Origin of the sequence: Alkalihalobacillus phoenicis (genome assembly GCF_047302405.1) — a bacterium.
Classification (GTDB): Bacteria; Bacillota; Bacilli; order Bacillales; family Bacillaceae_D; genus Alkalihalobacillus.
The window spans coordinates 2,941,243-2,998,913 of the sequence record NZ_CP154853.1 but is presented as its reverse complement, the minus strand read 5'-3'; the positions used below and the strand labels follow the sequence as shown (position 1 = coordinate 2,998,913).

Here is a 57,671-nt window from a genome sequence, read left to right as displayed (position 1 = left end):
AGGGAACCAATCGTCAGGAAGTGATCAAAGCGTTTCTTCAGAAGGTTATTCCAAATGTTCAGGTCGAGGTTGATAATGACGCGATTATTGCTCTTTATTCAGGAACGATGGGCTTACCTGGGGTCGTGCAAATTTCGGGAACAGGTTCGATTACATACGGTGTAGATGATAATAATAACCGCTATCGTGTCGGTGGCTGGGGCTATCTAGTCGGGGATGAAGGTAGTGGTTATGCGATTGGGAAAGCGGGCGTTAGTGCTGTGTTTCAAGCTTACGATGGAACAGGGACGGAGACTCTATTAACAAAGCTGATTCTGACTCACTTCCAAATAGATAATCCGACAGCACTCATTCCCTTTATATATGGAGAAAAGGCACGTGAAACGATTGCTTCCTTAAGTCGACACGTGATGGCAGCTGCTGACGAAAAAGATAAAGTCGCACTACATATTTTAAAAGAACAAGCCGAATTACTTGGTCATCAAATCGCTACATTGATAAAAAGAGGAAATGTTCGAATGGATACCAGTTTGCCCATCGTGTTAACTGGCGGTGTCATGAACCGAGCCGATTTACTCCAAACGGGAATCGAAACACAATTGAAAAAACATCAGATCAATTCATTTCATTTTGTCTTACCACAAATTGCCCCAGTAGGTGGTGCTGTGATTGCCGCGTTACGGGTTGAAATTGGTGAGGTAAATGAAGATTTTATTGTGAATTTTATTAAAGGTTAAATGAAGAACTTTTAGTTGTTGGAATGAAGAAAGTAGCTTAAAATTAAATCATAAAAATTCTGATAATATAGAATTTTTTCTAGTTTACAATGTAAGTGCGAATCGGTAGTGAACATAAATTAGTAGGGGGATTCGCACCAGTTTTTTTGAAAATTTGTTCGATTTAATTGTAAATTACAAATGAAAAAGGAATGAATGCGACTAATTATTGCAAAATGATACGTTTCATGTGTTAGTTTGTACTAGTTTTCGCAGTCGCACTCTTTATGGGTGCGTGGATTGAAATTTAAAGGTTTGTCCTATTCTTTGACGAAAAATAAGTCGCACTCTTTATGGGTGCGTGGATTGAAATAGCTGCCAATAACCAAGGTTATGACGGTACACTTGTCGCACTCTTTATGGGTGCGTGGATTGAAATCAGGCATTTGTTATGGTGTTAATTAATGTCCTTAGGTCACACTCTACATGGGGGCATGACTTGAAATGAGTAGGATGGTGATTAAACTCATGCCTCAAATAGATTTGCATTTATAAAAGAATTATAAGTTCATCGAAAAGGGACGCACTCATATAGGTGTGTCCCTTAAATTTATTGAATTGAAATTCTTCGTTTTAGTTCTTTTTTTGAAAATAGTATATGACCATGATAAATCGTGTCAATAAAAAATATTAAGGTCCAAAGCATGACGATGCTATAAATGGTTCCATTTGGATAAGGACTGATTTCGTAAGAACCGCTCTCAAAACAAGATAAATCAAATAAATAGGAAACAGCTTCGTCAAAACTGTTTGTTCCCATTGAAAAAAAGATAACTTGGGTGCAGAAGAAAGCAAGGGCATGAATCATAGATGAAGTACGGTATTTGCGAGCAACATATTTTGGATCTTGCTGTTTCTTGATCGATTTATAATCTTCTTCTATTATAATCTATTTGAGTTTAAAAAAAGTAGTTTTAATCTCTCGGTGTTATGAGTAGAAAAATAATCAGATTATTCAGTTGGGTATAATAGACTAGTTCTATTTATTGGTATATAATAACTATAATATAAGTTAATAACAAAACGATACCCTAGAGAACAGCAAGAAAATCATAATATTGGTTTTTTGCTGTTTTTTGATTTAAGAGAGGAGGATTTGATGGACTTTATCGCACATGTTCGTGAATCTGATGGAAAGATCCAAACTGTTAAAGAACATTTACTCGAAGTAAAACAATTAGCAGAAGGGTATGGCGAGAAAATAGGAGTTAAACATATCGCTGGATTAGCAGGCTTACTGCATGACCTAGGTAAGTATACATGTGAATTCCGAGATTACTTATTGAATGCAATTGAAAATCCAGGTGAACCTTCTAAACGAGGAAGTGTTGATCATTCTACAGCTGGTGGTAAGTTACTTTATGAAATGTATCATTCTAATAAAGCAAAAGAGAAGATGTGGTATTTAATTTTATCAGAGGTCGTTGGAAATAGTATTTTATCTCATCATTCTTATTTGCTAGACTTCCTAACCCCACAGTTAGAATCAAATTATTTATATCGTGTAAAAGAAAAGCCTTTCCCTGAGTTTAGTGAAACAAAGAGACTATTTTTTGAGCATGTAATGAGCGAATCTGAATTTAAAGAGTATGTGGATTGTGCAGCAAAAGAATTAGAAGTTTTTAATCAAAAAAAACCACTTGAACGTGAAAAAAATCTAATGTTTTTAACAAAATTTATCTTTAGTGCATTAATTGATGGGGACAGGACGAATACACGTCTGTTTGAAGAGAATGCTTCGTATGAATTAGAGGTTGATACGGAAGAGCTTTTTCAAAAGTTTTATCATAGGTTATTGAAGAAGATTGATTCATTCAAAAGAGAACAAGGTGAATCAACTCCCATTAATAAGTTGAGAAGTGAGATGTCTGAACAATGTGCAAAATTTGCTGAACGTCCCTCAGGTATTTATACTCTGTCGATTCCAACGGGTGGAGGGAAAACATTAGCAAGTTTAAGGTTTGGCTTGCGGCATGCTTTATTACAAAAGAAAAAACGGATTATTTATATTGTTCCGTTTACAACAATTATTGAACAAAATGCGAAAGAAGTTAGAGAAATTTTACAGGATGATGTGAACATATTAGAACATCACTCAAATATTATTAACGATTCAATAGATGGTGTTGATGATGAAGCAGAAGATGGAAGGGTCTCAACTAAGCAAAAACTAAAGTTAGCAAAGGACAATTGGGATTCTCCTATTATTTTTACAACAATGGTTCAATTTTTAAACGTGTTTTATGCGAAGGGGAGTCGTAATTGTAGAAGGCTACATAATCTTAGTGAGTCAGTGATCATTTTTGATGAAGTTCAAAAAGTTCCTACCTCGTGTGTTTCTGTTTTTAATGATGCCCTTAATTTTTTGAAGGATTATGCTCGTTCGACGATGGTTCTTTGTACAGCGACTCAACCTGCTCTAAATTTCGTTGAGCAGAAGTTGGAGATAACACATGATGGTGAAATGATCGCACAAGTTGATAAGGTAATTGATGCTTTCAAACGAGTGGAAATGATTGATCTGGCTTCAGAAAGTACTTTTACAAATGAGAAGCTTGTATCGTTTATTGAAGAACAGATGAAAGAAAAAGAGAGTATCTTGGTTATTTTAAATACAAAATCAGTAGTCCGAGATTTATATGAGAAGTTAAAAGAGCTCGGTGGGGATGTTTCTCTTTACCATTTAAGCACTTCCATGTGTGCGGCTCATCGTAATAAAAAGTTGGATGAGATGAGGGGGAAATTAAAAAATCGAGAAAAAGTATTATGTGTAAGTACACAACTGATTGAAGCAGGAGTAGATATTAGCTTTCAATCAGTTGTACGTTCTTTAGCTGGTTTAGATTCGGTTGCCCAAGCAGCAGGTAGGTGTAATCGTCACGGTGAAATGGACGGGCTTCAATCCGTTTATATGATTGAGCATGAAGGAGAAAACTTGGACAAATTACCAGAAATACAAGCAGGGAAAACTGTAACAAAGCAAATTTTAAAAGATCTAAAAAGAGATTCAACCGTGCATGGTGGGCATCTCTTATCTAGGCAAGCGATGGAAAGGTTTTTTCAGGTTTATTACACAGAATTAAAAGTGAGCTTAAATTACCCAATTACTAGCCTTGGGACGGACATGGTTGACTTACTGTATGCACCAAGGAAGAAAAATAAATATTTAGCAGAAGCTCGTTCTTATAACAAGAAATTCGATTTGTTTTTAGCAAACAGTTACCGAGCAGCAGCTGAGAACTTTCAAGTAATAGATAACGTAACAACTTCTGTACTTGTTCCTTATGGTGAAGGAAAAGAGATCATTGCTGAATTAAATAGTTCAAAGTCGATTAAAGAGTATGCTCATTTATTAAGAAAAGCACAATATTATTCGATTAATCTTTATGAACATGAGAAAAGAGAATTAACACAAAATGGTGGGCTTATATCTTATCTAGATGGAGAAATTTTTGTGCTAGTAGAAAATGCATATGATCATGAGTATGGGTTGAATACAAAAAATGAAGCACAAATGAGTGAGATGTTTTTTTGAGGAAAATTATATTTTGTAGTATAAGATTGAATTATCAGATAAAACAAACCTTTGCAGTGTAAGAGGGAATGAACCATTAAAAGTGTTTGTTTTAAAACTACAAAAGGAGGGAAGAAAAATGCGAAATTCAATTGAGTTTGTTCTTTGGGGTGATTATGCTTTATTTACGGATCCGTTAATGAAGCTTGGTGGCGAAAAGATGACCTATCAAGTGCCAACGTATCAAGCCTTAAAAGGAATTGTTGAATCCATTTACTGGAAGCCGACAATTGTGTGGTATATTGATGAACTGCGGATTATGAATCCGATTAAAATGGAATCTAAAGGGATCCGCCCGATTGAATATAGTGGAGGAAACACACTAGCGAATTACACGTATTTACAAAAGCCTAGATATCATGTGAAAGCTTATTTTGATTTTAACTTTCATCGTCCAGATCTCACTTTTGATCGTAATGAAAATAAGCATCATAATATTGCGAAACGTGCTTTAAAGGTTGGAGGTAGAAGAGATATCTTCTTAGGAACAAGAGAATGTCAGGGGTATGTAGAACCGCATCCATTTAATGAAGGTGAAGGGTTTTATGATGATTATGGTGAGATTCACCTTGGCCCGATGGTTCATGGCATCAGCTATCCTGACGAAATAGGAAGAGATGAAATGGAAGTAAGATTATGGAGTCCAGTTATAAAAAATGGTGTGATTAAATTTATTCTTCCTGAGCAATGCCCGCAAGTGCGCTCCTTGGGTCAAATGGAAGCTAAACACTTTGACGAAACGAATGTCCAGTCTGTGGAGGAACTTTCAAAGGTGTTAGAAGGAGAGATGAGTGAATGAGTTTATTTCTAAGTCTCTATCAAACATATCAAAATAATTCAAGTGAAGTCGGTGACCATAAACTAAATCGATTTGCGAAAGAATATACATTAATTCCGGTTAGTCACACTACCCAAACAGCTCATATTGAAGTGCTTGTGACAGAGGAAGGTAAGTTCCATTCGGCCGAAATTATTCCTAAAGGTAATGGAAATACGTTAATTCCTGCAACAAAAGAGTCGGCGAGTCGTGCGGGTTCTGTTATAGCACCTTATCCTCTTCATGACAAATTAAGTTATGTTGCTGGTGATTATGTTAAATATGGAGGAGTGATAAAAAAGGAAGAACCTTATTCAGCTTACATTGTTCAATTAGAAGAGTGGGCCAACTCACCTCATAACTATTGGATGGTCAATAGTATTTTTAACTATTTGAAAAAAGGTAGGTTAATTGAAGATTTAGTCAATGAAAAGAAACTTCATCTTGATAGTGCAGGAAAGCTGATTACTTCATGGGATAAAAAATATGAAGAGCTATTTGACGGAAAACCTGATATTTTTTCTGTTGTTGCTGGAGGACAAGAAGGAGCGTTTATTCGCTTTAGTGTGTATTCTCCAACTAAAGTGCTACCAAAAGTGTGGCAGTCAAAAGAGGTGTTTGATTCATTTACCTCGTTTTACAATCAAAGTTTAGGTGATGAAGATTTATGTTATGTATCAAACGAATGGCTCCCTAAAACGAATCGACATGCCAATAAAATTCGAAACGCTGGTGATAAAGCTAAGTTGATTTCAGATAATGATAAGAATGGATTTACGTATCGTGGAAGATTTAGAGAGAGTGATCAAGTCGCTACTATTAGTTATGAAGTCTCTCAAAAGGCACATAATGCATTAAAGTGGTTAATCAATCGGCAAGCGAAAATTGTTGATGGTCGCGTTTTTTTAGTATGGGGGAATCAAGTTCCTGAAGTTCCTGATCCGACTAGTGATAGTTTTGATATTTATGAAGAGTGGGACGAGTCTCCAGAAGAGCCGATTCAAGTAACTAATACTCATCAGAACTACGCTACTGAAGTAAAGAAAGCATTATCGGGCTATATAAATCGATTAAAAGAACTTGATACTAATGAACAAATCAATATTCTCGTATTAGATTCAGCAACAACAGGTCGTCTTGCGGTTTTGTATTATCGTAATATTCAAAAAGAATTATATGTAAAAGGTCTAATTAATTGGCATTCAAGGTGTAAGTGGCTTCACAGGTATCGAAAGGATAATGAAGGCAAACGAGTCCACTTTATCGGTGCCCCATCGACAAAAGACATTGCCTTTGCTACATATGGACCAAATGCCAATGAAAAGGTTGTAAAAGGATTGATGGAACGGCTTTTACCTTGTATTGTCGACGAACAACCGATTCCGTCTGATATTGTTCGAAGTGCCATTCAAAGAGCTTCAAATCCAGTTGCGTTAGAAAATTGGGAATGGGAGAAAACATTAAGTATTGCATGTGCACTTATAAATAGTAAGGAGGACTATGATATGGCCGTAGATAATAATAATGACGATCGCAATTATCTTTTTGGTAGATTGCTAGCAGTTGCCGATGTATTAGAAAGAAACGTCTTAGACAGCAATGGTGAGAAAAGGGCAACAAATGCCACACGTTATATGAACTCATTTGCGAATCGCCCAGAAAGAACTTGGAAAACGATACAAGCAGCTTTACAGCCCTATTTGGCGAAATTAGGAAAAGGGGCGACAAGATATACGAGAATTATTGATGAAATCTCATCAAAATTTAAGGTGGATGATTTTAACAACCGTCCATTAACAGGTAAATTTTTATTAGGTTTGTCAAGTCAACGTCACGACATGTACCAGAAAAAAGAAAAAGTGGAGCAAAATGAAGGGAGAAATGAGTAATGAGTACATTAAATCACAAAATTGATTTCGCCGTCGTCTTTACTGTAACGAAAGCAAATCCAAATGGGGACCCGTTAAATGGAAATCGTCCGAGACAAAATTACGAAGGAAAAGGAGAGGTATCCGATGTTGCCTTGAAACGAAAAATCCGTAATCGTTTGATGCAAATGGAAGAGTCTGTCTTTGTTCAGTCTAATGATAATAAAGTAGATTCTTATGGTAGTTTAAAAGAAAGAGCAGAGGCGATTCCAGATTTACAAAAAATAATGAAAGATAAAAATGGCTCTAGTGATGCTTTTGCCTTATTAGCTTGTAACGAATGGATTGATGTACGGAGTTTTGGACAAGTGTTTGCCTTTAAAGGGTCTGGTGGGAAAGGGGTTTCTGTTGGTGTACGTGGACCAGTTTCTATTCATACAGCAACAAGCGTTGACCAAATTGATATTACAAACATGCAAATTACCAAAAGTGTTAATTCAGAACCAGGAACAGCTAAGGGCTCCGACACAATGGGAATGAAGCACCGTGTCGATTTTGGAGTTTATGTGTTCAAAGGAAGTATTAATACTCAGCTAGCTGAAAAGACAGGTTTTTCTAATGATGATGCTAAGAAATTTAAAGAAGCTTTAATTACTTTGTTTGAAAATGATGCTTCATCTGCACGACCAGATGGAAGTATGGAAGTAAACAAGGTTTTATGGTGGGAGCATAGTTCTAAGTTAGGGCAATATTCTTCAGCTAAAGTACACCGTACATTAAAAATTGAAAAAAATATAGAAGAACCGAGGGAATTTGAAGATTATACGATTCAAATTGATGAGCTAGATGGTCTTGTACCTGAGGTAATTGATGGCCTTTAATGAAGAAGATAACTATTTAATGTTATCGGGTATTCAACATTTCCAGTTCTGTAAGCGTCAATGGGCGTTAATTCATATTGAACAGCAGTGGGAGGAAAATGTTAAAACCGTTGAAGGGCAGCATTTGCATAAAAGAGCAGATGACCATACAATTCGTGAAAAACGTGGCGACAAATTAGTTGTACGAGCTATGCCGATACAATCGAGAGAATTAAAAATAACGGGTGTTTGTGATGTAGTTGAATTTAGAAGCGATGCAAAAGGTATAGAAATAAACGGGGTAAGTGGTACCTACTTACCCTATCCCGTTGAATATAAGCGTGGGAAGAAAAAACAAGGTGAAGAAGATTTATTGCAGCTAGTCGCACAAGCGATTTGTCTTGAGGAGATGTTATTGTGTGAGGTGGAGTATGGCTTTTTATTTTATAATGAAACAAAACAACGGATTAAAGTATCTATTACGGAAGAATTAAAAGACAAAGTAAGGCAAACTACACACGAAATGTATCAATATTACAAACGGCGTCACACGCCAAAAGTGAAAACCGGAAATTTTTGCAAAAGCTGCTCCTTGCAACATATCTGTCTGCCAAAATTGATGAATAAACAATCAGTAAAAAGCTATATTGAAGGGAAAATAAAAGGATGAGAAAGCTCTTAAATACGCTTTTTATTAACCAAACAGATGTGTATCTATCATTAGATGGTGACAACGTCGTTCTTTTAAAAGATGAGAATAAATTGGGCAGAGTGCCACTTCATAATTTGGAATCCATCGTCACTTTTGGGTATACAGGTGCAAGTCCTGCGTTAATGGGATATTGTGCTGACAGGAATATCTCGATTACTTTCTTAACCATGAATGGGCGCTTTTTGGCAAGAGTGATAGGTCAGAGCCGTGGAAATGTGACGTTAAGGAAAAAACAGTATAGGATCTCCGATCATGAAACAGCATCTGCCCAAATCTCAAGGAATTTTATTATCGGGAAAATTTTTAATAATAAATGGATGATAGAAAGAATGACAAGGGACTATCCGCTTCGTCTGGATATACAGAAGTTTAAAGAAGTTTCCAGGCAGTTATCAACGATCATAGAAGAGGTAAGAATCTGTGAAGATTTGGAGCGTTTAAGAGGGTTAGAAGGGCAAGCTGCGATTAGTTATAATCGACTGCTTAATCAAATGATTTTACAGCAGAAAGAAGACTTTTCTTTTAAAGGCCGCTCCCGCAGACCGCCGCTTGATAATGTGAATGCTTTATTATCATTTGCTTATACAATGTTAGCAAATGATACAGCTGCTGCATTGGAGGGAGTTGGCTTAGATGCGTATGTCGGCTTTTTACACCGAGATAGACCAGGAAGAGCTTCATTAGCTTTAGACGTAATGGAAGAGCTACGTGGGGTTTATGCGGATAAATTTGTATTGTCACTTATTAATAAAAAAATTGTGAATAAAGATGATTTTTCGAAAAAAGAAAATGGAGCGGTGATTATGACAGATGAGGCAAGAAAAAAATTTTTGACGGCCTGGCAAAATAAAAAACAAGAAAAAATCACGCATCCATTTTTAGGAGAAAAAATCACTTGGGGACTAGTACCACATGCCCAAGCTCTATTATTAGCACGATACCTTAGAGAAGACTTAGATGAATATCCACCATTTTTATGGAAGTAGGGGATAATCTATGTTGATTTTAATTACTTATGATGTGAGTACGATGACAAGCACTGGACAAAAGCGTTTACGAAAAGTCGCAAAAGTTTGTCAAAACTATGGGCAGAGAGTACAAAATTCAGTATTTGAATGCATTATTGATTCAACACAATATACAACCTTAAAGCATGAGTTGACCTCTATCATAAATCCTACTGAAGACAGTCTCCGTTTTTATAGGCTTGGAGATAATTATAAAAACAAAGTGGAGCACATTGGTGTAAAAGAATCTATTGATGTTGAGGCACCCTTGATTTTTTAACGAATTTAATGAGGAAAAATGGAAGTGCGAATGGGAGGCGATCATCATTTCCTAGGGAGATTCGCACCTGAAAAATACGTGGGATTTTGTTGCAATTTGTCGGATTTTTTATAATGCTTTAATTTATGAATAGTTATTTGTGGAAATGATTTGTAATTAGAGGTGATTTTCTTTAATTTGAGTCATTTTCGCTGTCGCACCTCGTGTAGGTGCGTGGATTGAAATTTTCGATTGTTCTATTTTTTTTTACCTTGTAAAGGTCGCACCTCGTGTAGGTGCGTGGATTGAAATAACTTGTCCTTCCACAATCGAATCATCCGACCGATGTCGCACCTCGTGTAGGTGCGTGGATTGAAATATATACCATACTATCTTAATAAAGAAATAATCAAGTCGCACCTCGTGTAGGTGCGTGGATTGAAATCTTTTAAGAGTAACGCATCTACAGTCATGCGTTATGTCGCACCTCGTGTAGGTGCGTGGATTGAAATAGTCGGAATTAGCCATATTGAAGACTTGACGATGTCGCACCTCGTGTAGGTGCGTGGATTGAAATACCTTGACTATGATCTATTGTAAATCCCATATTGTCGCACCTCGTGTAGGTGCGTGGATTGAAATGTCCAAAAAGCTAAATGATTGCACAGAGCTAAATCGTCGCACCTCGTGTAGGTGCGTGGATTGAAATAACTGTTTCTGCAATATGGACAAATATAAGAAATGGTCGCACCTCGTGTAGGTGCGTGGATTGAAATATGACGAGGAATTACTACCAAAGAAAATCCTAGCGTCGCACCTCGTGTAGGTGCGTGGATTGAAATTGCAAAGAATTTAAAAGTGTATAAATCCCACTTGTCGCACCTCGTGTAGGTGCGTGGATTGAAATATGTTTTCGCCCGAAGAATATGATTTTGAGATCAGTCGCACCTCGTGTAGGTGCGTGGATTGAAATCGTCAGCCGCAAAAAACTCCACAAAAATACGTGCGTCGCACCTCGTGTAGGTGCGTGGATTGAAATAAGAGGTAGAAGATGGGAAAAGGAAGTTGGTTGAGGTCGCACCTCGTGTAGGTGCGTGGATTGAAATGTGCAAGCCATTGGATGAAGTTGATTTTGGAGAAGTCGCACCTCGTGTAGGTGCGTGGATTGAAATAAAAGGTAGTAGTTCAGTACCTATATTTACACGTGTCGCACCTCGTGTAGGTGCGTGGATTGAAATAAAATGCTAAACCTCCTAGTTTGTGGTACAATACCGTCGCACCTCGTGTAGGTGCGTGGATTGAAATCTCTAAATACATTAGCTCATCTAATTCGCAACCGGTCGCACCTCGTGTAGGTGCGTGGATTGAAATTAAGTCTTGCACTTTTGATACAAGCTCATCTATATCAAGTCGCACCTCGTGTAGGTGCGTGGATTGAAATCTTGGTTTAGGAGAAAGTCTTAATTTCACATGGGGTCGCACCTCGTGTAGGTGCGTGGATTGAAATCGAGATGAAAGTGGGGTAAATCCATATACTATTGTCGCACCTCGTGTAGGTGCGTGGATTGAAATTTCCCCTCCTAATCGTTATATTTGCTAATCGTTGTCGCACCTCGTGTAGGTGCGTGGATTGAAATAATAATTAAAGGAAGCATAGTTATGACCGTATCGTCGCACCTCGTGTAGGTGCGTGGATTGAAATCTTTCCCGTGGATTTGTTGACTTAGAACGACAAGGTCGCACCTCGTGTAGGTGCGTGGATTGAAATAGCATTAATTTTTTCATCGTCTACATAAATGTTAGTCGCACCTCGTGTAGGTGCGTGGATTGAAATTTCCCCTCCTAATCGTTATATTTGCTAATCGTTGTCGCACCTCGTGTAGGTGCGTGGATTGAAATGACCCAGATGCAGACTACCATGTGACCTACATCGTCGCACCTCATGTAGGTGCGTGGATTGAAATAATAATTAAAGGAAGCATAGTTATGACCGTATCGTCGCACCTCGTGTAGGTGCGTGGATTGAAATCTTTCCCGTGGATTTGTTGACTTAGAACGACAAGGTCGCACCTCGTGTAGGTGCGTGGATTGAAATAGCATTAATTTTTTCATCGTCTACATAAATGTTAGTCGCACCTCGTGTAGGTGCGTGGATTGAAATTTCCCCTCCTAATCGTTATATTTGCTAATCGTTGTCGCACCTCGTGTAGGTGCGTGGATTGAAATGACCCAGATGCAGACTACCATGTGACCTACATCGTCGCACCTCATGTAGGTGCGTGGATTGAAATAATAATTAAAGGAAGCATAGTTATGACCGTATCGTCGCACCTCGTGTAGGTGCGTGGATTGAAATCTTTCCCGTGGATTTGTTGACTTAGAACGACAAGGTCGCACCTCGTGTAGGTGCGTGGATTGAAATAGCATTAATTTTTTCATCGTCTACATAAATGTTAGTCGCACCTCGTGTAGGTGCGTGGATTGAAATATCGCGCTGCATGACATTATCTTGATTAAATTGAGTCGCACCTCGTGTAGGTGCGTGGATTGAAATTTTGATCATATTTCGTACCTCATAACATCCGCTGTCGCACCTCGTGTAGGTGCGTGGATTGAAATCAATGAGTTTGTATTTATATGTCTATGGTGTTGAGTCGCACCTCGTGTAGGTGCGTGGATTGAAATTTATGCTCTGTCCCAGAAAAACAAATACGGTGAATGTCGCACCTCGTGTAGGTGCGTGGATTGAAATTTTTCCACCTTTAGCAATCATTCGCCAGTGTATTGCTGGAAAATGACATAAAAGTAGATCTTAATGTTTCTTATTTTACGATTGAAAAGCAGCAGCAAAAGACAGCTAATTGTCTGTATAAATGTTGATAATAGTAGTAACTAACTAGAAGAAACGAAACAAATAGATATTGACAAATTTATAAATAAAATCGACACACTCTCACCCCTCGTTACACACTACCAACAAGTAAAAAAACTGAAAAAATGTTGCTACTTTACAAAAAGAACAGTTCACCATAAAATTCCAAGGATACGAAACAGCTAATTAAAACATGCAACAAACATTCCATCAAGAAATAGATATCCTACATAAAGAAGGCCAGCAACACAATCATTAACCCTTTCAACTTCAAGAGTACTTCAATACGTTAAAGTGACGAAATGCACGAGTGCTGATATGGTATTGAAAGCATCAAATAGTCCACATCTTCTAGTCACCTATTGTTGATCAGAATAGCTTATACTGGAGGTTATACTATGAATGATGCGGACAAAGGGATAAAGGGAAAGAAGAAAGTGCTTTGGGTATAGAAAGAACATTTGTATAACTGTCAAAGTGGCGTAGAGAAGGTTTCTATTAGGAACTTGTGGGGTGAATACTGAGTGTAGCCTCGAGACTCTCAGCTTGGGGTCGTTCATATTTACTTCCTGAATGTTAAATAATCTTAGCAGGTGGGAGCCCTAGAATAATAAATTAAAGCAGATAAGAGAGTAAAAACTTTCTATCTGCTTTAAATTAGTACATAACCGATAACATAACTACAAACCCTATTCTACTCCTTTTTTAGTTCTTCGCAATTTAAATTGAAAGATATCATTTCTAAAATAATCGCTACTATACATGACAGGTTCATTTAGTTCATTATAATGAATCTGTTCCATTAAAAGAACCGTTGTTTCTGGATAAACAAGCAATTGCTGACAGAGCTTATCTGTATGCAGGGGAACGATTAATTCACTGTCACTAGTTAATAATTTTATATTACATTCCTTCTCGAGAAATTCAGTTAGTGAACCATATAATTCTTTCTTCTCAAACGCATCACCGATTAGCGATCTTGCCATGACATTTTGTGATAAAACAACTGGTTCATTATTTGCCATGCGAATTCTTTGATGGAAAGAAACCGGTGTGCCAACTTGAATCGATAATTTCTCCGCCCAGTCAGCTGTACATTCAACCGTTTTGGAGAAATCTTTTCTTTCTCCTTCCTCAAGTCCGGCTTGTTTAATTAAATCGGATATTTTCGTTAGCGTTTCTAAACTACTAGGGATTGTTGGTAACATTTTTGTGATAAATGTACCTACTCCACGCTTTACAACAACTACACCGCGCTGCTCCAGGAGACGGATAGCAGAACGAAAGGTTTCTCGACTTACATTGAAGTGTTCAGCCATCTTAATTTCTGATGGCAGTCTTTCCCCTGGTCGGTAAATCCCGTTTTGAATATCTTCCATTATTTTATCGCTAATTAATTGATAAGTAGATTTTGTTTTCAATCTATCACCTCTATACATCTCTTTTCCATTATATAAAAATTTATCATACTTATAAATTGTTTTTTATTAATAAAACAGTTATTTACGTTACTTTATATTTAGATTAACAATCTCTTAATATTATGATGTTACTGTAGATGTATAGACAACTTGGAGGTGAAAGTATATCAGTAGATTGAATAATTGCTTTTCTGATTTATGCATTGTAACAGATTTAGACGGAACATTGCTCGATGATGACCAACAGATTTCAAATAGAAGTCGGCAAACGATTGCTGCATTTCAAAAGGAAGGAGGAATTTTTACGTTCGCAACTGGTCGGGTACAAACATCAATTGTTTCCTTTGTTGAACAGTTGAACATTCAATATCCGATCATTACACATAATGGTGCACAAATTTTTTGCCCGAAAACGAAACGTGTTATTTATCGTCAAACATTACCGCTAAATGATTCGCTCAAAGAAATGTTGGCAAAATTAGAAAACGTAGAAATCATGTATTTTATCGACGAAGATATCTATACAAATGAAAAAGGACCACTAATTTCATTATTTGAGAAAAAAGAAAAATTGACAGTGTTAGAAGTACTACCACTTCAGATAGAGAGTGTGTCTAAAATTATCATTGCTCATAAAAATCAAACGTTTTTAACGGCGCTTGAAGAACAAATTAAGATTAAACACTTTTGTCTTAGTACTACATTTTCTGAGCCTGAATATTTGGAATTACTTCCGAATAATACATCGAAGGGAATTGCATTAAAACACTTCAATAAGCATTACAACCATGACAATAGAAAATTAATAACGTTTGGTAACAACATTAATGATATTTCTTTAATCAAAGCTGCAGACGTTGGAATTGCTGTGTACAATGCTCAACTGGAATTGAAACATGTTGCTACGAAAGTATTACATAAGACAAATCAGGAAGAGGCAGTTGCAGATTATATTGAAAAATTACAAATGAAAAAGGAGATGGCATAATGAAAAAACTATTATCGATGAGTTTCTTCTTCTTACTCGTCCTGGTTGGATGTGGAAGTGCGGATGAAGAGGTTGATAATGTCGGAGAAACAACGAGCAGTAAAAGTACGGAGATAAGTTTTGACTCCTATGTAACTACAGATGAGTTATATGAATTAGCTAAGGAAGAAGGAGAAGTTGTCCTATATAGTGCGACATCAGCAGGTGAACGAGTAGGAAGCGCTTTTGAAGAAGCATACCCAGGTGTGAAAGCTCTTGTAACGAAAGTTAGTGACCCAGAAATTTATGAAAAGGTTAAACGTGAACATGAGTCAGGTTTGAACAATGCAGATATCATTTTAGGTAAAGGAACAAATGGATCATGGTCCAATGATTTGCTCGAAAATGGCTATATTGCAGAATATAAACCAGAGGAAATTATGAAACATATAGACGAACCGTACAAGTCTTATAAAGGTTTACCATTAATTTCAGAAGTGATTACCATCGTCTATAATACAGAACATTATGAAGAGCCTCCTATCGACAATTGGTGGGATTTAACAACAGATGAATGGACAAGTAAAATTCTTTTGAAAGACCCGCTCTCTGCACCGGATATTCAAGGTTTGTTTATGACTATGGTGAAACATTCGGATGATATGGAAAAAGCGTATGAGGAAAAATTTGAAGAACCTTTAGAATTAAATGATACAGAAAATGCAGGCTATGAATTTATTAAACGTTTATTAGACAATGATGCTGTTCTGATGAGCTCGATGGGTGATACGGTTGACGCTGTAGCCGAATCAAGAGCTGATCATTCTGTTGTAGCAATTGCATCTACTGTGAAATTACGTGATGTCGTGCAAAAAGATGCAGCAATTGGTGTTAATACAGAACTTCAACCAAAAATATCTGTTCCAGGAACATCCAAAATCTTTGTAACAAGTAATGTAGAGAATATAGCTGCGACCAAGCTATTTATTCGTTTCATGACTGGCGGTGAGGACGGTACTGCAGAAGGGTTTGATCCATTCAACAACCCAGGAACATTTGCTGTAAGGAATGATATTGAGCAAGATAATATTATCCCTTCTTTAGCAGAGCTTAACTTATGGGAAGAAGACGAGCAATATTTCTACGAACATCAGGACGAAATGCGTAACTTTTTACTCAAAATCCAGTAATTGGAGAGATATAAATGAATATTGGAATGTCTATTCAGCAACAAGCATTACAAAGTAATTTATCAGATGAACAGAAACGGGTTTATATAGCTGGTTTTCCTAGTCTTGAGATGTATATTGATTATTTACAATCACTTGGTGTTACAAGTATTGAAGTACGAATATACGATCAAGCAGCTTGTTATGATGATTTTCAAGAGGTACTTTCCATAATCCAAAATAAAGGATTGAACATCACGGTTCATGGGGAGTTATTGAAGACGGTAGTCGGTAGTCAAGTACGCACTGACTACCCCTCGCTTCTTCCTTTACTTGCAAACTTAAACAAGCCGATTATGATGCCGATTCATGCGAGTCAAGGCTATGAAGAAGGGGTCGATTATGCAGCGAGAACAACACAAATCTTACAAGCATGGGCTAATGAATTAAATGCAAATACAAAGCAAATTCAGTTTGCTGTTGAGAATAATAGGGTGAAAAAAGTAAACGATCCAGGAAATACGATAAGAGGTATATTGGAGATAGTTGAAACACTGGATCGCGAAGATGTTGGAATATGCTTTGATATGGGGCATTATTATTCAAATATTCAACATGGTAAGGAAGATGCTCCATTTGTTTTGGAAGAGGATCCCTTGTTGAACGTATTTTGCAAACGTGTTGTTCACACACATATTCACGGAATTAATTCTGAGGGGACTACACATTTCCCGATTTGGAAAGATAGTGATCTGCTCCTTCATTCCTTTGTACAGCTGTTAGAACAGAATAATTACAAAGGTATATATAATTTAGAGTTGTCACTGGAACGTTGGTCAAAAGCGGATGATCCTAAACAATATATTGCCGAATCGATTGAATATTTACAACAAACGATAGCTCTTTGTAGGAAAGGAATAAGATAAACGATGCAGAAATATGTAACACTTATCCGCAACAAAATACATAATCCCATCGTTATATTGACGATAGCCATATTAGCCTTTCTTATTTATACAATCATTTTTCCCCTTGTAGAAATCCTTGTGACGACCTTTATGAATGTCGGTAATGATGAAGGCTTTTCATTACAAGCATGGAAATCTGTATTTGCTAGCGATATCAGTCAAGCATTAATCTATAGTCCAATAGTTCAAACGTTTCAAATTGGTATTTTTGTATCAATTATTTCCCTAGGCATAGGATCTCTTTTAGCATGGGTCGTTATACGAACGGATTTGAAATATAAAAAACTGGTTAGCTTTTTGCTCATTTTGCCATACATGTTACCTTCTTGGTTTAATGCGTTTATCTGGTTAATTGTGTTTAAAAATGACCGTATTGGTGGACAAACTGGGCTAATACAAGCCAACTTCAATGTAAGTCCTCCAGACTGGCTTTCCTATGGTGCAGTTCCGATTATTTTATCACTCTCAGCACATTATTATCTTTTCGCTTTTCTACTAGTTGGCGCTGCACTAAGCTCCATTAACTCAGATGTGGAAGAATCGGCAACAATACTTGGGGCTAAAACGTGGAAAGTGCTCAGAAAAGTAACTTTTCCCCTTGTAATACCAGCGATTGTCTCTGCTTTTATTTTGATATTTTCAAAGTCAATTGGTTCTTTCGGTGTACCTGCTTTGCTAGGGCTGCCCGTTCGATACTATACATTATCGACAATGATTTATAGCAATATCTCAACAGGTCAACAAGTAACGGGTTACATTCTGAGTCTTGTACTTATCGTTAGTGCAATTATCGTTATTTGGATGAATCAAAAAGTAATCAGCCGTCGCAATTACACGACGATTGGTGGGAAAGGTTCGAAACAAAAACTGATTAGTCTCGGGATATGGCGCGTACCAACGAATATTGCTATTTGGCTTTTTATTTTTTGTTTAAGTATTTTGCCAGTACTTTTATTAGGGATACAAACTCTTTTACTCAAAGATGGCGTTTATAGTCTGGATAATTTAACACTACATTATTGGGTTGGGGAATCTAATTCAGCGATAGCAAACGGAATGCAAGGTGTATTTCAAAATGATCGGATTTTCAGTGCCTTCAAAAATACAATTGTGATTTCCTTTTTTGCCGCATTAATAGCAGCAATGATCGGATTAGTTATTGGTTATTTGATTACGAGAAACAAACAAAAATGGCCATTTCGTTTAATGGATCAGCTTTCATTTTTACCAATTTTAATTCCTAGTATTGCATTTTCTGCTATTTATTTATCTATGTTCGCGAAGCCAGGTCTTTTCTTACCGTCTCTTTATGGTACAATCGCTATCCTGATTTTGATTACAGTTGTCAGTGAATTGCCACTTACGACAAGGACGGGAACGAGTTCGATGATTCAAATTAGCAATGAACTGGAAGAAGCGGGTAGTGTCCTTGGTGCATCATGGCGTACACGATTTAGGCGAATCATTATGCCATTAAGTAGAAAAGGGCTGCTAAGTGGATTTATTCTCGTGTTTATTAGTGCGATGAAAGAACTTGATTTGCTAATCATGCTTGTAACGCCAAGAACGATGACATTAACAACCTATACATTCGACCTACAAGAACAAGGGTATGCACAAACAGCGAATGCGGTAGTTTTTATTATCGTCATCTCTATCATCCTTGTATACGCACTAGTCTCAATATTTGGAAAAATTGATATAACGAAAGGAATAGGTAAATAGATGGGAACGATAGAAGTAAGTAATCTTCATAAACATTTTGAGGAATTCCATGCTTTAAAAGGAATTGATTTAACCATTGCAAACGGTGAATTTATGACATTATTAGGTCCTTCTGGTTGTGGAAAAACGACATTCCTTCGTATTTTAGCAGGATTAGAGGAAGCAAGTGATGGAAAAATAAAAATTGATGGAAAAGAAGTTGTATGTGTTTCGAAACACGTATCTCTTCCTGCAGCGGAGCGCAATTTAAACCTTGTATTTCAAAGTTATGCCCTATGGCCGCACTTAACAGTATTTCAAAATGTTGCTTTTGGACTTGAAATTAAAAAGATGCCAAAAGAGACGATTAAACAAAAAGTAGCTGAGACATTGGAACGGTTGCAAATTGCACATCTTAGTGGTCACTCCCCAAGTGAATTATCTGGCGGTCAGCAGCAACGAGTTGCAATTGCTCGAGCGATTGTTACAGAGCCGAAAATATTGCTTTTAGACGAACCATTATCTAATCTGGATGCAAAATTACGAGTTGAAATGCGCAGTGAGTTAAAAAGGCTGCATCATGAGCTGAAAACGACCATCGTTTATGTTACACATGATCAAGTAGAGGCTTTAACACTTTCAACTAGAATTGCAGTCTTTTTTGATGGGGAATTAGTACAAGTAGACACACCTCAACAATTATATAATCATCCAAAAGACTTACGTGTAGCACAGTTTATTGGAAATCCGACTGTAAACTGTGTAGAAGCAACGGTAAATGACGCTCAAATGGAAATGATCAGTCCACTTAGTACTTATAGATACGATACAAAAATCGGTTTAAAAGTAGTGACGTTAGCAACCAATCCAGAAAATATTCACATTGTTAATAAATTTGTACATGGTGCGATCGAATCAGAAGTATATTCTGTATTACCAGCTGGATCTGAAACCTATATTCAAGTACAGGTACCACAGACAGATACGATACTATCGATTAAAGAGATTGGGGAAGCGTTGTATGAAATTGGTAGTACGGTATGGATTAAAACTAATTTGGAAAAGGTACATGTCTTTGATCCAGAATCAAATAAAAAAATCCTGGTAAAACTTGATCTAGGAGTGCCGGTTACTTCTTGAAGAACTTACGCCACTTAGCAGAGAAACGAGCATCAATCAAAAAACCCTTGATAATGCCTATTGGCACCATCAAGGGTTTATAAAGTTTCCAGCATCAGACTTAAATGGAACCGTGCGTACGATCGTGTGTGGGGATGTTAATCGCCTTCTTCTATCTTGATTATTTAATTCTACTCAAGATTAGCGTGTTTCCCATACATTTTATTAGAATCTAAGTTTTTCTTCTCCATAAAGCGCAAGATTAAGGCGTCATAAAATAACAACATCGTTTGCTCAAATAGGGATCCCATTGGTTGAATGGTCTTATAGTCACTTTCCGATTGATCTTTTGTGGCTCCTGGTAACTTAACAACAATATCAGCTAACTTGGCAATAGTTGATTCAGGAGAGATGGTTATAGCTGCGACTGTACCTCCTAAGCTTTTAGCTTTTTCAGCAATGGCAACTAGGGTTTTCGTTTCTCCTGATCCTGAACCAATGATTAATAAATCGTCCTTTTCTAAATTAGCGGTTACGGTTTCCCCAACTACATAGGCATCAATCCCCATGTGCATCATTCGCATCACAAAAGATTTACCCATCAATCCAGATCTGCCTGCACCAGCGACAAAGATTTTCTTGGATTTTAAAATCTGATTTATTAACTTCTCTGCTTCTGAATCATGAATTAAGTGAACCGTTTGATTTAATTCGTGCACGACTTCGGCTAAATATTGTGTAGTCTGCATAGTTGAATTACCCTAGTTTAATTAATTTTTGCATTTCGTGTGCTGTAGCTTTTTTATCTTCTTTACTTGTGATTCCCCCACCTACGATAACTAGATCTGGGTGATGTTTAATTACTTCAGGAAGTGTTTCTAATTTGATACCACCTGCAATCGCTGTTTTTGCATTTTTAACAACGCTTTTGATCGTTGAAAGGTCTTCGAAAGAATTCTTTCCAACAGCTTGAAGATCGTATCCTGTGTGAACACAAATATAATCAACACCAAGTTCATCTAGTTCTTTTGCACGGGCTGCAATATCCTTCACGGCGATCATATCAGCAAGGATTTGTTTTCCTTGTTTTTTAGCTTCTTCTACTGCACCTTTAATTGACTCATCTTCTGCCGTTCCAAGAATTGTAATGATGTCAGCACCTGCAGCAGATGCTTGGCTTACTTCATATCCAGCCGCATCCATAATTTTTAAGTCCGCTAATACAGTTAAGTTAGGAAATGCAGCTTTTACTTCTTTCACGGCTCTAAGACCTTCATTGATCACTACAGGTGTACCAATTTCTACAACATCAATATGTTCTTGTACCTCTTTCACTAATTCAATTGCTCCCTGAATATCGACAAGATCTAAAGCTAATTGTAATTTCATTTATATTCGCTCCTTATAATTTTATATTGTGCTATGAGTCTGTTATTAGGCTGGGTGTAAATGTTTCCTTTTGAAAGGCTATTTACTGACTAGCACGTTTCTTAGTATACTGAGTATGTTATTGAATTAAAAGTACGCACTTTTACCTCATATAGTGATAAAAAGTATACTGTAGGATAAAATAAAAAGGAGGTGAATTAAATGCCAAACTTAGGCTCAAAAACATTTAACTGTGAAAAAGAATTGACACTCTCAGTAATTGGTGGGAAATGGAAAATGCTAATTTTATGGCATCTAGGTAAAGAAGGAACTAAACGATTTGGTGAATTAAAATCACTTATGCCGGGTATTACTCAAAGAATGCTTGTTAATCAATTGCGCGAACTTGAAGATCATTTAATCGTACATCGAGAAGTTTATCCTGTAGTTCCACCAAAAGTTGAATATTCATTGACTGAGTATGGAGAAAGTCTTATCCCGATTTTAGATGCTATGTATGAATGGGGTAAAGATTACATTGGAAATGTATTGGAGAAGGAAACGGAAGACAAATCAGCTACTTAGTAGAAATAAGGTTTCTTTATCGTTTAAGACAATCATAACTTACGACAGTTAGCCATTATTAACCGTACCCTATTAAAAGCCTTGAACAGTGATGTTTACATCCTCGCTGTCCAAGGCTTTTTGACTATTAAATTTATAGTATTAATTTTTACACTATGTGATTTTAGAATAACTATATGCAAAAAAAGTGCGTACTTTTAAGTATGAAACATACGTTATATACTGTTTGGGCAAAGCAATATGTTTCTAAGATAACAAGCTGCTTGTACGAAAGGAGAGATTTTGATAGGAAGGATAAATGGTGAAAGGTGTTTAGCAATCATTAAAGATAATAAAGAGTGTCCAAAAATGTGTGTTCATGCATAAATTTTTGTCATTATATATTAGAATTTGTCAAGAAAGTGAGGCGTTCTAGATGGATTCTATGACGTTTGTATTATTTGGGGCAACAGGGGATTTAGCAAAAAGAAAAATCTATCCTGCTTTGTTTAATTTATACCTGAATCAAAAATTACCGAAGTCTTTTTCAGTTATTGGTGTAGGAAGAGACGACAGTTCTGATGGTGAATTTCAGTCAAGGGTCATCGATTCCTTGCATACATTTTCCAGACATTTGCTGAGTGATAAATCTAAAAAAGAAGAATTCGTTAAGCCATTTCGTTATTACCACTTAGATGTAACGGATACTAAAGGCTATAACAAGCTGCTAGAACTCGTTCAACAAAATGAAAAAAAACAGAATATGGAAGAGAATCGAATGTTTTATTTATCAATGGCACCTGAATTTTTTGACGTCATCGCCATGAATATTAAGGATAGTGGATTGGGCTCAACAAATGGATGGAAACGACTGATTATCGAAAAACCCTTTGGACATGATCTGAAATCTGCCCAAGAATTAAACGAAAAGCTAAGCAAAGCTTTTGAAGAAGACGAAATTTATCGTATCGATCATTATTTAGGAAAACCAATGGTTCAGAATCTTGAAGCCCTGACCTTTGTTAACCCTGTATTGCAGTCATTATGGAACAATCGATATATTGCCAATGTTCAAATTACGGCGAGTGAAATGGTTGGGGTCGAAGGACGAGCTGGTTATTATGACAATGCAGGAGCCATTCGTGATATGGTCCAAAATCACATGCTGCAGTTATTAATGATGACAGCCATGCATTTGCCTAAACGGATATCCACAAATGATATTCGTAACGAAAAAAGAAAAGTGATGGAATCGTTACGTCCATTACAGAGGGATACTATTGGTGTTCATGTTGTTCGTGGCCAATATGAGCAAGGAGAAATAAACGGAGAACCTGTAAGGGCATATCGGGAAGAGCCTGGAGTGGAGGCTTCTTCACAAAATGATACATTTGTTGCAGCTCGTCTATGGATTGATAATTCCTTTTGGGATGGGGTTCCATTTTATATTCGCACGGGAAAAAGAATGGCAGAAAAAGCAACAAAGATTGTCATTGAATTTAAAAACCAGTTAAAGGATTTTGCTCATTCGGAAATGGATCAGGTTGAACCTAATCTAATAACAATAAATATTAATCCAAATGAAGGTGTATCGTTACAGTTAAATAGCAAAAATCCAATAAACGGAAAAATGGAACCGATCACAGTAGATTTTTCTGCGAGTAAACAAGACGTACCCGAAGCGTATGAGCTATTGTTATTTGATGCTCTTGTTGGGGGTTCAACATTTTTTGCTCATTGGAATGAAGTAGAACTATCTTGGAATTGGGTAGAGCCTATTTTAGCGGCATTTAAAGAAAATAGAGCTCCCCTTCATTCTTATTCATCTGGATCAATGGGACCAGAGGCTGCTCATCAATTATTAGAAAAAGATGGATATAAGTGGTGGTAAAGTTTCGAAAGATGTCATGCAAACAAGAAAAGAATTTTAAGAAAGATAAAGTTTTAGGAGGATTATTATGAAGGTTGGATTAATTGGTTTAGGAAAAATGGGATTAAATTTAGGGAAAAATTTAATTGATCATAAACATGAGGTAGTCGCATTTGATTTAAATGTAAATGCGGTGGAAGAAATGAAAGAATACGGAGCCAAAGGAGTATCAAATCTAAAAGACCTTATTCAAGCATTAGAAAAACCACGAGTTCTTTGGGTGATGGTTCCACATTCTGTTGTTGATTCCGTGATTCGTGAGATGACCCCTTTTCTAAGTGAGGGAGACATCGTGATTGAAGCTGGTAATTCTCACTATAAGGAATCCATTCGTCGATACAACGAACTAAAGGAAGTAGGTATAAGTTTTATGGATGCTGGTACGTCTGGTGGGATGGAAGGTGCTCGAAATGGAGCTTGTTATATGGTTGGAGGAGATCGTGAAGCTTGGAACATAGTCGAGCCGATTTTTAGTGATACAGCTGTAGAAAAGGGATTTATATATGCCGGGAAATCAGGTAGTGGCCACTTCTTGAAAATGGTCCACAATGGAATTGAATACGGAATGATGGCTGCTATTGGGGAAGGCTTCGAAGTATTAGAAAAAAGTGATTTTGATTTTGACTATGAGAAGGTAGCCAGCGTTTGGAATCACGGTTCCGTTATTCGTTCTTGGCTGATGGAGTTAACAGAAAGTGCTTTTTCTAAAGATTCTAAATTAGATGAGATCAAAGGGATTATGCACTCATCTGGGGAAGGGAAATGGACGATTGAAACGGCTTTGGATTTACAAGCGGCTACACCGGTAATCGCCATGTCATTATTAATGCGCTATCGTTCCTTAGACAATGATACGTTTACAGGTAAAGTAGTGGCTGCTTTGCGAAATGAATTTGGTGGACATGCTGTGGAAAAAAATTAATTTGGATAGATCCAAAAATAGCTATAAGGAGTAAATGTAAGGATGACTATTTCGTTTGATTATACCAATGCGTTACCATTTATGAAAAAGAGTGAAGTAGAAGGATTAAGTGAATTTGTAAAAGTGGCTCATGGAATGCTTCATGAAAAAAAAGGTTTGGGCTCTGATTTTCTTGGATGGGTTGATTTACCATTAACCTATGATAAAGAAGAGTTTTCACGTATTAAACAGGCTGCTAAAAGGATACAAAATCAATCAGATGCTTTGATTGTGATTGGCATAGGTGGTTCTTATTTAGGTGCAAGAGCAGCGATTGAAGCTTTGTCTCATGGTTTTCATAATCAAATAAACGGTAAGACACAAGTTTATTTTGCTGGAAACAATATCAGTTCAACTTATCTCACGCATTTATTGGAGCTATTAGAAGGAAAAGATATTTCGGTGAATGTGATTTCTAAGTCAGGAACAACAACAGAGCCTGCCTTAGCCTTTCGTATCTTTCGTGACTATCTAGAACAAAAGTATGGAAAGAAGGAAGCAAGAACACGTATATTTGCCACTACTGATCAGGAAAAAGGCGCATTAAAAAAACTTGCTGACGCAGAAGGGTATGAAACATTTGTTATTCCAGATGATGTAGGTGGAAGGTATTCTGTGCTAACAGCGGTAGGTCTCTTACCTATTGCTGTCGCAGGGCTTGATATTGATCAAATGATGGCAGGAGCTTCATCGGCTGCACGTAAATACAATAATCCTGAATTAATGACAAATGAATGCTACCAATATGCCGCTGTACGAAATGCACTCTACAATAAGGGAAAAGTGATTGAATTACTAGTTAATTATGAGCCATCTCTTCATTATGTATCCGAATGGTGGAAACAGCTATTTGGGGAAAGTGAAGGGAAGGATCAAAAGGGGCTTTTTCCTGCCTCCGTTGATTTTTCAACAGATCTACATTCAATGGGACAATATGTGCAGGAAGGTAGGCGAAACCTTATGGAGACTGTTTTACAAATTAAGAAACCTAAACTTGAACTAACTATTCAGGAAGCTTCAAACAATCTCGATGGATTAAACTTCCTAGCAGGAAAAACAATGGATGAAGTTAACAAAAGTGCATTTCAAGGCACACTTTTGGCTCATGTTGATGGGGAAGTACCTAATCTAGTAATTGAGCTCGATGAAATGAATGAATACACATATGGTGAATTAGTTTATTTTTTTGAAAAAGCTTGTGGAATTAGTGGCTATTTATTAGGAGTTAATCCATTTGACCAGCCGGGAGTGGAAGCATATAAAAAGAATATGTTTGCTTTACTTGGAAAACCTGGTTATGAATTAGAGAAAAAGGCCCTGATGGAACGCCTTTCTTTCTCTAACAAATAGATAATACTATAGTATACTGAACCTTGGCTTGGCCTTCAGTGTATGAGTATAAAATAGGTGTAACGCTCGATTTTAGATGTGAGGGCAAATTATTTTTTACCAGAAAAGAAAATAATTTTGATTAACAGCTTAGGATTAGAAAATACGGAAAGAACCAGTGTTCAAGTGCTATTTTTTGTTTTCGTAAACCCTAAATATTGCCAAAAAATAATGTAATTATGAATATTGTATCGAAAACTATTTGCTTTTCTAGAAATTGTCTGTTATTGTTAAGAAGAATTATTTTTGTTCGGTTAGAAGAAATAAGTGTTTGATTTTTTCGCCTTAGATATCTAAATTGAGCAATAATAGTATCAAAATTGTGGAAACGAATTTTCCACGCAGGAGGTAACATCCATGCAAGAAGGTACAGTAAAATGGTTTAACGCAGAAAAAGGTTTCGGTTTCATCGAAGTTGAAGGTGGAGATGATGTATTCGTACATTTCTCAGCTATCCAAGGCGAAGGATTTAAATCATTAGACGAAGGTCAAAAAGTAACGTTTGATACTGAACAAGGTCAACGTGGACTTCAAGCGACTAACGTAACTAAAGCATAATGACAAAAGGGCTCACTTGATGAGCCCTTTTTCTTTTTGATAAAAATAAAGAATGAAAGGGGGAGCATAAATGGAGAATAATAATTTTCGTCGCTTTTTATTATCTGAACCGATTTTAAAGGCACTTGAATTGATGAAACTTCAACAACCGACCGAGGTTCAGCATAAGGTGATTCCGAAGGCTCTTAATGGAGAGGATTTAATTGTTCAATCTCAAACCGGCAGTGGAAAGACACTCGCCTTTGCGCTACCTGTAACGGATAAAGTGGATTGGGCAGAGAATAAACCACAAGCACTTATTTTAACTCCGACGAGAGAGTTAGCTGTTCAGGTTCGAGATGAGGTCACAAATATTGGCCGCTTAAAAAGAATTAATTCTGTCGCCGTTTTTGGTAAGGATTCTTATTTGAAACAGAAAAACTTACTTAAACAGAAAACACATATTGTCGTTGGAACGCCAGGAAGAGTTCTTGACCATATTCAAAAAGGAACATTGTTAGTGGAAGACATTAAGCATTTAATCATTGATGAAGCTGATCAGATGCTTAGTATGGGCTTTATTGATGAAATGGAAGCGATTATTGAAAGTTTGCCAACGCAAAGGCAAACGATGGTGTTTTCTGCAACCTATCCAGATGATATTCAACAGCTCTGCTCCACTTATATGGTCGAACCAGAAGTCATTGAAATTCAAGCAACAGGGGTAACTGCGACCAAAATCGATCATTTTAAATTGTGTGTTCATGAGAAGGAAAAGTGTTCTGTCTTAAAGGATTTACTCGTCACAGAAAATCCAAATAGCTGCATTATCTTTTGTAATACACAAATCGAAGTGGATAAGTTATATCGAATTTTAAATCAGTCACTCAAGTCGCTCGGGAGATTACATGGTGGAATGGCCCAACGTGACCGATTTTTGATGATGGATCGATTTCGGAGTGGTCAATGTCGGTACTTAGTGGCGACAGGTGTAGCAGGACGTGGAATTGATGTTGAGAAAGTTTCAATGGTTATTAATTATGAAGTACCGATGGAAGCTGAAAATTATGTACATCGTACAGGCAGAACCGGTCGAGCTGGGGAAAGAGGAAAGGCGTTTACCTTCGTTTCAGATTCAGAGCGAAACGATTTAGAAGCGATTGAACAATTTATTGGCTTTATCATTGAAGAAATTCCCGTACCTAGTCAAAAAAATGTTCAAAAAAACCTACCAAACTTCCAACAAAAAATGAATGCTACAATTACCCCAAAAGTGGAAAAGGCCGATCACTTACAAGCAGAAGTAACAAAGCTCTATTTTAACGGTGGGAAAAAGAAAAAATTACGTGCCGTTGACTTTGTTGGAACGATCTCAAAAATCGCAGGGATTAACGCCGATGACATTGGTGTTATTTCGATATTAGATCAAATGACCTATATTGATATTTTAAATGGAAAAGGGCCACTTGTCCTCCAAGCAATGAGAGAAACGACCGTCAAAGGCAAACAGTTAAAAGTGCATATCGCGAGAAAATAAAAAAGGCGACGGTTGTTTGTCTTTTTTTATTTATGTTTAATGGAAAATATCCATGTTAAATGAATGTATCTTTGATGTTGAAGGTGGGAATGTTAAGGGGAAATAAGGAGGGATTAGAATGACAAGAGGTCAATCACATAATAATAAACATAAAAATAAGGCTAAATTATCTCAAACCCCTAAGCAAGAAATCATAAGTGACGGGATTGATGAGGAATATTCCGAAGAGCTTGCCGACCACGATGATCTAGAGGCACAAAAACGGGCAGCAGCTGCTGACAAACGTGCTAATCCGAATAACCATTCCTAACTAGAAAACGAGCGATAAGGAGAATATTTATGTCCGAGCAAAATAATAATCAAAAAAAAAATCGTACTAAAAATAAGGAAAGACAGAATCAAAAGGAGCCTCACATTTACGATAAAAAATTAAATGGCCCAAATCGTCCAGCTGAATAATCTGTCCAGCCTTTATAAGGACTAAGTTTTTAGTCATTCTTTTTTTGTGGAGAAAATCAAAATAATAGTATAAATAGGGTGCTCAAAACAAAATGTTTAGCACCCTATTTTTGTTGCTAACTTAATGGTGTAAAATAAAAAGTATATTAAATTAGAAATAGGATATTAGTGGGGGGAGCATTTATGACAGTGGAAAAAAATTTAAGGGTTTGTGAAAAAGGACATAAGTATTACAAAAGTAGTGATTGTCCAAGTTGCCCTACTTGTGACAAAGAGAATAAACCTGAAAGTGGCTTCCTATCGAAACTAAGTTCACCTGCTCGAGGTGCTTTAGTTCACGAAGGAATTGATACTTTGCAGAAACTCTCAAAGTACACCGAAAAAGAAATTCTAAAAATCCATGGTATTGGACCAGCTTCCTTACCAACGATGAGAACTTTATTAGAAGAAGAAGGTTTATCATTTAAGGGATAATGAATAGTGCACATAAAGTGTCCAGTGGTGGCTTCGTCTTTTTTCTGTAGATTCAACTTTCTATAAAGGTTTTTGAAATTATTTATTGAAGACTACAAAGTCAAGAATTCTAAGGGGAGATGATGATTCAATGGTTCATGCGAAAGGAATTCTTTTAGACCAATTATTGGCCAATGCAAATGACCGAAGCTGGTATGTTTCTTTTCAGGAGGCGGTAGCAGGAATTTCTGATAAAGAGGCCTTTTGGAGACCCGATGAAAGTAGTCATAGCATTGCAGAGGTAGCCCAGCACCTTATTTATTGGAATGAAACGTTACTGACAAGATATAAAAGGTCCGATTTTAATGCCGTCCAGTCACCAAAGGAGAACGCTGATACATTCACTGTTGAAAAAGATGTAGAATTTAGAGAGCTTCGTGAACGCTTATTAAATGTATTGTTACAATGGCAAGGCTTGTTGACAGAAGAACAGCTAGAATCGACAGTAAATGGGTACCCAGTCGAAGCTGAATGGTGGGCGTTAGTATCTAATGCAGCTACTCATAATGCCTATCATATCGGACAGATTGCCTATATTCGAAAATTAAAAAAGACTTTTTAAAAAGCAGTCATTATGGCTAACTTTTAAAAATTACTTCAAGAGGTTAATGGCGGGGAATCAATCGAAAAAATTCATTACTATTATGTTTAAACATCAGCTTTTTTTGCCAACCAAACGGAGCTAGCGAAATGGCAGAAGGTCCGTATCTAGCGAGTAGATTAAATGATATAAAAGTCGGTCTCCATATTGCAAAAGTTCAGAGCCCTCGTTAAACGGTGTTTCCTCTTTCCTAACCATTCCAAGCAAAGAATTTTGTTATCCTTTATAATAAGAAAAGAAAAGGCAAGTTAAGGTAAAAGGTGAATAGATGATGGAAGGAAAGAATTACTTATACATTTTTAACTGCCATGAGGATGAGCTTGAGCTAAGTTTTTTAGAAAAACGTTCGTTCTTTGGTGAAATACATAACCGTTCTGTGATCAAAAGTTCAATTGAAATCGAGCCCAGCCGAAGTCCTTTTCTCAAGGCAAGCATAAAAATTATGGCTCAGGCGAAGACTTCGAATGAATTGAAACAACAGCTCAATGGTTATCAAATCTCAAAACAGACGTTTAAAATCCTCATGTTAAAAAACGATGATTTAAGTTTGGAACAGCAACTAAATTTTCAAGAGAGAAAACAAATGGAACGAGAAATCGGGCAGTTCATAATCGGACAAGCAGATCTGAAATGTCCAGAGCAGACTTTTGCCGTGATAAAAACCGAAGATACATGGTATTTTGGTGAATATATTGAAGCAGAATCTGTCTGGCTAAAGCAACAACAAAAACCACAGATGTATTCAACGGCTTTAAACACAAGAGTCGCAAGGGCAGTCGTTAACATCGCTGTCCCAAAAATTGAAGAGCAAGTAGTGATTGATCCATGCTGTGGTATTGGAACGGTGATGGTCGAAGCTCTTTCAATGGGCATTCAAATAAGTGGCAGTGATATTAATCCACTTGCAGCAATGGGCGCGAGGGAGAATATCGCTCATTTTCATTATGAGGCGGAAGTGAAAAAACAAGATATTCGAACGATAAAAGGTTCTTATGATGTGGCGATTATTGATATGCCTTATAATTTGTGCTCCGTCGTTTCTGAAGAAGAGAAAATGGACATGCTGAAGCAAGCAAGGAAGTTTACGAAACGACTCGTTATTGTTACGGTAGAACCGATTGACTCTATATTGGAGATGGTTGGATTTACGATTAAGGATCGTTGTATTGTGAAAAAAAGTCGATTTGAGCGCGAAGTACTCGTTTGTGAATAAAAGAAGTTTCGATGTATAAAGGGGTTTATGGAGAGATGAACAATTATAAGTTAACGATTCAATACGATGGTGGTCGTTATAAAGGCTGGCAGCGTTTAGGAAATGGTGAAAATACCATCCAAGCAAAAATTGAGCATGTTATAAGTGAAATGGCAGGAGTTCCGATTGAAATTATTGGTAGTGGCCGCACAGATGCAGGAGTTCATGCATTAGCACAAATTGCGAATTTTAAAATGGAAAAACAGATGACGGAGCAGGCAGTCCAAACGTATCTTAATAAATATTTGCCACAAGATATTGTCGTCTCTCATGTAGAGCTCGTATCTGACAGATATCATGCCCGTTTTCATACGACGGAAAAAACGTATGTATATAAAATTTGGAATGAAGCTTATACGAATCCATTTATACGTAAATACAGTACTCATATTGAGGAATCATTAGATCTTGAGAAAATGAAAAAGGCCGCTCGCTTTTTTATTGGTGAACATGATTTTACCGCTTTTTCCAATGCTAAATCGAACAAAAAAACAAAAGTTCGGGAAATTTATTCGCTGGATATTACAAAGGAAAATGGTTTAATTGAAGTTCGTATTTCTGGGAATGGCTTTTTGTACAATATGGTTCGAAAAATTGTCGGGACTTTAATCGAAGTTGGGTTAGGACGAATCGAGGCAGAGGACATTCCAGCCATCATCGAGAAAAAAGAACGAAATCAGACCGGAAGAATGGCAGAAGCAGCCGGGTTGTTTTTAGTTTGAACTGATAATCGTAAAATCTCCGTTCCATGTAAAAGTGGGAGGAGTTTTTTTATTGGCGAACGTTAGGGTTCTTTTGAAGCGAAAATTCTCGAATAAAAGCCGGAAAGGGAATCAAAGAGCCGCAATGAATCCAAAAGCTGGTGAATAAAGGCCGCAAAGGGAATCAAAGAGCCGCAATGAAGCCCGAAGCCATCGAATCAGAGCCGGAAAGGGAATCAAAGGGTGTCAATGAATCCCGAAGCCATCGAATCAAAGCCGGAAAGGGAATCAAAGGGTGTCAATGAAGCCCGAAGCTCTCGAATAAGAGCCGCAAAGGGAATCAAAAGCCACCAATGAAGCCCGACTCTCTCGAATAAGAGCCGCAAAGGGAATCAAAGGCCGTCAATGAAGCCCGAAGCTCTCGAATAAGAGCCGCAAAGGGAATCAAAGACCGTCAATGAAGCCCGAAGCTCTCGAATAAGAGCCGGAAAGGGAATCAAAGGCCGTCAATGAAGCCCGAAGCTCTCGAATAAGAGCTGCAAAGGGAATCAAAGACCGTCAATGAAGCCCGAAGCTCTCGAATAAGAGCCGCAAAGGGAATCAAAAGCCACCAATGAAGCCCGACTCTCTCGAATAAGAGCCGCAAAGGGAATCAAAGACTGCCAATGAATCCGAATGCTATTAAATAAAGCCGCAAAGGGAATCAAAAGCCACCAATGAAGCCCGAAGCTCTCGAATAAGAGCCGCAAAGGGAATCAAAGCCTCACCCGGCACCCTCTAATTCGTTTTTAATAGAGTTTGTTGCCTAAATGGATGAATAAAATTAACGATTGTCTGGAAATAGCTCCCTTTGTTATAATATATGTGAAAGTATTCACAAAATATTGAAATGAGTGATTCTAATGAGGAAAAAAGTCATTTTAGCTGGTGGAACGGGTTTTACTGGAGAATACTTTAAAAGAAGATTTGAAGATTTGGGTTATCAGGTTTTAATTATTTCGCGGAGCGAGCCACATATTACGTGGGATGATAAAGAAAAGATTCTACAAGCGTTAGAAGGTAGCGATTTATTAGTTAATTTAGCTGGGAAATCAGTTAATTGTCGTTATCATGAGGCTAATAAACAGGAGATTTTGAACTCGAGGACGGAAACAACGAATTTATTAGGGGAGCTTGTGGCATCTTGTAAGCAGCCGCCCAATTTATGGATTAATTCTAGTACGGCAACGATTTATCGTCATGCAGAAGACCGACCGATGTCAGAAGCAGACGGTGAGATCGGTGAGGGTTTTTCCGTAAATGTCGCAACCGCATGGGAAGAAGCCTTTTTCTCCCATCAATTAGAGACCACGAGACAAGTCGCTCTCCGAATTGCGATTGTACTCGGGGATTCAGGTGGTGTAATGGTACCTTATCAAAATCTAGCCAAATTTGGGTTAGGTGGTCATCAAGGAAGCGGAAAGCAAATGTTTAGTTGGATTCATATTGAGGATCTATTCCAGATGATTTTATATGTTAAGGACAATACGCATTTATCTGGTGTATTCAATAGTTCAGCACCTAATCCGATTACGAATCGTGAATTTACGGCAGCTGTGCGAAAAGCCTACAATCGAAAAATAGGATTACCTGCTGCAAAATGGATGCTCGAAATTGGAACGTTTGTTTTAAGAACGGAAACCGAATTATTATTAAAAAGCCGTTGGGTCATTCCTGAAAGGTTTGAGAAAGAAGGATTTGCTTTTAAATATGCGACGATAGAAGAGGCGTTAGAGCAAATCGCCAAATAATAAAAAGGGTCTTTCCCCTCACGTTACGTTAGGGCTTACAATAGAGGTATTAAAGATGAGGTGGAGTTGAAGAAGTTGGATAAATTTTACTCAGTCGGTGAATTTGCGAAGAAAACGGGAACTTCCATCAGGACGCTTCATTATTATGATGAAATTCATTTATTGAAGCCAAATAAACATCCGAAAACGGGACATCGCAAGTATTCAGATAAGGATTTATTAACTTTGCAGCAAATTGTCACGTTTAAATGGTTAGGCTATTCGCTTGAGCAAATCGCTAAAATGCTTACGAATGAAAATGATATGGAGAGTTTAAAAGAGAGCCTTCGTTTTCAAAAACAATCTTTTGAACAAAAGAAGCGACAAATTGAAAGAGTGCTCGAAGCGATTGATCGAACCATCGAATGTATAGAAGGCAAAGAACAAATAGAGACGGCGATTTTAATCAGTTTTATTAATAGTATTCAATCAGAACATATCCAAAAAGACTGGTTTGCTAAACATACAAATGAATCGTTAGCTGAGGATTTATTTAATATAACAGAGGAAGAACAAAAAAAGCTCGACCAATTGTTCTTTTCATTAACAAACCGTACAAAATTATTGGTTGGCCAGTCTTTCCACTCTGAAGAAGTCGTTCAGTTAATCAAAGAGTATGTTGATTTTATTAGCCATTATACGAATGAAGAAATGATCGAGTTATTTAAAAATATTGAAGATAGAGAAGTCGAGGAGCTAGACGTGTATTCTCCTTTTACAAAAGAAGAAGAAAAATGGTTGTTACAAGCTTTCGCCTATTATCAAAAAGAACATGGATTACCATTTGAGATTGATGATTGGGAATTTTAAGAGATAGAAAAGATGAACATAAGCAGCTATGTAGTGAGGAATTTATCTCAACTACTAGCTGTTTTTTTTTACAAACACTCCATTGAACTCGACAAAATTTTATTGTGAATTGTCTAAATGTTATATAAAATAACTATAAGCTTAAAAGACCAGACTATTTTCCTGCTGTGACAGAGAATGAATAGGTTCTATGAACTATTAAATGAAAATAGTGGAGGTTAAATATGACGTTATTAGAGGAAATGTTGAAGTTTACGGAAGAGGAAGAAGAGATTTTACAATATCGACAAGTTCTTCAATCTAGGTACACAACAAAGAAAAGTTTTATTATCGAAGCTAGTAAGCTGTTGCAACCAGGCTCTGAAATTATGATCCGTAAGCATATTCGCTTTATTGAATTTCCAAAGCATAAACATGATTATATTGAAATGAACTATGTTTATCATGGGAGTTCGAAGCAGCTTATTGGCAATAATACGGTTCATTTAAAAAGAGGGGAACTACTTGTCTTAAATCAACATATTGAGCATCAAATTGAAATGTGTGAAAAAGAAGACATTCTTATTAATTTTATTATTCAGCCATCCTTTTTTGAGTATATTTTCTCTTTTTTAAATGTAGAAGGACCTCTTTATACTTTTTTAGTTAATAGCATTCATAATACGGATAAAATGGGTCAATATTTATATTTTAAATGTGCGGAAGAAGAGTCTGTTCAAGAATTATTGAAAAAAATTATGGAAGAAATCATCTCCCCAGGAACGTTTTCTAAACCTATTATCAAATTATACGTTGGTCAGTTAATAGTGGAATTAACAAAGAAAGCGAATACATTAGAAGGGCTACAGGAGAGTTCTCTACACAGTCAGTGGATAAGGGAGGCTTTAACATATATACATGAAGAATATAAAAATGCGACACTAAATGAATTATCTAGTCGTTTAAAGCAACCTGATTATTTAATAAGTAAAGTGATAAAGAAGAATACAAAAAAGACATTTAAAAACTTACTGCAAGATAAAAGGTTGGATGTGGCGGCAAAAATGCTAGAGCAATCAGATTTACCAGTAGCAGTTATTTCTGAGGAAATCGGGTATTATAATTTTAGTTATTTTTACAGAATATTCAAATTAAAATATGGAATGACTCCATTAAGTTATCGAAAAGAGCTAAAGAAAACATCACCCATTTAGGCGTGATGTTTTTTGTTTTTATAAACATGTGCAAATAAGGACAGTTTTTTGTCAAATAGAAATATTGGAAAAAATGATGAAACCGCTTAAAGTTATGTTATAGAAAATGTAAGGAGTGAGGTGAGCAAGCAACATGGGTGGCTATCGATTAGCTGTAGATATAGGGGCCTCAAGTGGAAGAGTGATGGCAGGAAAAATCACAGAAGGAAATATTGATTTTTTTCAAGTCCATCGTTTTGAAAATAAATTAATCATTAAAAATGCTCAATACTGTTGGGATATAAAAAGGTTACTTCATGAAATTAAAAAAGGAATTAAAAAAAGTGTAGAGATGGGACTTAATCCCAAAAGTATCGGAATTAACACTTGGGCTGTAGATTTTGTTCTTCTAGATGAAAAGGATCAACTTGTAACAGACACTGTTTCTTATCGAGATCCACGAACGAATGGAGTTATGGAAGCGGTTATAGAGGATTTTGGGAAATCATCTCTTTATGAACGGACAGGAATTGCCTTTCAGCCATTTAATACGGTGTACCAATTACTTGCCCTAAAAAAGGAAAACCCAGAAGCTTTAGATAAAGCCAAAAGTTTTTTAATGATACCTGATTACTTGCACTTTTTGTTAACCGGAAAAAAGCATAATGAATATACGAATGCAACCACTACTCAATTAGTTAACGCCTTTACAAAAGATTGGGATTTTTCCTTAATCGAGGAATTTGGGCTACCTAAACATTTATTTAGAGATTTAACAATGGCGGGAACAAATGTTGGACGTTTAACAAAAGAAATACAACAGGAGCTAGGAGTCGAGCTAGACGTGATAATCCCAGCCACACATGATACAGCATCAGCCATTGCAGCCCTTCCGGAGTGGGAGACATCCATTTATATTAGTTCTGGTACATGGTCCTTAATAGGAATCGAGAATCCATTCCCTATTTGTGTGACAAAAGCGATGGAAGATAATTTTACGAATGAAGGTGGAGTGCAGTATCGTTTTCGTTTTTTAAAAAACATTATGGGTTTATGGATGATTCAAGAGGTGAGGAGACTTCTAAATAATGAATGGTCTTTCGCTGAATTGGCAGAGATGAGTAAAAGCTCCTGTTACGATGGGATCATTGATGTCAATCAACAACGCTTTTTAAAACCAGCTAATATGATTGCAGAGATAAAGAATGCTTGTAAGGAATTGGGGTTTGCTGAACCCAAAACGGCAGCAGATTTAACGAGGTGTATTTATCAAAGTCTAGTTGATAGTTATACAAAAGCAATTGAGCAAATAGAGTCAACGGTGGAAAGGACTTATGACAAGATACAAGTGATTGGTGGGGGCGCAGAAAATAGTGAACTAAACCAATTACTTGCTAATCGAATTGGGCGTACCGTTGCTGCGGGCCCAACAGAAGCAACCGCACTTGGAAACTATATCATTCAAGCAATGACAGGTGGAGAAATTGCGTCTTTGAGTGATGGACGCCAGTTAATTAAAAATTCTATCGCTGTTAATTATTATACACCTAAAGGAAGTGGAGAGTATGTCAACAAGATTTGAAAATGCCAAAGAAGAATATGAGAGATTGGATATTGATATAGAAGCTGCATTTGAAAAGGTTAGTAAAGTCCCTATTTCCGTTCATTGTTGGCAAGGAGATGATCTGAAAGGAACAGAAACGATTAAAAGAGAGTTATCGGGAGGAATTGATGTAACAGGTAACCATCCTGGTCGTGCTAGAAATGGGGATGAACTACGAGCTGATTTGGAAAAAGCGTTAAGTCTTATTCCGGGAAAACATCGTGTTAATTTACATGCGATGTATGCGGAAACAAATGGAGAAATCGTTGATCGAGACCAATTAAAGCCGGGACACTTTCAAAAGTGGGTTGATTGGGCAAAGGAACTTGGGATTGGACTTGATTTCAACCCAACCACATTTGGACACCCCAAAGCGGAAGAAGGGCTTACCTTATCTCATCCAAATGAAGAGATTCGCTCATTTTGGATTAACCATTGTAAAGCGTCGCGTCGTATTGCCGAATATTTTGCTAAAGAATTAGGGAGTCCTTCATTAGTAAACCTATGGATACCAGATGGGTATAAAGATATTCCAAGTGATCGTTTGACACCTAGAAAACGATTAAAGGAGTCCTTAGATGAGATTTATGAGGAACAATTTGATAAGGCATTTGTGATGGATGCATTAGAAAGCAAATTATTTGGAATTGGTTCAGAAGCTTATGTAGTGGGCTCACATGAGTTTTATATGAACTATGCGAATCAAAATGGCAAACTATGCTTGCTTGATACCGGTCATTTTCATCCGACAGAAGTTGTATCCAATAAGTTGTCGGCTATGCTTCTTTTCCATAACAACCTTGCTTTGCATGTTTCGCGCCCAGTACGTTGGGATAGTGATCATGTCGTTATTTTCGATGATGAGTTACGGGAAATTGCTATAGAGATTGTTCGAAATGATGCACTCAATAGGGTGAATATTGGACTTGATTTCTTTGATGCGAGTATTAACCGTGTTGCAGCATGGGTAATTGGAACACGGAATATGATTAAAGCCTTATTAAACGCAGCCTTAATGCCGCATGAATATTTAAAAAAGTTACAGGACAGAGGGGACTTCACATCTCGCCTTGCGTTACAGGAACAACTCAAAACATTTCCGTTTGGAGATATATGGGATGAATACTGTCGTAGATTAAATGTACCAACAGAAAATGAATGGTTAAAAATTGTTCATCAGTACGAATTAGATGTACAGCTAAAAAGAGTCGATGTTGAGAAGGTAGAAAGTTAATCGGAGGAAAGAAGGGAAAACGAATGGTTAAAAATGATTGGGAAGTAAATAAAGAAAAAACAATCGAACCTGGATTAGATGAACTCGTTTATCGTTCAAATTTAATTGGTTCAGATCGAGCGGTTTGTAACTGGGGTGGCGGAAATACATCGATGAAAACAACAGAAGTCGATTTTCGTGGAGAAGAAGTCGATATGATGTGGGTGAAAGGTAGTGGTTCAGATTTAGCCACAATGAAAGCCGAGAATTTCACAGCACTCCGTCTTGCTGACATCGAACCACTTCGGGAAAGAGAGGAAATGAGTGATGAGGAGATGGTCGCTTACTTAGGACATTGTATGCTTGATCATACCCATCCGCGAGCTTCGATTGAAACATTACTTCATGCTTTTCTTCCATTCAAACATGTTGACCATACTCATCCTGATGCGATTATAAGTTTATGTTGTGCGGACAATGGTCGTCAGTTGGCTAAGGAGTTATTCGGAGACAGATTTGTTTGGGTGCCATATATTCGTCCTGGATTTACTTTATCGAAAATGATCGCTGATGGAGTCGCTGCTAACCCGAAAGCTGAATTAGTCTTAATGGAAAAGCACGGGCTTGTTGTTTGGGGAGATACAGCGAAAGAAAGTTATGATAGAACGATTGCCGTCATTCAAGAAGCAGAGGCTTTTATTGAGGAAAAGCGTTCTAGTTCTACAGTATTTGGTGGGCAAAAATCAGAACCGTTAACAGAGGATGAACGAAAGACATTATTATCACAGGTTATGCCTTATATTCGAGGGAAAGTGGCACATGATGGAACGCAAATGATTTTAACATATGATGATTCAGATTCGATTTTAGAATTTGTGAATAGTGAGCAGGCAAAAGCACTTTCACAGATTGGAGCCGCTTGTCCAGATCATCTAGTTCATACGAAAAGAGCTCCTCTCTTTATTGAATGGGAACCACAAAAAGAGGACAGGGAAGGTTTAAAAGAAGCTATTTCATCGGGGATTTCTACTTATAAAGAAGAATACATTGCCTATTTTAATCGGAATCAACGTGAAGGTGACAAGATGTTTGAACCATCACCACGAGTGATTTTGATTCCAGGCATCGGAATGGTTAATACAGGAAAAACATTAGCTAATGCAAAGGTAAGCGGTGGGTTATATACCCGTGCGATTTCGGTCATGCGGGGAACAACGGCCCTTGGTTCATTTGTTTCTCTAAATGAAAAGGAATCTTATGAAATTGAATATTGGCCATTAGAACTTTATAAATTATTACTTGCTCCAAAAGAAGCTGAATTTTCTCGGAAAGTTGCCTTTGTAACAGGTGGTGCAGGAGGAATCGGCAGTGAAACGAGTCGCCAATTTGCATCGCTTGGTGCCCATGTGATTTTAGCGGATTTAAATATTGAAGGAGCGGAAAAAATCGCTGCTGAAATCAATAATTTATATGGAGAAGGTCAAGCGCTAGCTCTTAAGATGGACGTCACAAATGAGCAAGCGATACAAGCGGCTTTTGCCACAGCAGCACGTACTTTTGGTGGAGTCGATATTATCGTCAATAATGCAGGTTTAGCAACTTCAAGCCCATTTGATGAAACTACTCTTAAAGAATGGCAGTTAAATATGGATGTATTAGGGACAGGGTATTTTCTTGTAGCAAGAGAAGCCTTTTCACAAATGAAAGTACAAAATACCGGTGGAAGTATGGTGTTTATCGGCTCGAAAAACTCGGTTTATGCTGGAAAAAATGCCTCGGCATATAGTGCAGTGAAAGCACTTGAAGCTCATTTAGCACGTTGTATCGCTGCTGAAGGGGGAGAATTTGGTATTCGCGTAAACTCAGTCTTACCTGATGCTGTCTTGCAAGGTTCGGCCATTTGGGGTTCAGCTTGGCGTGAAGAACGTGCTGCTGCATATGGCATTGAACCTGATGAGCTTGAAAATCATTATAAAAAACGAACGACTTTAGGCGTCAATATTTATCCAGCGGATATTGCCGAATCGATTTTGTTTTTTGCCTCAACTAAAGCAGAGAAAACGACAGGATGTATGCTAACAGTAGATGGTGGGGTACCTGCTGCATTTACTCGTTAGCAATAAAATGTTCCCTTCTTATATCAATACGGAGGGAGCATTCTTACTAAATAGATTGGGGTGTTCATAATGAATTTGCTACAACCGATAAAGAAACGTAAAAAAGCGAGAGTAGGAATTTATTCAGCTGGGTTAAGCGTTTATTGGGAACAATTTGAAGGTTTAAGAGAGCGTTTACATGGTTACGGTCAATTTATTGAAAAGAAGTTAGAAGACCATGCAGAGATTTTTTATTACGGAATTGTCGATTCGGAATCGGAGGGCAGAAAAGCAGGGGAATGGTTTAACCAAAATAATGTTGATATTGTCTTTTGTCATGCTGCTACATACTTTACAACATCATCGATTTTGCCGGTGCATCAAATTTGTTCTAAACCAGTAATTGTATTGAATTTACAGCCAACCGATCAGATTAATTATGAGCACACTTCAACAGGTGAATGGTTAGCACATTGTGGAGCTTGTCCTGTACCCGAAATATCGAATGCTTTTAATCGTTCCAATATTAAATTTCGTGTCATTAGCGGTTTACTTGGGTTAGAGGAAACACCAAGTATCTCTTTAACAAATGAATGTACATTTGAAATGGATGAAGCGATTTCAGCATGGAATGAAATCATGGAGTGGGTGAGGGCGGCATCTGTTATTCGTACTTTACAGTATAGTCGATTTGGTTTTTTAGGAAATACGTATAGTGGCATGCTTGATATGTATAGTGATTTTACAATGGTTCAAGCGCAAACAGGCATTCATATTGAAGTTCTTGAGATGTGTGACTTGCAAAAAATGGTCAATGAGGTAACGGGCACACAAGTGAAGGAAAAGTTAAAAGAAGTATATTCTATGTTTCAAATTAGTGAAGATTCATCAGCTGATCCGATAGCGAAACGGCCAACTGAAGAACAGATGGTTTGGTCTAGTAAGGTAGCGGTTGCTCAAGAAAGACTAGTGAAAGAATTTGATTTAGATTCTTTAACTTATTATTACCATAGTACACCAGGTCATGAATATGAGAAATTACAATCTGGGTTTATTCTTGGAAACTCCTTATTAACAGCGAGGGGAATACCTTGTGCTGGTGAGGGCGATTTAAAAACAGCAATCGCAATGAAAATATGTGACATATTAGAAACGGGTGGAAGCTTTTGTGAAATTGTGGTCGTTGATTATCGTGATAAAACGATCTTGTTAGGACATGATGGACCATTTCATATTGCCATTGCTGATGGTAAACCTGTACTAAGAGGGATGGGACTTTATCATGGAAAAGTAGGTTCTGGTATTTCAGTCGAAGCTAAAGTGAAAACGGGGCCGATTACGACCTTGAATGTCACTCAAACAGTTGAAGGGAAATTAAAGTTGATTTCAAGCGAAGGGATATCAACAGATGGGCCGACTATGAAAATTGGAAATACACAAACACCGGTGAAATTTTTGAAACATCCAGATCGTTATATGGACGAATGGTTCAGTCATGCCCCAACCCATCATTGTGCAATGGCAATTGGACATAATGCATCTGTATTTAAAAAAGTGTCTGAATTACTTAATTTAGAGCATGTAATTATTAGCCAAGAGGCGTAGAGAATAAAAAAGATTCTGGACATTCAAAAAAACGAGGTGATTGCTTTGAAACGAATAGCTTCTGTAATGACTGTTTATAAAGACCAATATACAGAGTATCAAAGACGCCATGATGAATTATGGCCAGAGATGGAAAAGGTATTAAAAGAACATGGTGTTCATCATTACTCGATTTTTTTATTAAAAGAGACTGGTCAATTATTTGCTTATTTATTAGTAGAAAATGAGGAGCAATATATGAAAATATCAGAGACAGACATCTGCCAAAAGTGGTGGGAGTATATGGAGCCGTTGATGGAGACAAATGTTGATAAGAGTCCAGTATCAAAAGAATTAAAGGAAGTTTTTTATTTAGAGTAAAGGCTCAAAAAAAAGCTTAAAGGGAGTGAAGAAATGTCAGAATATGTACTAGAGCTAAGAGAAATTACTAAACAATTCCCTGGAGTGACAGCCTTAGACAACGTACATTTTAAACTGAAAGCAGGAGAAATCCATGCCTTAATGGGCGAAAATGGCGCCGGGAAATCAACTTTTATTAAAGTTATTACAGGTGTTCATGAACCAAATGAAGGAGAAATGTTCGTCCGTGGTGAGAAGGTGGAGTTCAAAAATCCAAAGGAAGCTCAAGCTATGGGAATCGCTGCAATTTATCAACATGTAAGAGGCGTTACTTTTACAATACCCTGATTAAAAAGCGATTGTGTCTCCAACAACCGTAGGGATTGCTGCGGCAGGTAAGGTATTAACGGATAAAGGTTTAGTAGGGGAAATTGCATTAACGGGTTTAGGTTTACCAAGTGAGATGACGACTTATATTGAAGGCGGTTTCGAGCTGGCTATGTTTTTATGGAATCCGATTGATGTAGGTTATGCTACTGGGATGAACGCAAATGCGTTAGTAGAAGGTAGGAGCACAGGAGAAGTTGGAGACAGCTATAGTGCTGGAGAGTTAGGAGAGATGGAACTCAAGTATTATTAGGAGATCCATTCCGATTGATGCAGAAAATATCAATGAATGGAAAGAAGTTTACTAAAAAATTTGTTAAAGGGTCATAACTCAAAGTTGGATCACGTGTCATACACAACTTACACGAAGCCACTGAAAAAGTAGGTTTCTGAGACTGAAGGAGAAGTAACTTTAGTCAAAGTTATTTGCTTATAGTTGGTCGAAATCTTTAATGGTTTTTCTCGTTTTATTATTAAGTCTTTTGACTTTTAGTTATAGTGCGATTGCAGTAAAGGAGGGTTCTTCGATGTTAGTTTTAGATAAAGAAGTTGTATTAGATGAAGAATCACATTGGTGGAATACTCTGGCATATGATCAATATAAAATTGCTTCTTATAGAGAGTATCAATATTCCGCTTATTGGGATAAGGATTATTCCTTGAAATTAGCAAGACGACATATTGAGACTAATGAGGTTCAAACGGTTATTTTTCCTGATAAATTAAGTAGTCAAAGTAATACACATTTAAATGTCGTGGTCGGGATAAGTCATAACGATGGGCGTGTCCATATCGCTTATAATCATCACAATACGACAACTATTAATTATCGAGTTTCTGATGAAGGATTTGCAACAAATCCTCCTAATGAAATCGCAATGGCTCATTTTAGTGATAATACAAATATTTTAGAAGAAAGAACGATAACTTATCCACGGTTTTTTAATGACCAAAACGGTGAGCTGCTTTTAATGTTTAGGCAAGGGGGATCCGGTGGAGGTCATAAATACTTATATGATTTTGATTCAAGCAATAATAGTTGGAGTAAGACAGGGTTGGTTTTTTCTGGTGATGGAAATTGGAATGGTTCCACTAGTAGAAATGCCTACTTACAAGATTTAGTGTTTGATAAAAATAATCGTCTTCATGCTACGTGGGTGTATCGTGAAAATGCTTATTCACATAGTACAAATCATGGTTTGTTTTATGCTTATAGCGATGATAAAGGTGTAACTTGGTGTAACAATAGCGATCAACAGGTTGCTAACTTAAACAATAATGATCCGATTCGTGTAGATGATTCGGGTATTAAAGTTATTGATATTCCACAAAATTCTTGGGTTCTTAACCAGGCAGCTATGACTTTAGATTCGAACAACCAACCACATTTATTAATGAGCCGTTCTAAAGATATAACAACAAGTGTTCCAGAGACAAATGTTCATTACATCCATTATTGGAGAACATCTGATGGGAATTGGCATGAAAATTATATTGTTGATACCAAAAATGCGGTCGGGCATGGTGCCCATTGGACTGAAATTTTTAATTATCGTGGTGATATTGCCATTGATGAAGATGATAACATCTTTGTTACCCTTCCAATGCCTAATAAAACGTTATATGCCGCTCAAGCAGCAAGTGGAGATTGGGAAAATTGGACAACCTATGCTCTAACTATGGCTGAAGTTTCTTACCCTGAACAAAAATATGATCGTTATCGTTGGAAAAAGGAACAAGTATTGTCTGTGCCTTATACAATTGAAAAGTATGGAAATGTACAATACGTTGTTCGTGATTATACATTTAAGGAACCTCATGCTCCAGAGACACCTGAATTATAGGGGGCTAAATATGAGGATTATACGGTAACTTTAAGTTGGTCAGATGCTCCTAGTGCCAAAGAATATAAAATTTATCGGAAAGATTCTAAGAGCGAATATGAGGAAATTTCTATAGAATATGAGGAAATTTCTATAGTTAACGTTAGTGAATTTGGGAACTATGACGATTTAGCTGTTAATTATGGTGAGAGATATACTTATAAAATAAAAGCGTTTAATTCAAAAGGAGAAAGTAACTTTTCTAATGAGATTACAATTGAAACATATGAACAAGTGAATTTAGCTTTAAACTAACCGATTAGAGCTTCAAGTACAACTTCAGGTCATCCTGCATCCAATGCCAATGATGGAAATGAGTATCTGAAAATCGTGATGTAACTCCACAACAACCGCAGTGGATTGAAATTGATTTACAAGAAACAGAATCCATTAATAGGGCCGGGATTAAAGGAAGAATTGTTGTGGATAGGGTATTTTTACCAAAATATTTGATATTCAAGTATCAGATGATGGAGAGAATTTTACAAAGATAGAGTCAGTGGAACTTCCAGCAAGTAAAGAAATGCAAGTAATTGAGATAAGAGATATTGAAACAAGATATGTACGTATTCATGTAACAAGTGCTCATTCAGTATGTGTATAACAAAATAATGACTAATCAGCCGCCGGTAGATACCGAGGAAGAAGCTAAGGAAGAGGCTCAAAAGCAAGAGGAGGGTACTAGTTCTACTGAGCAAAAAAGTGATAAAGAAAAAACTAAGTCACAAGAAACATTACCTAACACAGCAACAAATCATTATCATTACATTTTAATGGGGTTAGTTTTAATGATAATCAGTTTTGTTTTAGTTTTTAGACAAAGAAACAATATATTGCAAGGGAAGTGAACATAGACAGAACTTGCTAATCTAGACGCTATAAAATCAATGGAGTGGACAGTCTTTTAAGTTCCTAAATAGAAAAGTGGATGAGAAGGTGAACCTTTTCATCCTTTTTTAGTGAAAATTTATCCGCTTTCCGGAGATAGTGAACTACAATTCCTTTTTACGATTAGTCAGGGGAGTTAATTGTTATTAGTAATGAGAACTTGAGTGCAACCGATTTTGGTGTGACGAGTTCTCATTACGATTTAATCAATTGGCCTCCTTTAATTGACATCATTATTTTTTTATGATAAAAAAATGATAGAATTAGCACTCGAACGTAGGGAGTGCTAAAATGGAACTATGTGAAAATTGGAAAGGGGAGTTTAGATTGAAAAAGGAATTTAAAGCGGAATCGAAACGATTATTGGAAATGATGATTAACTCTATTTATACTCAGAAGGAGATTTTTTTGAGAGAATTGATCTCGAATTCTAGTGATGCGATTGATAAAATTTATTATCGTGCCTTAACGGATGAGAGTATTTCATTTGATAGTGATAATTATTTTGTGAAAATTGATATTGATAAAGAAAATCGTCTTTTAACGATTACAGATACTGGGATTGGGATGACTAAAGAAGAGCTTGAAGCTAATCTTGGGACAATTGCGAAAAGTGGTTCTTTAGCATTTAAAACAGAAAATGAACTAAAGGATGGCCATGATATTATTGGTCAATTCGGGGTTGGTTTTTATTCAGCCTTTATGGTTGCTGACCATGTAACGGTAACGAGTCGTGCACTTGATAGTGGTGAAGCGTATGTCTGGCAATCGAATGGAGCAGATGGTTATACAATTGAAGAGTCTGCAAAAGAATCTGTTGGAACGACAATCGAATTAAAAATTAAGGAAAATACCGAAGATGAAAGTTATGATGAGTTTTTAGAAGAATATCGTATTCAATCGATTATTAAAAAGTATTCTGATTTTATTCGTTACCCAATTAAGATGGATGTGACGAATCGTAACCTTAAAGAGGGTACAGAAGATGAGTGGGAAGAGTTTACAGAAGAAAAAACGGTCAATAGCTTGGTGCCAATTTGGCGAAAAAATAAAAGTGAATTAAAGGATGACGATTACGAGAACTTCTATCAAGAGAAGCATTACGGATTTGATAAGCCTTTAACACATTTACATATTAGTGTCGATGGGGCGATTCGTTATCAATCGATTTTATTTATTCCAGAGTCGATGCCATTTGATTACTATTCAAAAGAATATGAGAAAGGTTTAGAGCTTTATTCAAACGGTGTCCTCATTATGAATAAATGCGCAGACCTTTTACCTGACTATTTTAGTTTTGTCAAAGGGATGGTAGACTCTGAAGACCTTTCATTGAATATTTCACGTGAGATTCTTCAGCATGACCGTCAGCTTAAGATGATTGCGAAAAATATTAAAAATAAAATAAAGAGCCAATTACAATCATTACTTAAAAATGAGCGTGAAAAATATGAAAAGTTCTATGAGGCATTTGGCCGTCAATTAAAGTTTGGGATGTATAATGACTTTGGAGCGAATAAGGATGAACTGAAAGACTTAGTCATGTTTTATTCTTCAAAAGAGAAAAAGCTTGTGACATTAGCTGAATATGTGGAAAGAATGCCTGAAGACCAAAAGTACATTTATTATGCTTCAGGTGATTCAATTGAGCGAATCGATAAAATGCCACAAACGGAAATCGTGACAGACAAAGGGTTTGAAATGCTCTATTTCACCGATGATGTTGATGAATTTGCGATTAAAATGTTGATGAACTATCAAGAAAAAGAATTCAAGTCTGTTTCAAGTGGTGACCTTGGTCTTGATTCAGAGGATACTCAAGAATCAGATGAAAAAGACGAGCAAGAGTATCAAGAATTATTTGTAGAAATGAACAAATTGCTTGATTCTAAGGTAAAAGAAGTAAGAGCGTCTAAGCGTTTAAGAACTCATCCTGTCTGCTTTGCGACCGATGGTGAGGTCACGATTGAAATGGAAAAGATTCTTCAAGCGATGCCAGATAATCAAAATGTGAAGGCGGAAAAAATTCTAGAGATTAACACAGATCATGAAGTTTTCCAATCACTTGTTCAAGCGTATGAACAAGATAAAGAGAAGTTAAATCTTTATACAAACCTTCTTTATAATCAAGCTTTATTAATTGAAGGATTGCCTTTACAAGATCCAGTTCAATTTACAAATGATATGTGTAAAGTAATGGTTTAATTTGTATGGTCGAAAAGTACTAGTGAGGTCATAACTCTACTAGTACTTTTCTTTTTTGTCTAGATAGAATATAGGAAGAAAGAGGGGAATTATGTTCAATAACTAGATGAAGGAGAACGCACACATGAATATTGTGGCATTTTCTCGATTCCAATCGAAATCCGTCTAAATTCCATGTATAATAAGTAATGTTGGGTCAAAAGTCAGTTATAATTGTCTACATTATTGAGCGGTAAGAGAGAGAAAAAAAGCCGACAAATGTCCGATTGGTTTAACTAACCATCGGTGGGTGAAAATTTGTGCCGGTGGAAGCTTCACTTTATACTTAAGTATTTTAGCAAATAGGTAAAAATAAAGGGAAAAGGAAAAAGGAGGATGAATGATGCTCGTTACGATTATTGTACTATTAGCCATTGCCATTGGATTACTAGTAGTCTCTATGTTTAAGTCTGGAAATACTGAAAAAGAAGATGAACGTATGGAAGCGTTGAAAATCTCATTTTTGGAGGAAGTTCAACAAGTTCAACAAGAGATTCGGAACGTCGAACTAGATTTGCAATTATTAGCAAAAGATGCTGGTGTTGATTTAGGCTCAGAGAGAGAAAGAAAGATAAAAAGAGACTTATTAGACTTGTATAAGCGTGGATACTCAATGGAAGGTATTGCAAACGAAAAAAGATTACCAAAAGAAGATGTTGAGAATTTACTTAGCCCCTATGTAAGAACAAAAAATGAAGGGGGGAAAGTAGTCAATGGCCTCTAAAGGATTACAAAGTTTTGCGGCGGGTATGATTATAGCTGTATCAGTATGTGGAGTCGTGTATTACACAACCGATAATTCTTCTGTAGGAGCGGAGGGAGCTATTCCTGAAGTTCAAGAGCAAACAGATGAAGAATTGATTGGGCAATTACAAGAATCAGGGTATGTCGTTCAGACGGAATCTGAATGGAAAAGTCAGTTAGAGGAATTAGAAGCGGCTGTTGTTGAGCGAGTAGCAGCTGAACTGGAAGCTGTTGAAGAGGACGTAGAAGAAACAGACGCAGACTCAGAAGAGGGCGACAACATTGTTTATCGTACGATGCTGACTGTATCACCGGGTATGACAAGTATTGATGTTGGACGTGCTTTAGAAAGTGCTAATATTATTGACAATGCTCGTGATTTCTTTAATGAAGTGGAAAAACGTGATTTATCAAATGAATTACGTCCAGGAACATTTGAAGTCGAAAGTGGTATGTCGATGGGGCAAATTATTGATATCATTTTTTAATAGTAGGTAGAAAAAGATATAGCTATTAAGTAATGTAGTTTCACTTCAGCTTGTCGACAAAGTCTCGTATAATGAGACTTTGTCGACAAGCTTTTTATATGAAAGTTAAATGTGGCTGAAGCTCAAATAGTGTGCTTCGGCTCGCGCTTCACCCATGATTGCTGCGGATATGCACCGAGTGGAATAAGCTAACTAATGTAACTATATTTTAACGAGTAGAGTATTGGAAGTTTTTTCTTCTGAATAAGGGGAATAACACTACAATATTCATAAAAAATGTTAAAATAAGAAATATGTGAAAATTAATCTTTAGAGGTGAATGCAAGTGGACAATCAATTTAATAAGGCAAAAAGTTTTGGCGAAATTCTTGATCAAACATTTCGTTTGAGTAAAAATCATTTTTCGGTCTTTTTTCTCGTTTTTTTAATCTTGTTAGGACCATTTATTTTACTTGAGGCTCTTGTTCAACTTTCGTTTGGAGCGAGTTTCTTTCAAGCGGGAGATACAGGAGCCCCTTGGTATGAAAGAATGTTTTCTGGTTTAGCTTTAGATGAGGTAGAGGGGGAAATGACTAATCTTGCTCAAGATGCTTTGGTTTCGATAATCGGTCTCATCAGTTTCATCTTTTACCCTGTTGCTCAAGCGGCGATTATCATAGGTGTTTTCTCTTTACGTTCTCAAAAGGAATTTACGGCGGGAACTTTAATCAAAAAGGCCTTTTCTCGTTTCTGGGGGATTTTAGGTAGTTCTATTCTTTATTACTTAATTATGTTTGGGATTTTTATTGTTCCATTTATTGTGATTTTAGTCGTTGGAATTTTTAGTGTGGTTTCGATTGATAATGCTTTTATAGGTATTTTAATGATGATTTTATTTATTATTGGATTCTTTGTAGCTATCGGGTATTTATTAATTAGATGGAGTATGTATTTAGGAGTAGTTGTGATTGATAAAGAAGCTCCAGGTATTGGCCGTAGCTGGAATTTAACGAGAGGCAACGGTTGGAGAATTTTAGGCCTCTTTATTGTGATTACGATTATTATGTTAATGGTTAGTACAGCAATTGAGTTTACGCTCGCCTTTTTATTAGGCTACAGTGTGTTAACATCGATGATTCTAAGCCTCGTCTCTTTGTTTGTGACAATGGTAATATCGGTGGCGATGGCGATTATATTCTTTGATTTAAAAGTAAGAAATGATGCAGACGATCTGAAGACGATGATCGATGATTATAAAACGGAATAAACGAGTAATGGTTTGATGTAAGGGGGTGTTGCTGTGATCGATCCAAACCATGCAAGAGAAGAACTGGAACATATATTAAGTGACCGTGAATATACGATTTATTATGAGGATCATAGAGGGTTAATAGAGAAAACAATAGATCGCATTATCAATTGGATTGTGGAGCAGATCTCAAAGCTGTTCCCCAATATTGAGGAGGTTGCAAATGGGAACGGTTATCTCATTTTTGGATTAGTCGTTACTGGAGTTGTGCTTTTACTGATCGCTCTCTTTTTTCTCATTAGAACGATTCAACGAAAACGTCGATTCCGAGATAATAAACCTCTTCATTCATTGTCCGAAAAAGAATGGACGTATGAAATGTATATGAAGGAAGCAGAAAACCTCGAAAATGAGGGTGATTATACAAAAGCAACACGACATCTCTTTTTAGCGATTTTATTGTATTTTGATAGAAGGGAATGGTTGCTGGCAAAACCCTGGAAAACAAATTGGGAATATTATGATGAGCTACGTTCGAGTAGTAAGGAGCGAGCAGAGCGATTTTTTGAGTTTGCTTTATTGTTTGACCGGGCGACATATGGCGATCATCGGGTAAATTTAAACGAGTATGAACGGTTTAAGCAGGAAGCGATTTCTATTTTAAAACAAGAAGAGACCGTTGTGCGACAAGAAATGGAAGGGTAAGAGTAGGAGGTGATTTTTCGTTTTGAAGTCAACATATTCAACAAAAAAAGCATGGCTTTATATCGTGATCGTCATTGTGGTTTTTTGGATTATCGGATATTTTATTTTTTCAAAGCAACCACAGGAATATCCGCCGTATCTATCTGAATCACCTTCTCCTTCAGGAACGAAAGCCATTTATACATATTTAGAAAATACGGATTTTGAGATTACTAGGTGGAATTTTGCACCTGACTTATTAGAGAGTAATGAATCAAACCAATTATTAGTGATGATTGAACCGTCTTTTATGCTTTCAAGAGAAGAAATGAATGATTATATTCAGTTTATGGAGGCTGGAAATTCAATACTGTTCGTTAGTCAATTACCAACGGATTATTTTGGCATAAAGACGGATATTTTAGGTGTCGACGAGGAGCAGGAGTATGCTGAGATCAAAAGTAACAATGAGCTCCTTTTGGAAGGAATGGTTACGACACCTTTAAGATTGGCTCCATCAGATGATGCAGAGCTATTATTGGAGGATAATTACGGGCCACTTGCGCTCCGGCAGAGTGTGGGAATGGGATCATTGACGGTGCTTATGACACCAGAGTGGTTAATGAATCATTATATTCTTGAAGCGAATCATCTGGAATTGTTTACAGAAGTTTTAAATGAGAGTTTAGTAGATACAACAAACATTGTGTTTGATGAGTACATCCATAATGTAGATGATCAAGATAGCTATTTTGCTTTTTATCCATTTTGGTTCCAATTGCTGTTTGTCCAGTTAATGATGCTGGCGATTTTTATTTTATGGATACAAGGGAAGCGTTTTGGTCCTATTTTAAAAGTTCGAGAAGAAACGGTGCGTTTTAGTGATGAGTCATTACGTGCTTTAGCGGCTTGGCATTTAAAAAGCAAACAATATCGCCATAGTTTGAACATTCAAGCTGACTATTTAAAGGTGAGTATTCAAGAGCGGTTTGGGATTTCTTATACAAAACCATGGGAAGACATAAGTGAACCTTTAGAGCGCCAGCTAGCTAATAAAGAGGTTAAAAGTTTTATAGTAGGATTACGGACGGTATTAACGAAGTCGGATTTAAGTAAGCAAGAATACTTACAGTGGTCGAAGAAAATTGAACATTTACGAAAAGAGGTGGAGGAAGGATGAGACCAGAATTAGCATCCTTTATAGAAAAATACGAGCAACGAATTTTAGGACAAAACCAGAACTTAAGGCTTTTATTATCCGCGATTTTAGCGGGTGGACATGTGTTATTAGAAGGGGTTCCAGGAACAGGGAAAACACAAACAGTACGCACTCTGGCAAGCCTTTTAGGTGGTCAATTTAATCGGATTCAGTTTACTCCTGACCTCCTGCCTAGTGATATTACAGGTAGTGCGATTTATGATTTAAAAGAAGGCGATTTTAAAACGTTAAAAGGACCGATTTTCACCAATGTTTTATTAGCCGATGAAATTAACCGAACGCCAGCTAAAACACAAGCTGCTTTGCTAGAAGCAATGGAAGAACAGCAGGTTACCATTCAAGGGGAGACCTATCCATTAGATGAAATTTTCTTTGTGGTGGCAACCCAAAATCCAATTGAATTCGAAGGGACATACCCTCTGCCTGAAGCTCAACAGGATCGATTTTTATTTAAATTAATTGTTGAGTTCCCTGAGTTTGAAGAAGAACAAAATATTTTAAAGCAAGTGATGGAAAGAAATACAAGAAATGAGCTCATTGAAGCGGTATTGTCGCTAGAAACTTTTACTGAAATAAGAGCGGACATTCAAGCAGTTAAACTTAGTGATGATGTTTTAAAGTATATTATGCAAATTGTTCGGAAAACGAGAGAGTCTGAATCGATTCGTATTGGGGCGAGTACACGTGCGGCGATTTCGATTGGCAAGGCGGCTCAAGCTTGGTCTTATTTATCAGGGCGAGATTATGTTACTCCAGATGATGTGAAGCTCGTTGTTAAACCAGCCTTAAGACATCGTATTCAATTATCTCCACACGTAGAATTGGAGGGACGGACAGTTGACCAAACAATCGAAGAGCTTGTGGGCTCGATTTCTGTTCCGAGATAAAGGCTTTCTCCCGACCAACCGATTTTTGTTTATATTAGCAAGTGTATCACTCGTTTTATTCCTAGCTTCATTTTTAGGATTGTCATGGCCTTGGATCCTAATTGTGTATGGACTTTTGTTATTAATGACTTTAATTGATCTCGTATCCTTGCCTACTAAAAAGCAAATAAACTTGACACGAACGATTCCTGATAAAGTAGAACGAAATTTGCCATTTGAAACGAGTGTTCATTTTAAGAATGAATCGACGCTAGAATTACATTTTCAAATCATGGATAGTCTTCCGCAATCATTTGAGCGACCATTTCCGCTTTCAGGTGTCATCGAAGCGGGGGCGACCCGGCGGATTCCGTATGAAACGAAGGCACCGGTTCGAGGAGATTATCAGATTGATAATTTGTTTATTCGTTATCGCAGTAAAATGGGGTTATGGGATAAACAGACTTATTTTACTGAACCACAAAGTGTCAAAGTCATTCCTGATATAACTGAAATGAAAGCTTATTTAGAAAGTGCTCAGCGCTATTTAGTTGACGAGGGCATAATTATTCGTAAACAAGCGAGTGGTGTGGGAGAGTTTTCAAAAGTAAGAAATTACGTTGTCGGTGATGATCCAAGAATGATTAATTGGCGTCAAACAGCGAAATTACGTGAAGTTATGACAAATGAATATGAACCAGAGCATGGCAAATATATCACACTTTTAATCGATTGTGGACGAATGATGGGAACAGAATTAAAACAAGGAAATCGATTAGAAAAAGCGATTGAAGCAGCTTTAACAGTAGCCGCAGCAGCTTTGAAAAAAGGTGATTATGTCGCCGTTATTGCTTTTTCTAAGAATGTAAAAGTTTATATTCCTCCAGCGAAAGGGATGCCCCATCTCCAAACAATTTTAAACCAAATTTATGATTTACAAGTAGGTGCGGTTGAATCCAATTACGCAGAGGTTTTTCATTATTTACAAACGGTTCAAAAGAAAAGAAGCTTAATTTTGCTGTTTAGTGACATCCGAACGTTTTTGTATGAAGAAAATGCCCTCCATTATTTAAGCCAGATCCGCAGGCGTCATCGCTTTTTGATGATTGGGATCGAGGATCAAACATTAAATCGTGGTGCTCAAGCAGAGCCAAACACGGTGATGGAAGCCATGACCAAAAGTATGGCCCAGCAACAAGCATTATTTAAAAGAAGAGAACAAAACCGTTGGGAGAAGCAAGGTTTAGAAATGCTCGAAGTAGAAGAAGAGCATATTGCCGTAGCAGCTGTGAGCTCGTATATTAATATGCTGAATCGCGGTTTGATTTAATTGCAAATGGTTGTTGAACGGGGAGAGGTTAGGTAGATATTGGCGGAGTAAGTCAAATTGAGACTGTAAAAGAAAAAGCGTCCATAAAATCATAAAATGACTTTATGGACCCGCTTTTTGTATTGATTTCTCTTAGCTTATTAAGTTAGTGATTGCCAAACCGCTTTTTCGCTAATAGATTCCCAACGATCACATAGAGAATAAGTCCGATAAGGGTAATAAAGGCAACAGCATATTTGACCTCTAATGAGAAATCGCCTGGTGTAATGTAACCTTCGATGAATCCAGCGATGACAAAGAGAGGAATTGTTCCTAACAAAAGTTGGACAGAGCGTTTACCTTGTTCTTTTAATTGATAGACTCTGGAATAAGGACCTGGAACGAATAATTTATAACCCATTAACAAGCCAGCTCCACCAGCAATAAAAATCGCGACTAGTTCAATGATGCCATGAGGGACAATATAAGCCCAAAATTCATAGGTCATGTTATAATGCCAAAACAGTCCTGCCAGAGCACCAACCAGAATGCCATTATAAATCAAAATATAAGCGGTCAGTAATCCAAAAGTAACACCACCAGCAAAAGCTAAAAAGGCAACTTGTATATTATTCGTTAATATCGTAGTTGACATCAAGGCTGAATCAACTTGATCGTGCCCAGCACCTAGTTGTTCTGGTCGCACCGCTTGAGCAACATCAGCTGGGAGAATAGAATAAATATAAAGGCTGTCCGTTGCGACGACGGCAAAGCCACCTAGTCCTCCTAAAAAGAAAAGAAACATCGCAATAAAAACCATATGCCATTGTTCGGTTAGGAGTCGGACAAATTTAGTCGTAAAGAAGTATTGAATTTGTTTCCAGCTCGATACTTGGTCTTTGTATAAGAGATTATGAGCTTTAGATACTAATCCGTTTAAATAGAAAGTTACATCAGCACTAGCGTAGTAAGTTTGGCTATAGGACAAATTTTGGGCAGATTTTTGATAGAGAAGTTGAAATTGTTCAATGTCGTTTGCAGATAGTTTCCTTTTATTCTTTTGCATCGTACCAATTAATTGTTCGAGTTTTTTCCAATCATCACGGTGTTTTTTCACAAATTGTTTTAAATCCATAGTGAACTCCTTTTAAGCAGGTTAAGTAGCCTATCTATTTGTCTATCTCTCATTTTTATTTGATAGTTTTATTATAGTAATAATTTATAAAAATAGAAACAGTTTCTAATTACTTTGACAACGAGGTGAATCAATTGAATCAAGAGCAAGTCGATATAAAGACCCCAGAATATGTTTCTGTACAGTTTCAATCAGCAGGTCTTGGGAGTCGTTCTTTAGCTTTTATGATAGATACTTTGTTCATTATGATCATACAGCTTGTAGTGGCCTTATTTGTTTTTTATGTGGTCTTAGATTGGGGCAATGTTTTTTTCACTGATTCTTTAGCTACGTGGCCGATTGCCCTTTTGGTCGTTTTTATTTTTTTGCTTAACTTTGGTTATTTTTTTATTTATGAATTTGTCTCAGGAGGAAGAACGTTAGGCAAAAGCTTAATTGGCATTCGTGTTATTCAAGAAAATGGGCATAGCATCACGCTATTATCTAGCTTTATACGTAATTTGTTACGTTTAGTAGACCAACTACCAGGTGCCTATTTTCTCGGCATTGTGTTTATTTTCTTCCATCCAAAACATAAGCGATTAGGTGATATTGTCGGAGGCACGATTGTTGTTCACGAACGAAGAACAAAAAAGAAAAAGAAAAAACAATCACCAATTGATAAAGAAATAGAACGTCGGCAGCTTTCCTTTAAACAATTAAAAGTGGGAGAGTTTCAACTTAAATCGTTACGTGAAAAAGAATGGAATTTAATTAAAACCTATGCGGAAAGATTCACGTTTGTTAGTTTGGCTCAACGTGAGAACTTAACAAAACAATTATCAGAAATTTTGTTTCCTCGTTTACAAGTAGATGAGAATCAACTCACCACATATGAAAAGGAAAATCAGCTATTACTCCTTTATGTAAAGCTAAAAGATGATTGGGAGTTTGATTTATAAATAGTAGGAGATAACGGGGTTAATAGGATAGAAAGAAACTCCAAACTATAATTATTGCCTACGCAATAATAAGATGTTTTGAACTCTTGTTAATAGGACAATTTACCGCTGAAAGTTTCCTTTTTGTCCAATAAACCTACTTTCCTCGCACATACTATCGCACTCAAACCAGTTCTCAAGCTATTTTAGCTGTTTTACTAGATAAAGATAAAAATCCTGAACACTGCTCAGGATTTTTATCTTATTATTTATATAAGATAGGTTCAAATTTTTATTTTAGCCTAACAATAGTAACGATGATAAGCATAGTATTTCGTTTAATTAGCGTATATTAATTTGTATGCGGTAGTGGGGAGGCATTATTTTTTTCTGAATCGCGATTTGTGTTAACGTTTCATAACGGGTTAATTCTAGAGTTTGTTTCTCTTTTTGCCACTTCTTGATTTTTCGGCCTTCTTCAGTAGTTGTTTCAATATGTCCATACTTACTCATTGTATATTGAATAAGGTCAAAAAGGTGTAAGTCTAGCTGCTTCATTTGAGTAGTGATTGAGTGAATACGTTTTTGCTCATCTCTTTCTAATGAAGAAAGGGAAATGACGACACTAACAGCCGCTTGGATTTTAGGTTGATTTTGTAAAGTAGTTAAATCAATTTGGACCTTCCTGCCAGGTTCTAAACAATAAGTACCATCCTTTAATAAGACGAGATGAAGTAGATTGTTATGATCGTCGTCTGGAGGTTTAGATGTTCTTTTTTGAATTGGAGGGACCAAGTAGCGTTTCTGTTTTCTTTTCTTAGAGGGTAATCCAATGATTTTTTTTGTCTCGACATTCCGTACCCCAAGATCTAACCATTCGTAATGGGCCTTAGAGTTTGCGGCAACACGTAACGTATATTCGGTTTTACGTTGGTTATCCATTAAATCGACTCCTTTTTCAGAGAGTAAAGCGATTAGGCTAAATCAAAAAGCCTGATACAATAGCGAATAGTAAAGGTGTAACCGATATTCGATATTAATACTTATGTGTGCTAGTAGATTTATATGCCAACCGTTTACAAAGAAGGAGATTTGTTTGTAGAT

The 57,671-nt window shown here is 36.8% G+C and carries 51 protein-coding genes and 1 CRISPR repeat array (1 of these 52 running past the window's edge); of the genes, 46 read left to right on the top strand and 5 right to left on the bottom strand.

Features of this window, described 5'->3' with window-relative positions; all coding sequences use genetic code 11:
* The 8 genes from AA0017_RS14255 to cas2 form a co-directional block, all read left to right on the top strand.
* Positions 1 to 737 carry the 3' portion of an N-acetylglucosamine kinase gene (locus AA0017_RS14255; RefSeq protein ID WP_413375406.1) on the top strand. It extends 226 nt beyond the left edge of the window, so the window shows 737 of its 963 coding nt (coding positions 227–963); the start codon falls outside the window, past its left edge; the stop codon is at positions 735 to 737.
* A 1,138-nt stretch (positions 738 to 1,875) separates the two neighbouring features.
* Positions 1,876 to 4,311 carry a CRISPR-associated helicase Cas3' gene (gene cas3 / locus AA0017_RS14250; RefSeq protein ID WP_413375404.1) on the top strand — a complete coding sequence of 812 codons (2,436 nt, stop codon included), beginning with the start codon at positions 1,876 to 1,878 and terminating at the stop codon, positions 4,309 to 4,311.
* Positions 4,312 to 4,429: 118 nt separating this feature from the next.
* Positions 4,430 to 5,149 (top strand): type I-C CRISPR-associated protein Cas5c, encoded by a 720-nt coding sequence (cas5c, locus tag AA0017_RS14245; protein WP_413375402.1) that lies wholly within the window; start codon positions 4,430 to 4,432, stop codon positions 5,147 to 5,149.
* Positions 5,146 to 7,056: a type I-C CRISPR-associated protein Cas8c/Csd1 gene (gene cas8c / locus AA0017_RS14240; RefSeq protein WP_413375400.1), complete on the top strand. Its 1,911-nt coding sequence runs from the start codon at positions 5,146 to 5,148 to the stop codon at positions 7,054 to 7,056. Before cas5c ends, cas8c begins: the two co-directional genes overlap by 4 nt.
* Entirely contained in the window at positions 7,056 to 7,916 is an 861-nt protein-coding gene (gene cas7c / locus AA0017_RS14235; protein WP_413375398.1) for a type I-C CRISPR-associated protein Cas7/Csd2, read from the top strand. The genes cas8c and cas7c overlap by 1 nt, the downstream gene beginning before the upstream one ends.
* Positions 7,906 to 8,565, top strand: coding sequence for a CRISPR-associated protein Cas4 (gene cas4, locus AA0017_RS14230; protein ID WP_413375396.1), 660 nt, complete (start codon positions 7,906 to 7,908; stop codon positions 8,563 to 8,565). Before cas7c ends, cas4 begins: the two co-directional genes overlap by 11 nt.
* Positions 8,562 to 9,593 carry a type I-C CRISPR-associated endonuclease Cas1c gene (gene cas1c, locus AA0017_RS14225; protein WP_413375394.1) on the top strand — a complete coding sequence of 344 codons (1,032 nt, stop codon included), beginning with the start codon at positions 8,562 to 8,564 and terminating at the stop codon, positions 9,591 to 9,593. The genes cas4 and cas1c overlap by 4 nt, the downstream gene beginning before the upstream one ends.
* 10 nt (positions 9,594 to 9,603) lie before the next feature.
* The gene (gene cas2 / locus AA0017_RS14220; RefSeq protein WP_413375392.1) at positions 9,604 to 9,894 is read left to right on the top strand and encodes a CRISPR-associated endonuclease Cas2; all 291 of its coding nucleotides are present in this window, start codon (positions 9,604 to 9,606) and stop codon (positions 9,892 to 9,894) included.
* Positions 9,895 to 10,087: 193 nt separating this feature from the next.
* Positions 10,088 to 12,625: a CRISPR direct-repeat array (repeat unit 32 nt; unit sequence GTCGCACCTCGTGTAGGTGCGTGGATTGAAAT).
* Positions 12,626 to 13,434: 809 nt separating this feature from the next.
* On the opposite strand, the gene AA0017_RS14215 is transcribed toward cas2, so the two are convergent.
* On the bottom strand, positions 13,435 to 14,166 hold the full coding sequence (locus tag AA0017_RS14215; protein ID WP_413375390.1) for a GntR family transcriptional regulator: 732 nt from the start codon (positions 14,164 to 14,166) through the stop codon (positions 13,435 to 13,437).
* Between the two features lie 175 nt (positions 14,167 to 14,341).
* On the opposite strand from AA0017_RS14215, the gene AA0017_RS14210 reads away from it, so the two are divergent.
* Genes AA0017_RS14210 through AA0017_RS14190 form a run of 5 tightly spaced genes read left to right on the top strand, consistent with a single transcriptional unit; the run spans position 14,342 to position 20,114 of the window.
* Positions 14,342 to 15,154, top strand: a complete 813-nt coding sequence (locus tag AA0017_RS14210) for a Cof-type HAD-IIB family hydrolase (protein ID WP_413375388.1) — start codon at positions 14,342 to 14,344, stop codon at positions 15,152 to 15,154.
* Positions 15,154 to 16,323 (top strand): extracellular solute-binding protein, encoded by a 1,170-nt coding sequence (locus tag AA0017_RS14205; RefSeq protein WP_413375386.1) that lies wholly within the window; start codon positions 15,154 to 15,156, stop codon positions 16,321 to 16,323. Before AA0017_RS14210 ends, AA0017_RS14205 begins: the two co-directional genes overlap by 1 nt.
* A gap of 14 nt (positions 16,324 to 16,337) precedes the next feature.
* Positions 16,338 to 17,228, top strand: coding sequence for a sugar phosphate isomerase/epimerase family protein (locus AA0017_RS14200; RefSeq protein ID WP_413375384.1), 891 nt, complete (start codon positions 16,338 to 16,340; stop codon positions 17,226 to 17,228).
* A gap of 3 nt (positions 17,229 to 17,231) precedes the next feature.
* Positions 17,232 to 18,995: an ABC transporter permease gene (locus tag AA0017_RS14195; protein ID WP_413375382.1), complete on the top strand. Its 1,764-nt coding sequence runs from the start codon at positions 17,232 to 17,234 to the stop codon at positions 18,993 to 18,995.
* Positions 18,996 to 20,114 carry an ABC transporter ATP-binding protein gene (locus AA0017_RS14190; RefSeq protein WP_413375380.1) on the top strand — a complete coding sequence of 373 codons (1,119 nt, stop codon included), beginning with the start codon at positions 18,996 to 18,998 and terminating at the stop codon, positions 20,112 to 20,114. It begins immediately after the preceding gene.
* Positions 20,115 to 20,284: 170 nt separating this feature from the next.
* On the opposite strand, the gene hxlB is transcribed toward AA0017_RS14190, so the two are convergent.
* Positions 20,285 to 20,842, bottom strand: a complete 558-nt coding sequence (gene hxlB / locus AA0017_RS14185; protein WP_413375378.1) for a 6-phospho-3-hexuloisomerase — start codon at positions 20,840 to 20,842, stop codon at positions 20,285 to 20,287.
* Between the two features lie 7 nt (positions 20,843 to 20,849).
* Positions 20,850 to 21,482 (bottom strand): 3-hexulose-6-phosphate synthase, encoded by a 633-nt coding sequence (gene hxlA / locus AA0017_RS14180; protein WP_413375376.1) that lies wholly within the window; start codon positions 21,480 to 21,482, stop codon positions 20,850 to 20,852.
* A 201-nt stretch (positions 21,483 to 21,683) separates the two neighbouring features.
* On the opposite strand from hxlA, the gene AA0017_RS14175 reads away from it, so the two are divergent.
* The 32 genes from AA0017_RS14175 (at position 21,684) to AA0017_RS14020 (ending at position 54,533) form a co-directional block, all read left to right on the top strand.
* The gene (locus tag AA0017_RS14175; protein ID WP_003323364.1) at positions 21,684 to 22,046 is read left to right on the top strand and encodes a winged helix-turn-helix transcriptional regulator; all 363 of its coding nucleotides are present in this window, start codon (positions 21,684 to 21,686) and stop codon (positions 22,044 to 22,046) included.
* A 415-nt stretch (positions 22,047 to 22,461) separates the two neighbouring features.
* Positions 22,462 to 23,916 carry a glucose-6-phosphate dehydrogenase gene (zwf, locus tag AA0017_RS14170; protein WP_413375374.1) on the top strand — a complete coding sequence of 485 codons (1,455 nt, stop codon included), beginning with the start codon at positions 22,462 to 22,464 and terminating at the stop codon, positions 23,914 to 23,916.
* Between the two features lie 67 nt (positions 23,917 to 23,983).
* Positions 23,984 to 24,877: a phosphogluconate dehydrogenase (NAD(+)-dependent, decarboxylating) gene (gnd, locus tag AA0017_RS14165; protein WP_413375372.1), complete on the top strand. Its 894-nt coding sequence runs from the start codon at positions 23,984 to 23,986 to the stop codon at positions 24,875 to 24,877.
* Positions 24,878 to 24,919: 42 nt separating this feature from the next.
* Complete coding sequence (locus AA0017_RS14160) at positions 24,920 to 26,266, top strand: glucose-6-phosphate isomerase (RefSeq protein WP_413375370.1); 1,347 nt, start codon at positions 24,920 to 24,922, stop codon at positions 26,264 to 26,266.
* A gap of 396 nt (positions 26,267 to 26,662) precedes the next feature.
* On the top strand, positions 26,663 to 26,863 hold the full coding sequence (locus AA0017_RS14155; protein WP_040324249.1) for a cold-shock protein: 201 nt from the start codon (positions 26,663 to 26,665) through the stop codon (positions 26,861 to 26,863).
* Between the two features lie 70 nt (positions 26,864 to 26,933).
* Positions 26,934 to 28,379 carry a DEAD/DEAH box helicase gene (locus AA0017_RS14150; RefSeq protein WP_413375368.1) on the top strand — a complete coding sequence of 482 codons (1,446 nt, stop codon included), beginning with the start codon at positions 26,934 to 26,936 and terminating at the stop codon, positions 28,377 to 28,379.
* A gap of 118 nt (positions 28,380 to 28,497) precedes the next feature.
* Complete coding sequence (locus AA0017_RS14145; protein WP_413375366.1) at positions 28,498 to 28,689, top strand: YfhD family protein; 192 nt, start codon at positions 28,498 to 28,500, stop codon at positions 28,687 to 28,689.
* A 332-nt stretch (positions 28,690 to 29,021) separates the two neighbouring features.
* Entirely contained in the window at positions 29,022 to 29,312 is a 291-nt protein-coding gene (locus AA0017_RS14140; RefSeq protein ID WP_413375364.1) for an RNA polymerase alpha subunit C-terminal domain-containing protein, read from the top strand.
* 130 nt (positions 29,313 to 29,442) lie between these two features.
* On the top strand, positions 29,443 to 29,913 hold the full coding sequence (locus AA0017_RS14135) for a DinB family protein (RefSeq protein WP_413375362.1): 471 nt from the start codon (positions 29,443 to 29,445) through the stop codon (positions 29,911 to 29,913).
* Between the two features lie 310 nt (positions 29,914 to 30,223).
* A complete protein-coding gene (locus AA0017_RS14130) occupies positions 30,224 to 31,165 on the top strand; it encodes a TRM11 family SAM-dependent methyltransferase (protein ID WP_413375360.1) in 942 nt (313 codons plus the stop codon).
* A gap of 35 nt (positions 31,166 to 31,200) precedes the next feature.
* A complete protein-coding gene (gene truA, locus AA0017_RS14125; protein ID WP_413375358.1) occupies positions 31,201 to 31,926 on the top strand; it encodes a tRNA pseudouridine(38-40) synthase TruA in 726 nt (241 codons plus the stop codon).
* Between the two features lie 881 nt (positions 31,927 to 32,807).
* A complete protein-coding gene (locus tag AA0017_RS14120) occupies positions 32,808 to 33,695 on the top strand; it encodes a TIGR01777 family oxidoreductase (RefSeq protein WP_413375356.1) in 888 nt (295 codons plus the stop codon).
* Between the two features lie 75 nt (positions 33,696 to 33,770).
* Positions 33,771 to 34,544 carry a MerR family transcriptional regulator gene (locus AA0017_RS14115; protein ID WP_413375354.1) on the top strand — a complete coding sequence of 258 codons (774 nt, stop codon included), beginning with the start codon at positions 33,771 to 33,773 and terminating at the stop codon, positions 34,542 to 34,544.
* A gap of 224 nt (positions 34,545 to 34,768) precedes the next feature.
* Positions 34,769 to 35,737 carry a helix-turn-helix domain-containing protein gene (locus AA0017_RS14110; protein ID WP_413375352.1) on the top strand — a complete coding sequence of 323 codons (969 nt, stop codon included), beginning with the start codon at positions 34,769 to 34,771 and terminating at the stop codon, positions 35,735 to 35,737.
* A 133-nt stretch (positions 35,738 to 35,870) separates the two neighbouring features.
* Entirely contained in the window at positions 35,871 to 37,298 is a 1,428-nt protein-coding gene (gene rhaB, locus AA0017_RS14105) for a rhamnulokinase (protein ID WP_413375350.1), read from the top strand.
* Positions 37,282 to 38,553, top strand: a complete 1,272-nt coding sequence (gene rhaA, locus AA0017_RS14100) for an L-rhamnose isomerase (RefSeq protein WP_413375348.1) — start codon at positions 37,282 to 37,284, stop codon at positions 38,551 to 38,553. Before rhaB ends, rhaA begins: the two co-directional genes overlap by 17 nt.
* Positions 38,554 to 38,576: 23 nt before the next feature.
* The gene (locus tag AA0017_RS14095; RefSeq protein ID WP_413375346.1) at positions 38,577 to 40,649 is read left to right on the top strand and encodes a bifunctional aldolase/short-chain dehydrogenase; all 2,073 of its coding nucleotides are present in this window, start codon (positions 38,577 to 38,579) and stop codon (positions 40,647 to 40,649) included.
* Positions 40,650 to 40,718: 69 nt separating this feature from the next.
* A complete protein-coding gene (locus AA0017_RS14090) occupies positions 40,719 to 42,233 on the top strand; it encodes a hypothetical protein (protein WP_413375345.1) in 1,515 nt (504 codons plus the stop codon).
* Positions 42,234 to 42,278: 45 nt separating this feature from the next.
* Positions 42,279 to 42,593, top strand: coding sequence for an L-rhamnose mutarotase (gene rhaM, locus AA0017_RS14085; protein ID WP_413375343.1), 315 nt, complete (start codon positions 42,279 to 42,281; stop codon positions 42,591 to 42,593).
* 33 nt (positions 42,594 to 42,626) lie between these two features.
* Positions 42,627 to 42,920, top strand: coding sequence for an ATP-binding cassette domain-containing protein (locus AA0017_RS14080; RefSeq protein WP_413375341.1), 294 nt, complete (start codon positions 42,627 to 42,629; stop codon positions 42,918 to 42,920).
* A 13-nt stretch (positions 42,921 to 42,933) separates the two neighbouring features.
* Positions 42,934 to 43,212 carry a substrate-binding domain-containing protein gene (locus tag AA0017_RS14075; RefSeq protein ID WP_413375339.1) on the top strand — a complete coding sequence of 93 codons (279 nt, stop codon included), beginning with the start codon at positions 42,934 to 42,936 and terminating at the stop codon, positions 43,210 to 43,212.
* Between the two features lie 274 nt (positions 43,213 to 43,486).
* A complete protein-coding gene (locus AA0017_RS14070; RefSeq protein WP_413375337.1) occupies positions 43,487 to 44,803 on the top strand; it encodes a BNR repeat-containing protein in 1,317 nt (438 codons plus the stop codon).
* Between the two features lie 472 nt (positions 44,804 to 45,275).
* Entirely contained in the window at positions 45,276 to 45,446 is a 171-nt protein-coding gene (locus tag AA0017_RS14065) for a discoidin domain-containing protein (protein ID WP_413382601.1), read from the top strand.
* Between the two features lie 7 nt (positions 45,447 to 45,453).
* Positions 45,454 to 45,690 carry an LPXTG cell wall anchor domain-containing protein gene (locus tag AA0017_RS14060; protein WP_413375335.1) on the top strand — a complete coding sequence of 79 codons (237 nt, stop codon included), beginning with the start codon at positions 45,454 to 45,456 and terminating at the stop codon, positions 45,688 to 45,690.
* A gap of 367 nt (positions 45,691 to 46,057) precedes the next feature.
* Positions 46,058 to 47,935, top strand: coding sequence for a molecular chaperone HtpG (gene htpG / locus AA0017_RS14055; protein ID WP_413375333.1), 1,878 nt, complete (start codon positions 46,058 to 46,060; stop codon positions 47,933 to 47,935).
* 382 nt (positions 47,936 to 48,317) lie between these two features.
* Positions 48,318 to 48,698: a hypothetical protein gene (locus AA0017_RS14050; RefSeq protein ID WP_413375331.1), complete on the top strand. Its 381-nt coding sequence runs from the start codon at positions 48,318 to 48,320 to the stop codon at positions 48,696 to 48,698.
* Positions 48,688 to 49,206, top strand: a complete 519-nt coding sequence (locus tag AA0017_RS14045) for a hypothetical protein (protein ID WP_413375330.1) — start codon at positions 48,688 to 48,690, stop codon at positions 49,204 to 49,206. Before AA0017_RS14050 ends, AA0017_RS14045 begins: the two co-directional genes overlap by 11 nt.
* 325 nt (positions 49,207 to 49,531) lie before the next feature.
* Positions 49,532 to 50,452 (top strand): hypothetical protein, encoded by a 921-nt coding sequence (locus AA0017_RS14040; protein WP_413375328.1) that lies wholly within the window; start codon positions 49,532 to 49,534, stop codon positions 50,450 to 50,452.
* Between the two features lie 33 nt (positions 50,453 to 50,485).
* Positions 50,486 to 51,139, top strand: coding sequence for a DUF4129 domain-containing protein (locus tag AA0017_RS14035; protein ID WP_413375327.1), 654 nt, complete (start codon positions 50,486 to 50,488; stop codon positions 51,137 to 51,139).
* 22 nt (positions 51,140 to 51,161) lie between these two features.
* Positions 51,162 to 52,298, top strand: coding sequence for a DUF4350 domain-containing protein (locus AA0017_RS14030; protein WP_413375325.1), 1,137 nt, complete (start codon positions 51,162 to 51,164; stop codon positions 52,296 to 52,298).
* Entirely contained in the window at positions 52,295 to 53,224 is a 930-nt protein-coding gene (locus tag AA0017_RS14025) for an AAA family ATPase (RefSeq protein ID WP_413375323.1), read from the top strand. The genes AA0017_RS14030 and AA0017_RS14025 overlap by 4 nt, the downstream gene beginning before the upstream one ends.
* Positions 53,175 to 54,533: a DUF58 domain-containing protein gene (locus tag AA0017_RS14020; RefSeq protein ID WP_413375321.1), complete on the top strand. Its 1,359-nt coding sequence runs from the start codon at positions 53,175 to 53,177 to the stop codon at positions 54,531 to 54,533. Before AA0017_RS14025 ends, AA0017_RS14020 begins: the two co-directional genes overlap by 50 nt.
* 145 nt (positions 54,534 to 54,678) lie before the next feature.
* Here AA0017_RS14020 and AA0017_RS14015 read toward each other — a convergent pair whose 3' ends face one another.
* Positions 54,679 to 55,647, bottom strand: coding sequence for a stage II sporulation protein M (locus AA0017_RS14015; protein ID WP_413375319.1), 969 nt, complete (start codon positions 55,645 to 55,647; stop codon positions 54,679 to 54,681).
* Positions 55,648 to 55,772: 125 nt separating this feature from the next.
* Between AA0017_RS14015 and AA0017_RS14010 the strand changes: the two genes are divergently transcribed.
* Complete coding sequence (locus AA0017_RS14010; protein WP_413375317.1) at positions 55,773 to 56,588, top strand: RDD family protein; 816 nt, start codon at positions 55,773 to 55,775, stop codon at positions 56,586 to 56,588.
* Between the two features lie 321 nt (positions 56,589 to 56,909).
* On the opposite strand, the gene AA0017_RS14005 is transcribed toward AA0017_RS14010, so the two are convergent.
* Positions 56,910 to 57,509: a hypothetical protein gene (locus AA0017_RS14005; protein WP_413375315.1), complete on the bottom strand. Its 600-nt coding sequence runs from the start codon at positions 57,507 to 57,509 to the stop codon at positions 56,910 to 56,912.
* Between the last annotated feature and the right edge of the window lie 162 nt (positions 57,510 to 57,671).

Coding starts and splice junctions, on each gene's coding strand:
- AA0017_RS14160 (WP_413375370.1), top strand. CDS start 24,920: ATGACTATTTCGTTTGATTATACCAATGCGTTACCATTTATGAAAAAG.
- cas7c (WP_413375398.1), top strand. CDS start 7,056: ATGAGTACATTAAATCACAAAATTGATTTCGCCGTCGTCTTTACTGTA.
- hxlB (WP_413375378.1), bottom strand. CDS start 20,842: ATGCAGACTACACAATATTTAGCCGAAGTCGTGCACGAATTAAATCAA.
- AA0017_RS14095 (WP_413375346.1), top strand. CDS start 38,577: ATGGTTAAAAATGATTGGGAAGTAAATAAAGAAAAAACAATCGAACCT.
- cas3 (WP_413375404.1), top strand. CDS start 1,876: ATGGACTTTATCGCACATGTTCGTGAATCTGATGGAAAGATCCAAACT.
- truA (WP_413375358.1), top strand. CDS start 31,201: ATGAACAATTATAAGTTAACGATTCAATACGATGGTGGTCGTTATAAA.
- AA0017_RS14150 (WP_413375368.1), top strand. CDS start 26,934: ATGGAGAATAATAATTTTCGTCGCTTTTTATTATCTGAACCGATTTTA.
- AA0017_RS14205 (WP_413375386.1), top strand. CDS start 15,154: ATGAAAAAACTATTATCGATGAGTTTCTTCTTCTTACTCGTCCTGGTT.
- AA0017_RS14145 (WP_413375366.1), top strand. CDS start 28,498: ATGACAAGAGGTCAATCACATAATAATAAACATAAAAATAAGGCTAAA.
- AA0017_RS14045 (WP_413375330.1), top strand. CDS start 48,688: ATGGCCTCTAAAGGATTACAAAGTTTTGCGGCGGGTATGATTATAGCT.
- AA0017_RS14135 (WP_413375362.1), top strand. CDS start 29,443: ATGGTTCATGCGAAAGGAATTCTTTTAGACCAATTATTGGCCAATGCA.
- rhaB (WP_413375350.1), top strand. CDS start 35,871: ATGGGTGGCTATCGATTAGCTGTAGATATAGGGGCCTCAAGTGGAAGA.
- cas4 (WP_413375396.1), top strand. CDS start 7,906: ATGGCCTTTAATGAAGAAGATAACTATTTAATGTTATCGGGTATTCAA.
- AA0017_RS14110 (WP_413375352.1), top strand. CDS start 34,769: ATGACGTTATTAGAGGAAATGTTGAAGTTTACGGAAGAGGAAGAAGAG.
- AA0017_RS14070 (WP_413375337.1), top strand. CDS start 43,487: ATGTTAGTTTTAGATAAAGAAGTTGTATTAGATGAAGAATCACATTGG.
- AA0017_RS14025 (WP_413375323.1), top strand. CDS start 52,295: ATGAGACCAGAATTAGCATCCTTTATAGAAAAATACGAGCAACGAATT.
- AA0017_RS14120 (WP_413375356.1), top strand. CDS start 32,808: ATGAGGAAAAAAGTCATTTTAGCTGGTGGAACGGGTTTTACTGGAGAA.
- AA0017_RS14200 (WP_413375384.1), top strand. CDS start 16,338: ATGAATATTGGAATGTCTATTCAGCAACAAGCATTACAAAGTAATTTA.
- AA0017_RS14005 (WP_413375315.1), bottom strand. CDS start 57,509: ATGGATAACCAACGTAAAACCGAATATACGTTACGTGTTGCCGCAAAC.
- AA0017_RS14190 (WP_413375380.1), top strand. CDS start 18,996: ATGGGAACGATAGAAGTAAGTAATCTTCATAAACATTTTGAGGAATTC.
- AA0017_RS14060 (WP_413375335.1), top strand. CDS start 45,454: ATGACTAATCAGCCGCCGGTAGATACCGAGGAAGAAGCTAAGGAAGAG.
- AA0017_RS14015 (WP_413375319.1), bottom strand. CDS start 55,647: ATGGATTTAAAACAATTTGTGAAAAAACACCGTGATGATTGGAAAAAA.
- AA0017_RS14050 (WP_413375331.1), top strand. CDS start 48,318: ATGCTCGTTACGATTATTGTACTATTAGCCATTGCCATTGGATTACTA.
- cas2 (WP_413375392.1), top strand. CDS start 9,604: ATGTTGATTTTAATTACTTATGATGTGAGTACGATGACAAGCACTGGA.
- hxlA (WP_413375376.1), bottom strand. CDS start 21,482: ATGAAATTACAATTAGCTTTAGATCTTGTCGATATTCAGGGAGCAATT.
- AA0017_RS14175 (WP_003323364.1), top strand. CDS start 21,684: ATGCCAAACTTAGGCTCAAAAACATTTAACTGTGAAAAAGAATTGACA.
- AA0017_RS14155 (WP_040324249.1), top strand. CDS start 26,663: ATGCAAGAAGGTACAGTAAAATGGTTTAACGCAGAAAAAGGTTTCGGT.
- zwf (WP_413375374.1), top strand. CDS start 22,462: ATGGATTCTATGACGTTTGTATTATTTGGGGCAACAGGGGATTTAGCA.
- AA0017_RS14130 (WP_413375360.1), top strand. CDS start 30,224: ATGGAAGGAAAGAATTACTTATACATTTTTAACTGCCATGAGGATGAG.
- AA0017_RS14195 (WP_413375382.1), top strand. CDS start 17,232: ATGCAGAAATATGTAACACTTATCCGCAACAAAATACATAATCCCATC.
- AA0017_RS14090 (WP_413375345.1), top strand. CDS start 40,719: ATGAATTTGCTACAACCGATAAAGAAACGTAAAAAAGCGAGAGTAGGA.
- gnd (WP_413375372.1), top strand. CDS start 23,984: ATGAAGGTTGGATTAATTGGTTTAGGAAAAATGGGATTAAATTTAGGG.
- cas1c (WP_413375394.1), top strand. CDS start 8,562: ATGAGAAAGCTCTTAAATACGCTTTTTATTAACCAAACAGATGTGTAT.
- AA0017_RS14140 (WP_413375364.1), top strand. CDS start 29,022: ATGACAGTGGAAAAAAATTTAAGGGTTTGTGAAAAAGGACATAAGTAT.
- cas5c (WP_413375402.1), top strand. CDS start 4,430: ATGCGAAATTCAATTGAGTTTGTTCTTTGGGGTGATTATGCTTTATTT.
- rhaA (WP_413375348.1), top strand. CDS start 37,282: ATGTCAACAAGATTTGAAAATGCCAAAGAAGAATATGAGAGATTGGAT.
- cas8c (WP_413375400.1), top strand. CDS start 5,146: ATGAGTTTATTTCTAAGTCTCTATCAAACATATCAAAATAATTCAAGT.
- AA0017_RS14080 (WP_413375341.1), top strand. CDS start 42,627: ATGTCAGAATATGTACTAGAGCTAAGAGAAATTACTAAACAATTCCCT.